The sequence below is a fragment of the Novipirellula rosea genome, assembly GCF_039541335.1.
GTDB lineage: Bacteria > Planctomycetota > Planctomycetia > Pirellulales > Pirellulaceae > Novipirellula > Novipirellula rosea.
Map to the genome: position 1 here is coordinate 1 of NZ_BAABGA010000039.1, position 57,671 is coordinate 57,671.

At 54.1% G+C, this 57,671-nt stretch carries 41 protein-coding genes (1 of these 41 running past the window's edge); 25 read left to right on the forward strand and 16 right to left on the reverse strand.

All coding sequences use genetic code 11. The annotated features are described in order from the left end of the window. Window positions 1-429: 429 nt before the first annotated feature. A complete protein-coding gene (locus tag ABD971_RS16000; RefSeq protein WP_345323665.1) occupies window positions 430-765 on the reverse strand; it encodes a hypothetical protein in 336 nt (111 codons plus the stop codon). A 129-nt stretch (window positions 766-894) separates the two neighbouring features. Continuing rightward, entirely contained in the window at window positions 895-1,230 is a 336-nt protein-coding gene (locus ABD971_RS16005) for a hypothetical protein (RefSeq protein ID WP_345323667.1), read from the reverse strand. 2,549 nt (window positions 1,231-3,779) lie between these two features. On the opposite strand from ABD971_RS16005, the gene ABD971_RS16010 reads away from it, so the two are divergent. Then, the gene (locus ABD971_RS16010) at window positions 3,780-4,184 is read left to right on the forward strand and encodes a hypothetical protein (RefSeq protein ID WP_345323669.1); all 405 of its coding nucleotides are present in this window, start codon (window positions 3,780-3,782) and stop codon (window positions 4,182-4,184) included. A 687-nt stretch (window positions 4,185-4,871) separates the two neighbouring features. Here the strand turns inward: ABD971_RS16010 and ABD971_RS16015 are convergent. The 8 genes from ABD971_RS16015 to ABD971_RS16050 form a co-directional block, all read right to left on the reverse strand. After that, window positions 4,872-5,273 (reverse strand): TadE/TadG family type IV pilus assembly protein, encoded by a 402-nt coding sequence (locus ABD971_RS16015; protein ID WP_339942807.1) that lies wholly within the window; start codon window positions 5,271-5,273, stop codon window positions 4,872-4,874. Window positions 5,274-5,299: 26 nt separating this feature from the next. Further along, window positions 5,300-6,451, reverse strand: coding sequence for a VWA domain-containing protein (locus tag ABD971_RS16020; protein WP_345323672.1), 1,152 nt, complete (start codon window positions 6,449-6,451; stop codon window positions 5,300-5,302). A gap of 14 nt (window positions 6,452-6,465) precedes the next feature. After that, window positions 6,466-6,873, reverse strand: coding sequence for a TadE/TadG family type IV pilus assembly protein (locus tag ABD971_RS16025; protein ID WP_345323674.1), 408 nt, complete (start codon window positions 6,871-6,873; stop codon window positions 6,466-6,468). A gap of 285 nt (window positions 6,874-7,158) precedes the next feature. Continuing rightward, window positions 7,159-8,169: a lipid II:glycine glycyltransferase FemX gene (locus tag ABD971_RS16030; protein WP_345323676.1), complete on the reverse strand. Its 1,011-nt coding sequence runs from the start codon at window positions 8,167-8,169 to the stop codon at window positions 7,159-7,161. A gap of 501 nt (window positions 8,170-8,670) precedes the next feature. After that, on the reverse strand, window positions 8,671-10,779 hold the full coding sequence (locus ABD971_RS16035; RefSeq protein ID WP_345323678.1) for a hypothetical protein: 2,109 nt from the start codon (window positions 10,777-10,779) through the stop codon (window positions 8,671-8,673). A gap of 79 nt (window positions 10,780-10,858) precedes the next feature. Continuing rightward, entirely contained in the window at window positions 10,859-13,309 is a 2,451-nt protein-coding gene (locus tag ABD971_RS16040) for a DUF1553 domain-containing protein (protein ID WP_345323680.1), read from the reverse strand. Window positions 13,310-13,548: 239 nt separating this feature from the next. Next, entirely contained in the window at window positions 13,549-14,934 is a 1,386-nt protein-coding gene (locus ABD971_RS16045) for a DUF1501 domain-containing protein (protein ID WP_345323682.1), read from the reverse strand. A gap of 329 nt (window positions 14,935-15,263) precedes the next feature. After that, window positions 15,264-15,497 carry a hypothetical protein gene (locus ABD971_RS16050; RefSeq protein ID WP_339942795.1) on the reverse strand — a complete coding sequence of 78 codons (234 nt, stop codon included), beginning with the start codon at window positions 15,495-15,497 and terminating at the stop codon, window positions 15,264-15,266. Between the two features lie 85 nt (window positions 15,498-15,582). Between ABD971_RS16050 and ABD971_RS16055 the strand changes: the two genes are divergently transcribed. From ABD971_RS16055 to ABD971_RS16080, 6 genes are all read left to right on the forward strand, one after another. Further along, complete coding sequence (locus ABD971_RS16055; RefSeq protein WP_339942793.1) at window positions 15,583-15,855, forward strand: hypothetical protein; 273 nt, start codon at window positions 15,583-15,585, stop codon at window positions 15,853-15,855. Window positions 15,856-16,180: 325 nt separating this feature from the next. After that, complete coding sequence (locus ABD971_RS16060) at window positions 16,181-16,549, forward strand: TerB family tellurite resistance protein (protein WP_339942791.1); 369 nt, start codon at window positions 16,181-16,183, stop codon at window positions 16,547-16,549. A 16-nt stretch (window positions 16,550-16,565) separates the two neighbouring features. Next, window positions 16,566-17,213, forward strand: a complete 648-nt coding sequence (locus ABD971_RS16065) for a phosphopantothenoylcysteine decarboxylase domain-containing protein (protein WP_339942790.1) — start codon at window positions 16,566-16,568, stop codon at window positions 17,211-17,213. 33 nt (window positions 17,214-17,246) lie between these two features. Next, on the forward strand, window positions 17,247-18,152 hold the full coding sequence (locus tag ABD971_RS16070; protein ID WP_345323685.1) for a dihydroorotate dehydrogenase: 906 nt from the start codon (window positions 17,247-17,249) through the stop codon (window positions 18,150-18,152). Between the two features lie 421 nt (window positions 18,153-18,573). Continuing rightward, a complete protein-coding gene (locus tag ABD971_RS16075) occupies window positions 18,574-22,020 on the forward strand; it encodes an aminotransferase class I/II-fold pyridoxal phosphate-dependent enzyme (protein WP_345323687.1) in 3,447 nt (1,148 codons plus the stop codon). A 251-nt stretch (window positions 22,021-22,271) separates the two neighbouring features. Then, on the forward strand, window positions 22,272-22,454 hold the full coding sequence (locus ABD971_RS16080; RefSeq protein ID WP_008691839.1) for a hypothetical protein: 183 nt from the start codon (window positions 22,272-22,274) through the stop codon (window positions 22,452-22,454). Between the two features lie 155 nt (window positions 22,455-22,609). Here ABD971_RS16080 and ABD971_RS16085 read toward each other — a convergent pair whose 3' ends face one another. Further along, a complete protein-coding gene (locus ABD971_RS16085) occupies window positions 22,610-23,932 on the reverse strand; it encodes a replication-associated recombination protein A (protein WP_339942784.1) in 1,323 nt (440 codons plus the stop codon). A 17-nt stretch (window positions 23,933-23,949) separates the two neighbouring features. Here ABD971_RS16085 and ABD971_RS16090 point away from each other — a divergent pair, with 17 nt between their 5' ends. Together ABD971_RS16090 and ABD971_RS16095 are read left to right on the forward strand one after the other, a co-directional pair. Next, entirely contained in the window at window positions 23,950-24,399 is a 450-nt protein-coding gene (locus ABD971_RS16090; RefSeq protein ID WP_345323690.1) for a DUF1499 domain-containing protein, read from the forward strand. A gap of 235 nt (window positions 24,400-24,634) precedes the next feature. Next, on the forward strand, window positions 24,635-25,354 hold the full coding sequence (locus tag ABD971_RS16095; RefSeq protein WP_345323692.1) for an SDR family NAD(P)-dependent oxidoreductase: 720 nt from the start codon (window positions 24,635-24,637) through the stop codon (window positions 25,352-25,354). A gap of 267 nt (window positions 25,355-25,621) precedes the next feature. Here the strand turns inward: ABD971_RS16095 and ABD971_RS16100 are convergent, their stop codons facing one another. Further along, window positions 25,622-26,959, reverse strand: a complete 1,338-nt coding sequence (locus ABD971_RS16100) for an ATPase, T2SS/T4P/T4SS family (RefSeq protein WP_345323694.1) — start codon at window positions 26,957-26,959, stop codon at window positions 25,622-25,624. A gap of 155 nt (window positions 26,960-27,114) precedes the next feature. Then, window positions 27,115-28,317: a type IV pilus twitching motility protein PilT gene (locus ABD971_RS16105; protein WP_339942777.1), complete on the reverse strand. Its 1,203-nt coding sequence runs from the start codon at window positions 28,315-28,317 to the stop codon at window positions 27,115-27,117. Between the two features lie 693 nt (window positions 28,318-29,010). Here ABD971_RS16105 and ABD971_RS16110 point away from each other — a divergent pair. The 5 genes from ABD971_RS16110 to ABD971_RS16130 all read left to right on the forward strand — a co-directional run bounded on the left by ABD971_RS16110 (window position 29,011) and on the right by ABD971_RS16130 (window position 38,990). Continuing rightward, window positions 29,011-29,637 carry a hypothetical protein gene (locus tag ABD971_RS16110; protein ID WP_339942775.1) on the forward strand — a complete coding sequence of 209 codons (627 nt, stop codon included), beginning with the start codon at window positions 29,011-29,013 and terminating at the stop codon, window positions 29,635-29,637. 244 nt (window positions 29,638-29,881) lie between these two features. Continuing rightward, window positions 29,882-32,824: an O-antigen ligase family protein gene (locus ABD971_RS16115; protein WP_345323697.1), complete on the forward strand. Its 2,943-nt coding sequence runs from the start codon at window positions 29,882-29,884 to the stop codon at window positions 32,822-32,824. A 637-nt stretch (window positions 32,825-33,461) separates the two neighbouring features. Next, window positions 33,462-35,858, forward strand: a complete 2,397-nt coding sequence (locus ABD971_RS16120; protein ID WP_339942772.1) for a polysaccharide biosynthesis tyrosine autokinase — start codon at window positions 33,462-33,464, stop codon at window positions 35,856-35,858. Between the two features lie 96 nt (window positions 35,859-35,954). Next, window positions 35,955-37,505: an exopolysaccharide biosynthesis polyprenyl glycosylphosphotransferase gene (locus tag ABD971_RS16125; RefSeq protein ID WP_339942770.1), complete on the forward strand. Its 1,551-nt coding sequence runs from the start codon at window positions 35,955-35,957 to the stop codon at window positions 37,503-37,505. A 264-nt stretch (window positions 37,506-37,769) separates the two neighbouring features. After that, window positions 37,770-38,990 (forward strand): glycosyltransferase family 4 protein, encoded by a 1,221-nt coding sequence (locus ABD971_RS16130; protein WP_345323700.1) that lies wholly within the window; start codon window positions 37,770-37,772, stop codon window positions 38,988-38,990. A 23-nt stretch (window positions 38,991-39,013) separates the two neighbouring features. On the opposite strand, the gene ABD971_RS16135 is transcribed toward ABD971_RS16130, so the two are convergent. Further along, window positions 39,014-39,679, reverse strand: coding sequence for a TylF/MycF/NovP-related O-methyltransferase (locus ABD971_RS16135; RefSeq protein ID WP_345323702.1), 666 nt, complete (start codon window positions 39,677-39,679; stop codon window positions 39,014-39,016). A gap of 405 nt (window positions 39,680-40,084) precedes the next feature. Here ABD971_RS16135 and ABD971_RS16140 point away from each other — a divergent pair, with 405 nt between their 5' ends. The 5 genes from ABD971_RS16140 to ABD971_RS16155 all read left to right on the forward strand — a co-directional run bounded on the left by ABD971_RS16140 (window position 40,085) and on the right by ABD971_RS16155 (window position 46,541). Continuing rightward, entirely contained in the window at window positions 40,085-40,942 is an 858-nt protein-coding gene (locus ABD971_RS16140) for an N-acetylneuraminate synthase family protein (RefSeq protein ID WP_339942764.1), read from the forward strand. Beyond that, window positions 40,935-42,083: an HAD-IIIA family hydrolase gene (locus tag ABD971_RS16145; protein ID WP_339942762.1), complete on the forward strand. Its 1,149-nt coding sequence runs from the start codon at window positions 40,935-40,937 to the stop codon at window positions 42,081-42,083. Before ABD971_RS16140 ends, ABD971_RS16145 begins: the two co-directional genes overlap by 8 nt. After that, window positions 42,083-44,509, forward strand: coding sequence for a lipopolysaccharide biosynthesis protein (locus ABD971_RS16150; RefSeq protein WP_345323705.1), 2,427 nt, complete (start codon window positions 42,083-42,085; stop codon window positions 44,507-44,509). The genes ABD971_RS16145 and ABD971_RS16150 overlap by 1 nt, the downstream gene beginning before the upstream one ends. Window positions 44,510-44,578: 69 nt before the next feature. Beyond that, window positions 44,579-45,154, forward strand: a complete 576-nt coding sequence (locus ABD971_RS36080; RefSeq protein ID WP_425571322.1) for a WcaF family extracellular polysaccharide biosynthesis acetyltransferase — start codon at window positions 44,579-44,581, stop codon at window positions 45,152-45,154. Between the two features lie 43 nt (window positions 45,155-45,197). Then, the gene (locus tag ABD971_RS16155) at window positions 45,198-46,541 is read left to right on the forward strand and encodes a hypothetical protein (protein ID WP_339942758.1); all 1,344 of its coding nucleotides are present in this window, start codon (window positions 45,198-45,200) and stop codon (window positions 46,539-46,541) included. Window positions 46,542-47,302: 761 nt separating this feature from the next. Here ABD971_RS16155 and ABD971_RS16160 read toward each other — a convergent pair. Next, the gene (locus tag ABD971_RS16160; protein ID WP_339942756.1) at window positions 47,303-47,752 is read right to left on the reverse strand and encodes a hypothetical protein; all 450 of its coding nucleotides are present in this window, start codon (window positions 47,750-47,752) and stop codon (window positions 47,303-47,305) included. A 239-nt stretch (window positions 47,753-47,991) separates the two neighbouring features. Here ABD971_RS16160 and ABD971_RS16165 point away from each other — a divergent pair, with 239 nt between their 5' ends. Next, window positions 47,992-49,107 carry a glycosyltransferase family 4 protein gene (locus ABD971_RS16165; RefSeq protein ID WP_345323707.1) on the forward strand — a complete coding sequence of 372 codons (1,116 nt, stop codon included), beginning with the start codon at window positions 47,992-47,994 and terminating at the stop codon, window positions 49,105-49,107. Between the two features lie 155 nt (window positions 49,108-49,262). On the opposite strand, the gene ABD971_RS16170 is transcribed toward ABD971_RS16165, so the two are convergent. Continuing rightward, a complete protein-coding gene (locus tag ABD971_RS16170) occupies window positions 49,263-50,147 on the reverse strand; it encodes an SHOCT domain-containing protein (protein WP_345323709.1) in 885 nt (294 codons plus the stop codon). A 496-nt stretch (window positions 50,148-50,643) separates the two neighbouring features. Between ABD971_RS16170 and ABD971_RS16175 the strand changes: the two genes are divergently transcribed. The 5 genes from ABD971_RS16175 to ABD971_RS16195 all read left to right on the forward strand — a co-directional run. Next, window positions 50,644-50,931, forward strand: a complete 288-nt coding sequence (locus tag ABD971_RS16175; protein ID WP_339942750.1) for a hypothetical protein — start codon at window positions 50,644-50,646, stop codon at window positions 50,929-50,931. A 295-nt stretch (window positions 50,932-51,226) separates the two neighbouring features. Then, window positions 51,227-52,996: a GspE/PulE family protein gene (locus ABD971_RS16180; RefSeq protein ID WP_339942749.1), complete on the forward strand. Its 1,770-nt coding sequence runs from the start codon at window positions 51,227-51,229 to the stop codon at window positions 52,994-52,996. A 462-nt stretch (window positions 52,997-53,458) separates the two neighbouring features. Continuing rightward, window positions 53,459-54,577 carry a type IV pilus twitching motility protein PilT gene (locus ABD971_RS16185; protein ID WP_339942748.1) on the forward strand — a complete coding sequence of 373 codons (1,119 nt, stop codon included), beginning with the start codon at window positions 53,459-53,461 and terminating at the stop codon, window positions 54,575-54,577. Between the two features lie 158 nt (window positions 54,578-54,735). Continuing rightward, window positions 54,736-56,454 (forward strand): GspE/PulE family protein, encoded by a 1,719-nt coding sequence (locus tag ABD971_RS16190; RefSeq protein ID WP_339942747.1) that lies wholly within the window; start codon window positions 54,736-54,738, stop codon window positions 56,452-56,454. A 135-nt stretch (window positions 56,455-56,589) separates the two neighbouring features. After that, window positions 56,590-57,671, forward strand: the 5' portion of a protein-coding gene (locus ABD971_RS16195) for a type II secretion system F family protein (RefSeq protein WP_339942746.1). Its footprint extends 349 nt past the window's final position; the window shows 1,082 of its 1,431 coding nt (coding positions 1-1,082); the start codon lies at window positions 56,590-56,592; its stop codon lies off the right edge, out of view.

Genomic DNA, 57,671 nt, shown 5'->3' on the forward strand with positions numbered 1-57,671 from the left:
GGAGATTGGGAGACAGGGAGATTGGGAGACAGGGAGATTGGGAGACAGGGAGATTGGGAGATTGGGAGATTGGGAGATTGGGAGATTGGGAGATTGGGAGATTGGGAGATTGGGAGATTGGGAGATTGGGAGATTGGGAGATTGGGAGTGCTCGGCGGGGAGCGCGGTGCAGACGGATTCGTGGTGTTCGCATGTGCCAGCCAATGACGGATGGCAGACAGAAAGATTGGTGCGACAGAAAAATTTACGGACGAAGTAACGCGTGCCCCGTTCTTCTGCCTTCATGTTTTTATTACCCATGTTTTTGCCTGTAATTGGTCGCCATTCGCAGTTGTCCACTGAGCAGCGATTCCATCGCAGTTTCGGCTCATTGATGTCGCTGTCTTTCTGTTTTTCACAGCTAGATGACGTAGCGTCATTCGTCCCGGATTAGCGATGGTCACTGTGCCAGTCATACTGGATAACTTCATGCGACCCAGCAAACACCGGTCCTCGCACGCTCCTGATTTGCTTAAGCAATCGCTTCTTATTTTCTAACCAGTGATTTTTTAACCTTTCCTCGGCGACGCTCGACTGTTTCATGATGGCCACAAGCGGGAGATTGATTCTCTCCGGCGCCATCTGGCGGTGCGACACTGCTCGTTGCAGAGAGATGTTTTCACGGATCAAGGTAAGTGAATAGACAGAAAGATTGGTGCGACAGTAAGATTTACGGACGAAGTAACGCGTGCCCCGTTCTTCTGCCTTCGTGTTTTTGTCACCCATGTTTTTGTCTGTAATTGGTCGCCATTCGCAGTTGTCCACTGAGCGGCGATTCCATCGCAGTTTCGGCTCATTGATGTCGCTGTCTTTCTGTTTTTCACAGCTAGATGACGTAGCGTCATTCGTCCCGGGTTAGCGATGGTCACTGTGCCAGTCATACTGGATAACTTCATGCGACCCAGCAAACACCGGTCCTCGCACGCTCCTGATTTGCTTAAGCAATCGCTTCTTATTTTCTAACCAGTGATTTTTTAACCTTTCCTCGGCGACGCTCGACTGCTTCATGATGGCCACAAGCGGGAGATTGATTCTCTCCGGCGCCATCTGGCGGTGCGACACTGCTCGTTGCAGAGAGATGTTTTCGCGGATCAAGGTAAGTGAATAGACAGGAAAATTGTTGCGACAGAAAGATTTACGGACGAAGTAACGCGTGCCTCGTTCTTCTGCCTTCATGTTTTTGTCACCCATGTTTTTGCCTATAATTGGTCGCCATTCGCACCTTCCGTTGAACAACGCGTCGATCGCTGCCGCTACTCGCTGAATGGTAGGCTTGGTCTCGGCACCGCTTTATTCGCCTGTCCCCCATTCGTCTGTCCCGGACTCTTTGTGTTTACGGCCTGATTGCACAGCGTCACTCGTGTCCGATTATCGCGGATCGAATTTGGTGATAGACAGAAAGATTGGTGCGACAGAAAGATGAGACTGCGATGACGATTCTCGCTTGGGTTTGGACGCTCACATCGTCGCCATTTTTTATCCTACCATCGTTTAACCTCTTGCTGAATCTCGGGTGTAGGCCGTTTGCGACGGAGAGAGTAGCCAAGCATCGTTCACTAAATATTTTCCTGCCCCCTCCATCTTCCTGTCCAACCTTCGGTTGTATGGAGTTGTTCGACCGACTCACGTCCGTGGCCATCGCTTTGCGTCGCGTTGCGACAGGGGAGAACGTTGAAGCGGTTAGCTTGGGTGACCCCAATAATTCCTATCCCGTTGAGCTGCTTTTGAAATGTTTCTGTCGCACCAATCTTTTTGTCGTTTCATGCGGTGTGAGCGATTTTGGCACGTCAGAACAAGCCGATTCCGGAATCTTCGGATCAATGCCGCGTGCGGGGATCACCTAAAATTGCGGTCGGTGATCGCTCTGATAGTGGATAGACAGAAAAATTGGTGCGACAGAAAGATGAGACTGCCATGGTGAATCGCGATTGGGCTCGGACGTTCACCTCGTCATCATTTTTTATCCTTTCGACTTTTAACCTTTTACTGTACCAATAGTGCGTGGGATTGGGTCGGAAAAACAACACCTATCGTCGCTTCGCGACTTTTGCTTTTCTGTTATGGTGTTCCACGGACTCACGTCCGTGGCTACTACATTTCGTCGCGTTGCGACTAGGTGACAGGCTGACGCCGCTCAGCTTGGGTGACCCCAGTAATTCCTATCCCGTTGATCTGCTTTTAAAATTTTTCTGTCGCACCAATCTTTCTGTCGTTACTTGCGGTGTGAGCGATTTTATTACGTCAGAACAAGCCGATTCCGGAATCTTCGGATCAATGCCGCGTGCGGGGATCACCCAGAATTTCGGTCGGTGATCGCTCTGATAGTGGATAGACAGAAAGATTGGTGCGACAGAAAGATTTACGGACGAAGTAACGCGTGCCCCGTTCGTCTGCCTTCATGTTTTTGTCACCCATGTTTTTGCCTGCAATTGGCCGCCATTCGCAGTTGTCGTTGAAGCATTACAACGCGTCGATCGCTGCCGCTACTCGCTGAATGGTAGGCTTGGTCTCGGCACCGCTTTATTCGCCTGTCCCCCATTCGTCTGTCCCTGACTCTTTGTGTTTACCACCTGATTGCACAGCGTCACTCGTGTCCGATTATCGCGGATCGAATTTGGTGATAGACAGAAAAATTGGTGCGACAGAAAAATGTGACTGCTATGGCGATTCGCGATTGGACTCGGACGCAAACGTCGTCGCCACATGTCGACCTTTCGGGACCCCATTTTTCTAGCCCCTCCATCTTTCGGCCCAACCTTGGGTTGAATGGATTGTACAATCCATCGCATCGCGTCTTTGGTGCGACTTCGGTAGCGATGTCTAGAATCCGCGAGTGCCATGCCTGAGACTGCGATCGCTATCGCGGCTATGTGTTTTTTTCGTACCCGAAACCCCATGCTGACGCATTTTAAAGTTGCGCGTTTAGATGTTCTTCTGGTTAAAGGCCCAGCTATTTGCCTAGCCTGGTCCAACGGGGCAGGTTTTAGGTGCACAGAAACCCAAGTGCCAACGGCCCGGTCATTTGCCAGCCGCCCTCAGTAGATCCGAGCAAACGACCGGACCGTTGGCCCTACAATTCATCCTTTTTCTTGGCCCCAGCCCGTTGGGCTGGGCTAGGTAAACTGCTGGGGCTTTGCCCCTCAATACAAAAGCGCAACTTCAAAACTGACGCATGAGGCTAAATGCACCGCCGCTTTCGTGCATTGCCCGTTGGCGTTCATTGGCTTGATTCGCGGGCAAATTTCTTGAAGCATTACTTGGCCGCGAATGTCGATGCGGGTGTTGTGGATTTGATCGGGATAGAAGAGTGTGAAGTGATGCTAGGTGAGAGGTCTCCGTAAGGAGTCATCGCACAACGTTCAACGAGTGTGATAGCTGATGGAGAATTCTGTAGAAAGCCATGAACCCAAAGCGGACCCTAACATCCGAGCGACAGTGTTCTACTCGCCCAGCGTGACGGTGCGAGATTCCTGCTAAGATCAATCAGAGCCCCCACCACCCGTCGATCCTAGCCGTTACCCGGCTAAAATGGAGACCGAAGTGAGACGCTATACATCAAACCTCGCGGTTGCCTTGTTTTGTTACATTACCGCAACACACGCGTTCGCGTGAGAATGCGTTTACATCTCCGGAGTCCATCGTGAATGTGACGATCGAACCGGTTGGATCGCCCGGTTTGGGAATGGAAAATCTTTAGTACGTGCCAGGTGAATCCCGCTGTTCGCCGATTTGGAACACCGATGAGAACTACAAATCCCTACGAAGCTCCATCGTCAGTAGAGTTCACTGACCACCATGATAATGCCGTTCATCCCGATTGGCGGTGGATGGTTTGTATGGTTCACCTGTTTTCTTCATTGTGCTTGTGGTCGTTGTTCTTTTCATCGGTCGGCGATGCGGGGTGGCAACTCACTTGCCACGGATATTGCTCGCTTGCTCTGTTTGGCCCCGATTCAATAATAATGCGTTTCACGCTGCCGCTACTGCTCGCTGCATTGCCGACGGCGGTTACATCACTCGTGTTCTGGCGTTTTTATCACAACTGCGACTGCGAGCGGGACGCCACCGGTCGCAATTTCTGGTTCTTGATGCTGGGGATTATCCTTGCCGTTATAAACGTTTCTTTGTACGATCCACTTGCCTAGTCCCAATTCTTTTCGGCTCGAACTGACGGCGAACAATTCGATGCACTCCCTGTTGCCGAGTCGCGGTGTTTGACCCTGTCATCGCTCGCGGTGTGAGCGATTTCGTCACGTTAGAGCAAACCGATTCCGGAATCTTCGGATCAATGCCGCGTGCGGGGATCACCCAGAATTTCGGTCGGTGATAGCTTTGATAGTGGTTAGACAGAAAGAAGTGGTGCGACAGAAAAATGAGACTGTTATGGCGATTCGCGATTGGACTCGGACGCTCACCTCGTCATCATTTTTTATCCTTTCATCTTTTAACCTTTTACTGTACCGATAGTGCGTGGGATTGGGTCGGAAAAACAACACCTATCGTCGCTTCGCGACTTTTGCTTTTCTGTTATGGCGTTCCACGGACTCACGTCCGTGGCTACTACATTTCGTCGCGTTGCGACTAGGTGACAGGCTATCGCACCCTTTGATCTGGTTTTCAAATCTTTCAGTCGCACCAATCTTTCTGGCGTGATTTGCGGCACAGTCCCCCCTCGGTCACTGCGACAAGAAAGGACCGACTGTTGCCGATTGACGGCGTGCGCGCCGTGTCGGTCTTTCATTGATTTTCGTTCGGTGATCCGTTTTGGAATCGCCAAACAGGTCGAAACTCACACGCGAGTTTCGTTGGGCCGGAAATGGTTGCGAAGATACTTAGAAGGTTGCTTCACGGGGGAGTGTGACGCTGGTTGTGATGGTCTGCCCCATGAAGTACTTCGGCGTGATGAACGAGTTGGCGGACGTGATCGGGACGGTGACGGTGACGGTGACCGATTCCGTGTCGGCTTGTATCGTGCTGGGAGTGACTTCTGCGGACCCACCGCTGATGTCAACGAAATCCAAAAGTTCAGTCGCGGCTTGCTCGCATTCAGATGCCGTTGCCCCTGGCACAATTCCTTTGCGAGCCCCTTCGTATGCCGCGTTGATCGCAGTGTTGCGAATCATGTTCACACGAGAGAACTCGATTCCGGCGAACGTGAACAGCAGCAGAACGGGGAACGCGACAGCGAATTCGACTGTGACGGCTCCGCGACGTGGTTTTCTCGATCGGGTCATTTTGCGGTGTGGGGGTGTCGAGAACATTATTGGGTAAGGATCGAGATCGAGCCTGCGATTTTGCTAAACGCGTCATTCAAAGTCGCAGCGTCGGGGGCGTGAAAATGGTACCCACCGCCGGCGACCGCGGTATCCTGCATATCCATGATCACATTGGAGGGACAAGCGCCGAATGTGATGGTGTGTACTTTGATGCGGTCCGCTGCAGCCAAGGCGGCGACATCTGCGGGATGGACACCGTTGGTATAGGCTCCATCGGTCAGCACGACCATGATCTTTTCTGCGGTGGCCCGTGCGCCGGATCCGTTCAGTTCCGATCTCGCGAGCGACATGCCTTGGCTTGTTTCTGTGTTGCCGCCCCACACGGTGGTGTTCAAGTTTTCCATCGCCGTCGTGATGCTGGTGAAGTCGGAAGTCAGGGGTTGGTCGAGCGTGACGTTGTGGTTTGTCACCCCACAGGCCGTATAGTTGCTGGCGTAGGTCACGATCGCCACTTGCTCTTCCGCAAGCGTATCGTTCATCTTTGCCAAGAATATTTTGATGGCGTCATCCAGTGCGATCCATCGACTGTCCGCCCACGGAATATCACACGAGCGAGGGTCGCCACCGCCCATTCCTGTGGCCGTATTGGAAACCGCCAGTTTCATCGAACTGGATCGGTCCAGTACCAGGCAGATATCGGCATTGATAAAACCGGCGGTTGCAGCTGCGGTTGTTTGAAAGCCGTCGCCATTGAGCAGGCTGGAGAAAAACAGATCAACTTCGCCGTCGGGGGCCGCGGCGGTGCGGCGGCCGTTGACTTGAACCGCGTTCATGGGCGAACCACTTGCCGTGAACGACCATTTGCCCGTCGTGGATCGGACGGTATTGCCGAAAACAAAGTCGGCGTCTTCAAGGGTCAGCCCTTCACCGGCAACTTTGTTCGCGGTGGCAATTAGTTTTCCTTTGGCGATCGCACGTGCGGTATCACCGGTTTCCGCCAATTCCGACGATGCTGCCTTGGCGGCCAAGTCGGTTGCTGCGCGCAGTTCGGCCCGTGACAATTGCATGTAGGCGAGGTCTACCGAGAACCCGAGCAACAACATCAACACCGGCAGCATGATCACAAAGACGACCGCGGTCGCGCCCCGGCGACAATGGGGCGACACGTTCCAGGAATTTGTGTTTGGATATTTCATTGCAATTCCATGATTTATTGCTTGATCGCGGTCAAACTACTGGACAAGGATTGTGCAAATCCGAACAGCTGAGGCCCGACAATATTTCCGTTGGTGGCGGCTTGGATTGTGACAGTGACCGTATCACCGCGAGCCAGTGTGGCGTAGGCGGCACCTCCTGATCCGGCGACGATCACATCCGTGGGCGTCACGCCGCGAGAGGCAAGTGTTGCATTGACTCGGTCGACAACATCGGATTCCGTCGAATCGGGTTTCAGGGCAATCAGAGCGCCCTCGTAGGCTGATTCGCAGATGACTTGCTTCATCGCGATCATGTTACAGGCTTCGATCGAGGCGAAGACGATCAGGAACAGGACTGGCATACAGACCGCCAATTCCACCATCGCCGTCCCGCCTCTGTTTCGTTCTCTTCTGTTACGCACAGGTCGATGTCCCGAGATTAAAAATGGTTTGATCGATTAAGCGATCGATCGCAAACCCCATCAAGCAGCGAGCCCCGGATAATCACTGAGCAATGGGGGGATACCAATTTGTACGTCAGTTCGCAGAGCCTGGTCCGGATGACAAAACAAATGAGAGGGGGAATCGAAGGCTGACCATAAAGCTATAACGGTCGTATCGATTGAATGGGCTAGAGCAGCCACCCAGAGGAATGCTTGCGATGGTGTGAGGGTTTGCAACGCGACTGTGTTCCGAAGCCAGGCAGATCAGGATTTTTTCTGCGAACGGTATTCTTCATATGCGTCTGGATCAAAGACGAAATCGAGCGACGGAATAAAGCTTAGCTCGCACCCGCCAAATTTTCGCTTGAACGAACTGAAATTGGCCCATTCGTCGTTGGGTGCGTTAGCGGGCGAAACGCCATAAAAGTCGTACCACTTGTAGCCTAACGTTTTGGCTCGCAGCATCGCTTCAAAATGAAGCAGATAGGGTGCCATCACGTTGCGATGCGAAAGCTGCGTTCCACCATATTTGTACGTCGCGGTGTCACCGGCGTACAGTATTAACGCCGTAGCCAGCCGCGTGCCTTGATATTCGGCAAAGAAGAGTTCTCCGCGTCGATAGGGAAACAGGGTTGCCGCTAGCTCGTCAAAGTATTCCTTGGAATGCCGCGAGATGTCTTGCCGGGTGACGGTTTCTTCGTAGAGACGCAGGAAGTCAGCGAGTCCCGCAGCGGAATTGTCTTGGACGACGGAGACGTTGTGCCGGCGGGCGACGCGAATGTTATACCTTCCCTTGGTCTTCATTTGTTTCAGGATGGCGTCTTCGGACATCGTCAAATCGACGCACAACGTGTTTCGTGGTTCGTGCCAATGGATCGATCGCTGGAATCCTTTTACATATTCCGGTTGATCCAACCACCGCGGCTCGATTCTGAGGTGACTGACCACATACGACGAACTCTTGCGGTGATCGTCGATGTATTCCATCATCGCCTCGAACAAGTCCGCTGCATCCGCTTGGGTCTTGGGCAGCACGGGGCCATGAGGCACGTAGTAGAAGCACTTGTCGGGCGCAAACGATTTCATCAAAACGTTTGCACCCCCACAAATTTTGTCATCGTCGCTGGCCGCAAACCCAAAACTGTTCCAGCCGCGGAGCTTCAGAAAATCAATCCACCACGAGTATTGTTTGTGGCCAATGTCAGGTCGCTGGTCCGCGAGAAACTGGTCCCAGTCGGTGGTCGAGCGGGTCGTCTCGGTTTCCTGTTCCATCATCGTCGTTCATCACCAGGTTGAGGAATGCACGTTCAAAAGTCGTGGGTTGCCAGGTAGGTGCCGTGCCAAGTAGGTGCCGTGCCAAGTGGGTGCTGTGCCAAGTGGGTGCTGTGCCAAGTGGGTGCCGGGCAACGAGCGTTTTTTGCAGGAGTTTACTGACAGGTGTCCTTTTTCCCCAGACTACTTCCCGGCGGTAGAACCGCAAATCCTCTGTCGATTGTTCTCAACTGTTCTCAACTGTTCTCAACCATGGCACGTCGCCCCATCCTGATTTGCGATGGCACGTTGTTCGGCCGTGGTGGGATGCAGCTGTACACTAGCAAGACGTGAGGGAGCCGCGGCGGTTGCGTCGATACAACTTCAAGAGGAACAAGGTGATACTTCAGACTTAGACATTCGCTGTATTGAGGTCAGCCAGCGTGATACCGTCGACTCGAGAGATTGCGATCGTCAGCGGTATGTCCAGAAAGAGACGAATGTTGTTGTTTGTCGTGCTGCCGATCAGGGCGAAACGACGCGAAACGTTACGTGGTTGCTGGGAATAAAGACGGTCAACGTTTGTGCGGCTTGCGACTTTTTGGCCAGCTCGATCCGTTTATCGGCTTCCACGATCGCAGCTTTAATCGCACCCAAGTTTGCTGCTTGAGCGGGATCATCATGAAGTGTTTGCAGCGTGGCTCGTGCCTGTTGTGCCGCTGCCAAAGCTTGCGGGTTGGGCCGGATTTTTACTTTTGTTTCCGCCAGCATTGCGAACGAATACGTTCCTACGGGAGTGTTGGCCGCGGTTTTAATCGTGGCAGCGGCCTCACTTTTATCCGCAGGCATGGTCACCTCGGCGATGGTCACACCCGCTGGTAACGAAACAGGCCGGAGTACACAGACGTCACTTCCGCCTTCGCGACGCGTTACCTGGATTGCCAATGGTAACTGTTCGCCAGCCTTCACGTCGAGGACTTTTGCGTCATCGAACCGGATCGTGATTGGGGCAATGTCGTGCTCGGACACCGCTACTACGATATCGGATGCGATTCGAGAACGAACGTAATCTCGTCCTCCTCCCTTTGCGAATTGCAGTGTCGCGGGAACCGCCGTTTTGCTGATCGCATGATCGATACTGCGGCCGACGATGCTTATCGGTGCCACAGCGGTGATGGCATCGTCGGTTGCCGTCAGCGTGAGATCGGTTTGCGTTTGATTCGCGGCAATGGTGGCCGGTTTGCAATGAATCCCCGCGGGCAAATTCTCGGCCGTGATTTCGATCGGCCCCGTCCATCCGTCACGTCGGATCGCAAAAACACGAACGAGTTCCGCACCCCCACGAAACAATTTGGAACCATGGGGACGAGCTAGTTTGACGTCTTTGTTGGGATAAACGCGAGACGCAACAAGCGTAAAACCGGGATCGGGCTTGGCGACCCGCAGCACAAATCGTTGCTGTTCGCGAAGTGACGTGCCGATGTCTAAGTCGCGAACGGTCAATCGGTACGTCGCCGTCGCCGGAGCGGTGATCAACAGTGAAGGGTCTTTCGTGTTCAGTGAGATCATCGAGTCACTAACCGCTTGCCCATCATCGGATCGTGCGACTTCTTGATAGGATGCCACCCCTGCATCATCACGCTGGATCCGATCCACGATCACGCGAGCATCGGTTGGTTCACCGAGTCGTTGCGAAATCACATCGATCGCCACCACTTCGCCCTTAGTCGCATCAAATTCGAAAGTGTTCTCATCGCCAGGTTCAGCAAACCAGCAAGTCGCTTGATACGGCAATTCGATACGTTCAGCACCGCCACTGGACGGATACATTGGCGATGCAGCAGGTTCGATATCGAGGGCTGTGGCACTTTCCGGTCCCAAGACCACGCCAGCACCGGCGGCTTCGTTGGTTGAATTCGATTGCAGCGCCACTTGGTAATGGTACTCACCGCCGCTGCGATACAAATATTCATTCACGGCAAGGACATACTTGCCGGGCGGTTGATCCTCAATACGCAACACGGGATCAAAACCATCCGCGCCGCGTGCCGATGCAACCACTTCGCCAGCGACGTTATAGAGTCTTAGCTGCCCGATCATGGGCGAGTCGATTGTTTGAGACCGAAAGTCGATCCGAGCCTGAGCTTCTTTCAGCTCGACTGCATAAAAATCTATTGATGCCCCCGACGACGGTGCACTGTGCCATTGGTCGGTGGGAAGCGGAGTGGCCGAGTCGAAATCATGACTGGCGGCGGCGTTAACGACCGCCAGCTTGCTGACCCAAAAGGCACGCGGATTTGAAACACCGTGCCGGCCAATCGCACGCACTTCATAACGCCCCGGCGGGACATCGTCCGCGATTGCGACGTCAAAATGACCGTATTTGGGTATTGGTGAAAGCAACGGAGGTGGCGACGTTTGCGAAACCGATTGCAGCGTCGCTGTGATCCCCGGATGTGAAAACAACAGCTGATCCACCTCGTCCATCCGGTCCCCCGTAACGGACACCCCGCTTGTCTGGCCCACTGTTGCCGTTGCCGGTCGAACCGTACGTAACTCGATCGCGAGGAACTGAGCATGCGTGACGGAAGTCATGCCGATGCAGAGAAGTGCAATGCGGAGAGGAAGTTGCATAGCGTCGGGAGAGGGGAGGAGGAGGGAGGCGGGTGTGTGGAGGCGGGAGTGTGGAGGCGGGAGTGTGGAGGCGGGATATTTAGTGGTTGAAGAGGAATTCTTTTGAATTGATCAGCGACCAGAGGATGTCCTCGTACGCTTGTCGGCGATTGTCTTTCTGATCGAGATAGCGGAGCATCGTCTGTAGTTCAGTCGAGGTCGCAGGCCGGCTGAATGCGATCAAGTACAACTCGCTTAGCTGTTGTTGATCGTCGGATTCGGTGTCTGCGGCTAGCCGTGCTGCGAGCGCTGAATCCGCTGCCAATTTTTCCTGCATTTCATCGGAGTTGATCAGGTGCAGGCTTTGCGCCAAGTTGGCTTCTTGTGACCGTTCGCACTCGCATGCGGTATCGCCGGCGGGCATGCCAAACACGCTCAAAAAGTACGACTTAAATTGTGTGTCGGGTAGCTCCACCGCTCTTGTCTCTGCTGGCATTCCGGCAAACGCGGTCTGGTTTCCGGTGACATCATCGACGGCATCCAGTAGCACTTCGGCTTGCATTCGCTTTGGGTAATAACGCGAATAGCTGCGTCGATCGCCCAAGTTTCCTGGAACGGGATCGCTGCTAAACCCGTAGGTTTTGGACAACACAATCGAACGGACCAGAGATCTTAAGTCGTAACCCGAATCCACAAATTCCGCGGCCAATGCGTCCAGCAACTCGGGGTTGGACGGCGGGTTGGTGATCCGCATATCGTCTTCGGGTTCGATCAAGCCCCGTCCCATAAAGTGTTTCCAGTAGCGGTTGACCAGCGATTTGGCAAAAAAGGGATTTGACGGATCGGTCATCCAATCGGCCAAGACAAAGCGAGCATCCTCGGTCGCAGCGATCGTAGCGGGGGCTGCATCGAGCCCCGCCGCGGGCAACGCCTGGCCATTTTTGGGATGAGGCGAGGTCGCTGCGCCGACGCGAGCAAAGAAGTCGGGCTCCAACGGTTCGCCACCTCCCTTTTTCGAGACCGTCACAAAAAAGGCTGACAATTTTGCGTAGTCCGCCTGGCTCCACTTCTCGTAGGGGTGATGGTGACATCGGGCGCAGGCAACACGTTGCCCTAAGAACAGCTGGGCAGCGTCTTCGACTCGGCTGCTTGTGTCTGCGACCTGTTGATACCAAGCCACGGGTGGATGGTTCGCAACGCTTCCAGACGCCGTGATGATTTCGCGGACAAATTGATCGTACGGTTTGTTCTCTGCAATGCTGTCGCGAATCCATTGGTAAAAGGCGACGGTTGCAAATTGCAATTCGCTTCGTTGCCGTTTGTTGCGAAGGATCGTATTCCACTTGCCGGCAAAATAATTGGCATGATCTGAACTGCGTAGCAACCGCTCGACAAGCGTCGGGCGTTTATCGGCCGAGGAATCGTCGAGGAAGCTGCGTGTTTCAGCCAGCGTCGGTAATCGACCGGTGATATCCAAGGTCGCGCGCCGCAAGAACGTGGCGTCATCGCACATCGGTGACGCGGGAATGCCAAGTGATTGCAGTTTTGCGAACACATGCGTATCAACCAAGTTCGCCGGTTCGGGGGTCAATGACTCGGGCGATGTTTCGAGTTGCTGGGGAATGTCAGCGCGAAACACCGTCACGTTTCCTTGGTAACGGGCCATCACGGCAACATCGCCTACGAGCGAATTCAATTGGACACGTCCTTTTGCATCGACATCGGCCATTTCGGTATCGTTGGTCGCATACACCGCGGCGCGAGTGACGTCTTCACGCGTGCCGTCGGAATAGTTGGCGACGACCGATAGCTGCTGGGTCGCTCCGGGCAATAGACGCCGGTGCGACGGCAAGACTTCGATCGATGTCACGGTGGGTTCATTGCCATCTCCGTACTTCGCACCTTGAGCGATCCAGCGTCGCATCAAGCGATATTCGTGACTATCAACTTCCATTCGTTGCCCGCCGCCGTGCGGCGACGCGTTAATCGACTTGAGTAACAATAAACTGCGTTCGGGAATCGCGGGTGAGATTCGTCGACCACGCGATTCCTCTACTAAGTGCCCGTAATCCTCGCGAGGCTCGAAGCCAAGCAGCGAAAGTTTGAATCCGTTTTGGCCCGCAGCCTTGCCATGGCACCCGCCACCGTTGCAGCCCAGTTTTGTAAAGATCGGAACGATTTGGCTTGGAAAACTAACCGGTTGATTTTCGTTCATTCCAATGACTTTGATGACGGCGGTTGCCGTCTCGCCATCGGACCCCGCCGCCTTGATGGTCGCGTGGCCATCGGCGATTGGAATCACCAGTCCCCCAGGATCGACCGACGCAATCCCACTTGGCTCGACCTCGTACGTTACCTGCGACGTGGCGTCTTCGATTGCCGTGAGTGATGAATCGCCCAAGTGTCGTGATACGATCAATTGGATTCGGGCATCACGTCCAACGAGCAGGCGGTCAGCGTCGGCGTTATCGATGGTAAGCGTGTTTGCTGCGAACGAATCGGTAACCGCGAAACCAATCGCAAGGGCAATAAGCCCTCGAGCTGTGAACATCAATGCAGTTGGCAGGATTGATCGAGTGAACCGAGGGGAACGCATTGCAAAAACATTCCGAGGTTTCCCGGTGAGGATCTTCGAAACGATTACTGACGTAGCGAAACTCGTCAAGAGTTTCGATTTGTTCGGTGATTCACGAAAGTCTTGACGACTTCCGCTACGAGTGAACCCATCACTTACTGGCCCGACGGTCCTCGGTTGGTTTAAAACCGCACCACGGCAATTGGAATACACCATTACACCAACTCACCAATCGGGTCATGGTCGACCAAGAACTGGGGGCGTCCTGTGGGGTCGATCAAGGTTGTCGAGCCGGTATCAATCCCCAGGTTGTGATACATCGTCGCCACGACCTCTTGCATATGGACGGGACGTTCGCTGGGTTCTTCGCCCAAGCGGTTTGTCGCACCGATCACTTGCCCGGTACGCATTCCGCCGCCGGCTAAGAAGGCCGAATTGACTTGGGTCCAGTGATCTCGTCCCGCCTTGGCATTGATTTTCGGGGTGCGACCAAATTCGCCCCATACGACCACGGTGACGTCATCGAGCATGCCACGTTCGTCTAAATCGGTGATCAGAGCACTGAGGCATTGATCAAGCTTGGATCCATGATCGCGGACGAGGTCAAAATTCTTGCTATGCGAATCCCACCGCCCATAGCTCAAACTGACCACGCGGGCACCGGCTTCGACCAACCGTCGCGCGATCAATAATTGGTCATTGACGGTCGGAGATCCGTCGTACTGGAATTGGTAGGGTTTCCCATCGCCGTATCGCTCGACCACTTTTGGATCTTCTTTTGACAAATCGAGGGCGTCGACCAACTTGCTGCTGGTAAGCACATCGAGTGCTCGTTGGCCAAACGCGTCCATCCCGGACATCGTTCCGGTGACATCGATATCACGACGAAGCGTATCGATTTCGGAAAGCAATTTTCGCCGGTCGGCCAGCCGATCCAACGTGATGCCTCCGAGCGTCATGTTTTTCATGCCAGGACCGTCGGGTTTAAACGGTGCGTAAGCGGCGCCGAGAAAACCGCTTGTACCGGAATCAGACCAAGGGACGTGTCTGGTTGGCGCCGCCAAACCAATGTTCGGAGGCACCGAAGCATCGACGGGACCGAGTAATTTAGAAACGGCTGCTCCGACCGCCGGTCGACCGCCGATACTTTTTAAATCATTGGGCCGCCAACCGGACATGCACTGCACGGCGTCGTGTCCTCCGCTGCAGCCGACCAGACTGCGGATGATGGCGGCCTTGTCCATCAATCCAGCCAACTTTGGGAACACTTCGCAAATTTCAATCCCAGGCACGTTGGTCTTGATGGCCTGGAATTCGCCTCGCACTTCGCTGGGCGCGTCGCGTTTGATATCCCACATGTCTTGGTGTGGGGCACCGCCGGCAAGAAAGATATTGATGACGGCTTTATGCGAATTGGATTGGCCCGTGGCAGCTTCGGCTCGCATCAAATCGGCCAAAGTAAAACCGACGCCTCCCATCGCTAGAGCGCCGATCTTCAAGAATCCGCGACGAGGAACCCCGTCGCAATATTGACCGGGATGGCCAGTGTTTGAAGTACCCGATTTGCGGGGGCCAGATTTTGGCCCAAGTATTGACAACATCATGAGTCAATCGACCAGCGGTAGGATGGAAGGAAGGGAGCAACGCGTTGCAGGAGGGGGGAGCGTTGCTTGTAAGGGGGGGAAGGTTAGCATTCTAGCCCAACAAGGCAATCCAAAGCAACCAAATAAAAGCAGCGGTTCGATTTTGGCGTTTTGGGGCGAATTGCCTCGCTGCTGACATCGCTGCGCAGCTCCGCTGCAATTGCCCGGTTGGATGCAGTTGAGAATCACAAAACGCTGAGAAGTCCTCTGCCAGATCGACACAGGTACACTGAAATGTAACGGACGAGAATCCGCATTGCGGTTCGGATTAAGCCGCTGAACTGAGGTCACAGCGCTGCTTCGCGAGCTTGATTCAGCTTGATGACGAGGGGCAGCACCGCTGCGAAGTGGACTTTTGGGCCCACTTCGCGTACGATAGGTTCACCCGCAGGGGTTGAGCGAGACGTGGTTTGGCAAGTCGTTTTCACGATCACGCTCACCCGTTTCGACATTTTTCCTGCCAAACGCATCGATTGCGTGGGCGACGTGCCACCGCATTGGACGTCGTGACTGTCTACCATGTGCTTCTTGGTTGCACTTTTTGACGAGCTCGGACGCTCATTAATAATGAGGCCACGTTGCTCGCAAAACGAAAAGTAGCGCAAAATGAGCGGGAACAAAACGACCACCTCGGCAACTCAAGCCAATGGCAATGTCTGTCCCATTTGTGGCAAGCGTGCCTATTCCAAGGGGGGAATCCATCCTCAATGTGCGGTCCTGCAAGCGGACGCGGCGCGAACCGAAGAATTGAAGGCTCAGCGTAAATTGGACGCCGAAACGCCGAAAGAGTCGTCTTGGTCGAAAAAGAAGTGTCCGAAGTGTTCTAACGAATCACATGTCCGGAAAAAGATTTGCGATTGCGGCCACGCGTTCTTCTAGGTCTCAGCCGCCCATTTCTTTTGCTCGCTCTTGGTGAGTGATCTCACCCGCCGTTGGTAGCGGCGCGCGTTCAATGCCCTCTACTAATGCCCTCTACTTTGGGTAGCGGCACGGCGCGGGGCCCGCCCGGTTGCCGCGAGTGAAACGTTCAAACTAGACCGGGCGAGCCCCGCGCCGCACCGCTATAACCTCCACTCGCATAGTGCCAAAGTCGATGGCATGAACCCCCGACCTTCTGAATCGCTGCAGCCCGACGGTGATCTCGCCAGTCCGTTGCAGGTTCCGCGACTTGTTCCCCCTCGTTTCCGCGGGTAACATTCTCGACATGAACGAAGAAATTCTGAAAAAACGACGTCAACTGCTCCGAAATCTCGTCGTGATGGCGTTTGCAGACGGGTCGCTTGGCGAGCGCGAGATTAATCTTGTCGCGGACCGCTGCGTTGACCTCGGCTTGGACGAATACGATTTGCAGAAGGCAATCGAGTTCGGGTTGGGGGACGAAGCCAGCTTAGAGCTGCCGACCGAAATGGAGCAGCGTCGCGAATTGATGCAGGAATTAATTCGCATGATGGCGGCCGACGGCACGCTTGCCGAAGCCGAAAAACGGTTGTTTGCCCTCGCGGCCGTGAAGATGGAATTGACGGAAAAAGACGTCAACGAAATCATCACCCGTACCGTCAAAAAAACATCTTAGAGAGCAGCTTGATTCCGTGGCCCGCATCCTCATTACCTCTGGCCCGACCCGGCAATATCTCGATCCGGTTCGTTATTTAACCAATGCGTCGAGCGGTCGGATGGGGGCTGCGTTGACCAAAGCGGCGATCGATGCCGGCCACGATGTGGTGGTCGTTTCGGGCCCCGTCAGCGTCGAGTATCCGGCGGCGGCAACGGTCATTCCGGTCGTCACGACCGACGAGATGTTGGCGGCAGCCGTCGAGGCATTTGAATCGTGCGACGGAGCGATCGGGGCAGCTGCCCCTTGCGATTACATGCCACGGTTGGTGTCGTCTCAAAAGATCGCCAAGACCGGCGAACCGCTGCGGTTGGAATTGATTGAGACCGCCGATGTCGTCGCCACGCTCGGGCAACGCAAACGGGACGACCAATGGGTGGTCGGTTTCGCCCTGGAAACCGAAGATCGGCGTTTCCGAGCCACGGTCAAACTGGAATCAAAACATTGTGATCTGATGGTCAGTAATGGCCCGCAAGCGATCGATTCGAATCAAAACGACGTGGAATTACTCGATGCCCGCGGCAACGTGATCGCCGAGATTCATGGCGACAAAGATTTTGTGGCTGACGAATTAGTACGGCACATTAGCGAGCAATTGACGCATCGCGCCGCGAAACTGCAATAAGCCGAGAAACCGCAATCACCGGAAAAACAAATCATGGACATAAGCACGACCCTCGGCCGTTTGACGCTGAAAAATCCGATCATGGTCGCCTCGGGAACGTTCGGTTACGCACGTGAAATGGAGGGCATCGTTGATGTGCCGCGACTCGGCGCCGTGTTGCCCAAAACGATCACGGCGGAACCACGCATCGGCAACGCGCCGTGGCGAACGGTCGAAACCTCGGCCGGACTTCTCAACGCAATCGGGCTAGACAACGATGGGGTTGACGCGTTTCTGGAAAACCATCTGCCCTACCTAAAAGAAATCGGAACTTCGATCGTTGTCAGTGTGGCGGGGCGGACGCAAGACGATTTTGTTTCGTTGGCCGAACGCGTCGGAAACTCTGCAGGCGTCGCTGCCATCGAATTAAATTTGTCGTGCCCCAACGTCAGCGGCGGGATCGATTTTGGTACCAACGCCCAATCGTGTCTTGGTGTGGTCAAAGCCGCTCGCGAGGCTTGCAACGTTCCCATCTTGGCAAAACTGACCCCCAACGTGACGCGGATCGCGGATATCGCGCAAGCCGCCGCCGACGGTGGCGCCGACGCGGTCTGTTTGATCAACACCGTGCTGGGGATGGCGGTCAATTGGCGAACTCGAAAACCGATGCTTGGCAATGGCATGGGCGGACTGAGTGGACCTGCGATTAAACCGATCGCGCTACGATGCGTTCATCAGGTCGCGTCGGCCGTCAATATTCCGATTATCGGGATTGGCGGAATCGCTTCGATCGATGACGTCATGCAGTTTTTGGTGACCGGTGCGAGTGCGGTCCAAATCGGCACCGCCAATTATTACGACCCCACCGTCTCGACTCGCTTGATCGATCAATTGCCCGCCGCGTTAGCGGAAAGCGGTGCGTCCAGCGTCGCCGAAATCGTGGGAACGCTCAACAAATGAGATGAGAGGTGTGGCGAGTTCGCTCGGTTTGGCTGCAAGGTATTTATCGCCGCTTAGCTCGCCGCAACCGAATCCGTCTCTCGCCGCGAACGTGCCCGGGGATAGCGGCACAGCCCCCGCCAACGGGGCAGACACGAACGGGGTCTCAGCAGAGTTAAATTCGTTCAACGAGGTTACTAGGAGAGCGAATTTGACGGTTACCGCCACTTCCCACGGGTTTTAAACCCGTATTGGGGCGGATTAGACTGGAAAACCCTAATGCAAGCATTCCGACGAGTCGACGTTCGCTATTCTAGAGGGATGTTTTGAGTATGCTCAAATTGCTAGTTTGTAATAACTTGAACCTCCCAAAGCAGGGAACCCCTCGTCAGGGGAGAAATGAAGCAGCGCGGCCCCAATCCCGAGGTCGTCTTAACCAACCATGAACCTTCTTGGCGGTAATGCGCAAGTGGACCTAAAAGAATTCTTTGGCAAACAATCGCCACCGAGAGATCACTACATCTCGATTCTAAGGTTCTGGGCCGAGCATCGACCTCATGAGCCTGCGTTTTTGTTCACGGATGTCGAATCATCCGAGCAAACGATCACGTATTCGCAATTGTGGGAAGAGGTTCGTGCGCTAGCGGGATATTTGCAGGATCGTTGTCGGATCCGCAGCGGTGACCGTATCTTGCTGCTGTATCCACCCTGCCTCGAATTTGTGATTGGTTTTTTCGCGTGTCATGCTGCCGGCGCCATCGCGGTTCCCGCCTATCCACCGCGTCGCAATCGCAAGGCGTCGCGAATCCGATCGATTGTCGTCGACGCGGACACACGTTGGGCATTGTCGACCAAGGCGATCGTCGAACAGCTTTCGGGCGATCAGAAGCACGACGACCTTGTCGGTTTACAGTTGCTCGGGACCGATGATCCAGCGTGCCGCTTGGCGGACAAGTGGCGAATGCCAAAGATCAATCGTGACTCGCTTGGCGTGTTGCAGTACACGTCGGGGTCGACTGGATCGCCCAAGGGCGTGATGCTGACGCAGGGCAACTTGATCGCCAATAGCGAATTGATCCTGCAAGCGTTCGAGCCCGATGCGGATGTGATCGGTATGTCGTGGTTGCCGACCTATCACGACATGGGTTTGGTGGGCGGCATTTTGATGCCGATGTTCATCGGCCGTCGCGACGTATTGATGAGCCCGATGACCTTTTTGCAACGTCCGGCGAGATGGTTGCAGGGGATTTCCAAGTATGGGGTGACGATTAGCGGCGGCCCCAATTTCGCCTTCCAATTGTGCGTCGACAAAATCGCAGACGAAGAGATGGAAGGGGTCGACCTATCGAAATGGGAGATCGCATTTAACGGCGCCGAACCGATCCGCGTCTCGACGATCGACGCATTCTCGAAGCGTTTTGAAAAGTTCGGTTTCCGTCGTGAAGCGTTCTTGCCTTGTTATGGCATGGCGGAAACGACCTTGCTGGTCACGGGCGGCCCGATCGAAACGCGTCCGGTTGTGACGACGTTTAGCGGCAGTGCGTTGGATGCCAAGAAGGTCAAAGTGGTCGACGAAGATGACGATGCGGCGCGTCGGTTAGTTGGTTGTGGCCGCGTCCTTCCCGAAGAAACCGTGCTGATCGTCGATCCTGAGACTCACATGCCAATGGCGGACAACGAGATCGGTGAGATCTGGATTCAAAGTCCTTCGGTGGGTCAGGGATATTACCAGCGGGGCGATGCGACCGAGCAGACGTTCTTTGCGCGAACCGCCGACCAAGAAGGTCCGTTTTTGCGTTCAGGCGACCTTGGTTTCTTGCACAACGACCAACTTTATGTGTCGGGCCGTCTAAAGGACATGATCATTGTCCGCGGCGTGAATCGTTATCCGCAAGACATCGAGGAAACGGTCGAGCGAGCCAGCGATGCGGTGCAAGCGGGATCGGTTGCCGCGTTCGCAATGGAATACGAAGGCCGCGAGCAATTAGTGATTGTCGCGGAAACGGTCCGTTTGCGTGACTTGGATTGGGACGCCCATTTGCAAGCGATCCGCCGCGCCGTCACCGCGGATCATGAATTGCCCCCTGACGCGGTCTATTTGGTTCGCAACAGCAGCGTTCCTAAAACCAGTAGCGGTAAGATCCAGCGGCATGCTTGTTTGCATGCGGTCCGCGATGGCGACATGAAGATGATCGCGAAATGGGTGCGTTGGGAAGAGGAAACGACGCACAACGATGGTGACTTGCAACCAATGATGCAAGCCGCTGCGGCGGGCGGCAGAACGGGCAAGATCGATCTCAGCGACGTCAACGACTCGGTCGCCGAAGCGATCAAGCAACACATCCGCCAAGTCGCTGGTGAGCGAGCTCGGGTGCTGGATCTGGACACCAATATCGTGTTGGATCTCGGTTTGGACAGTCTCGAGCGGCTCGAAATCGCACGCAACCTCGAACGCACGTTTGGCGGGCGGTTTCCCGAGCAAGTGTTGGACGAAATCGAAACGGTCGGCCAAACCGCTTTGGCGATCCAGCGGTATCTGCCGCCCGGTGGCGAATTTCGCGCGGTGGCGTTTTTGGACAACGGCGAATTCCAGCCTGCATCGGCAACCACCGGCAGCGGTTTTGGCGGCTACGCGAATGCTGTCTCGGCCGTCGAACCCGAAGACGACGTCTCTCAGTTCGCCGAGTACCGGCGATTGAAAACGACGATGCAGCAAATGCAGATGACCGGAGTCCCGAACCCCTACTTTACGGTTCACGATGGCATCGTTCGTGATATCACCGTAATCGATGGCAAAGAGTACATTAGTTTTGCCAGTTACAACTACCTGGGTCTGAGCGGGCATTCCCGTGTCACCGAAGCGGCGGCCGATGCAGTGCGTAAATACGGGACGAGCGTCTCGGCAAGTCGGTTGGTTTCGGGTGAGAAACCGATCCATCGCGAGCTGGAAAATGCGATTGCGAAATGGGTCGGCGTGGACGCGTCGATCTTGATGGTCGGCGGCCATGCCACCAATGAAACCACGATTGGGCATTTGGTCGGTTCGGGTGACTTGATTCTGCACGACTCGTTGGCTCACAACAGTATCGTGCAAGGAGCGTTGTTGTCGGGCGCACGACGTCGACCGTTTCCTCACAATGATTACGAAGCGCTTGATCGGATGTTGACCGAGATGCGATCGCAGTATCGCCGCGTGTTGATTGTGATCGAAGGCGTCTATAGCATGGATGGTGATTTTGCCGACGTGCCAAAATTTGTCGAAGTCAAGAAAAAACATCGCGCGATGTTGATGGTCGACGAGGCGCATAGCTTTGGCACGATGGGCGAAACAGGCCATGGGATCGCCGAACATTTCCACATGGACGCGCGTGATGTCGATATTTGGATGGGTACGCTGAGCAAGTCGGCTGCATCGTGTGGTGGTTATATTGCCGGCAGTAACGCGCTGATCGAACTGCTGAAATACACCGCACCGGGATTTGTGTTCAGCGTCGGGATGCCGCCGGCCCAGGTTGCCGCGGCGCTTGCGTCACTGCAAACGCTGGCCGACGAACCCGAACGCGTCGAAACGCTTCGCAAGCGGAGCGAATTGTTTCTGTCACTTTGTAAGGAAGCTGGGCTGGACACCGGCGATAGCGGGGGGACACCCGTCGTTCCGATCATCACCGGTAATTCGATGGTGGCGCTGCGATTGTCGCATCGACTCAAGGGAGACGGGATCAATGTGCAACCGATCTTGTATCCCGCGGTGGACGAGTCGGCGGCACGACTGCGGTTCTTTATCACGTCGGAACACACCGAAGAGCAGATTCGTTTTACGGTCACGCGGACGGCGGCTCATTTGTCGGAACTCGGTTTTGATCGCCAAGTGGTCGCGGCGGGCCGTTAATCGGCAGTAAAATTGTCGCTCTGAGCCGTGATGGCGTGAGGCAAGTCGCAGGCCAGGCGTAATTTTTCTCGACAAGCGTCTTGGAATGCTCTAACATCGAGTTTGCCCTTGCGACGTGAATCATGTCGCTTAGAATCAGTAGACGGCGACGATGTTTGGAATTGGCCTTTAGGAAATTCGATCGGGCGTGTTTCCGCTAAACATCTCCAGCTCGCCCCTCCCCCCCCCCCCCCTCGAACCAGGAGACTGCATTGCTTACTGAAGCGACGATCGAGAAAATGTTTCGTACATTGATGAACGATCCCAACCGTAGCGACGAAAATTTTGACAAAGCCGAAGAGCTGCTCGAAGACGAACTTCGTGCGGAAAGCCCGCTTCGCCACCGCTTGACAGTGGAACTCGAAGAACTTCGCTCGGCCGCTGCAAAGAGCTAGGTAACGATTCGCATTGCGAATCCGATGCGTCATCCGATGCAAGCGCGTCATCCGACGCAAGGATGGGTAGATTAGACTTCGAGTCTGTCGGTGTTTTTTAGCGACAGCCTGGAAGCCTATCCTACCCAACTTTTTTTTACTTGCTCAAGCTTTTCTTACTTTCCCAAACGTTTGCGAATCTCTTCCATTCGTGTTCTTAGCGTTTGTTCAAAACCACGGTCAACGGGTTCGTAGTACGTCCGATCGACTCCGAGGTAATCTTGTTCGGCGATGCCATCCTCGGCATTGTGGCTGTACTGGTAACCTTCGCCGTGCCCCATTGATTTGGCGCCACCGAAGTGGGCGTCGCGTAAGTGCTTTGGCACGGGAATGACCTGTTTTTCACGCACATCTTTGCGAGCGGCACTGATCGCAGCGGTCGCCGCATTGCTCTTCGGCGCAAGTGCCAAATAGGCGACCGTTTGGCTGAGCGTCAATTGGCTTTCGGGAAGCCCGACGAACTCACACGCTTGCATCGCCGACACCGCGATCGTTAGCGCCGATGGATCCGCATTGCCGATATCTTCGCTTGCTAAAATCACTAAACGGCGACACAGAAAACGAATGTCTTCGCCTCCTTCGAGCATCCTCGCCAACCAATACACACTGGCGTCGACATCACTGCCACGAATACTTTTGATCAAGGCGCTGGCCAAGTTGTAGTGGTCATCGCCCGTGGCATCATAGCCACTCAATCGGCTGCCGATCGATTCGACGATCGTTTCACGAGTGACCTTAGGATCTTTCTTGCCGCTGCTGCGAACAGCGATCTCTAAAGTCGATAGAGCACGACGAGCATCCCCTTCACACGCTTGACTCAGGTACTCAATCGCGTCCTCGTCGACTTGTGGCTTTAAATCGCCGAGCCCACGTTCATGGTCACGCAGCGCTCGTTCGATGAGCGTGCGAATCTCTTCGGGGGTTAACGCCTCGAGTCCAAACAATTGACTACGCGACAGCAGAGCACCGTTGACGGCGAAGTACGGATTGCTGGTGGTGGCACCAATCAACGCGACGATCCCTTCTTCGACGTCCGGCAACAACGCGTCTTGCTGGCTCTTGCTGAAGCGATGGATTTCATCGACAAACAAAATCGGTCGTGCCCCCCCGGTGGAAACGATGTCACGTGCCCACGCTAGCACTTCGCGGAGTTCTTTGACCCCGCTGGTGACGGCACTGACCATCCGTAATTTGCTGCCGGTTTCGTGGGCCAGCAGATGGGCGAGCGTCGTCTTGCCGGTTCCGGGAGGCCCGTAAAGAATGATGGAGCCGAGCCGCCGTGCGTCAATCATTCGTCGCAGCAATTTTCCATCGCCAAGGATTTGATGCTGACCGATAAACTCGCTTAGCGTTTCCGGACGCATGCGAGCGGCGAGCGGTTGAGCCAATTTAAGGTTATCCTCTTCGGCATCCGCGAATAGGGAACGGCTTTCAGGCATGTCCAAGGGGCTCGGTGATGAATAAGAAATGGGGAAAACGAAAGATGCTCGGAACGTTGGCCGTCGCGATCACGATCGTGTTAGTCATTATCGTGGCGGGATTGATGCGGATTGACAACTGGAGTCGTGATTTCACCGAGAATTCGGCAGCGATCGACGCCGATTTTCCCGACTCGGTGGTCTTGTTGGATTCCAGATTGCAGCGCTGGGTCGCGGCCACGCCTCGCTGGGAGGTCCAATCGAAAACCGAGTCCGACGGGGCGATCGAATACAAAATCACCCGCACCACGCCGCTGTTTCGCTTTGTCGATGACATCCACGTCAAATTGGTCCCCGACGATGGTGGCGAGGGGACGCGTATGAACGCGTCGAGTCAATCACGGGTTGGCAAAGGGGATCTCGGGCAAAACCCGCGAAACTTGGCCCAGCTGCTCGAGGGGCTCCGCACGCCAGATGACGCAAATTGAGGTCATCGTCGTCGTTAGCAGTCCCGCCGCGATCCCCACATCGTGAGCTGATTACGTGCGCCGTTTCGGCGAACGTTGTTAACCGCTTCGTAGCGAAACTGGCCAAGAGTTTCGGGGGGCATTCGCCAATTGAACGAAAGTCGTTGACGGCTTAAGTCGATGGCACTGGGCTGTTGCCATCGGGCTACAGTGAAAAAGAGACTCCTCAAAACGTCCTTTTTTGATTGTTTGTCCAATGCACAACAAATCGTTTCTAGTCCTCGGCGGCAGTCATGGCATCGGCTTCGGGATCACCGAGCGGTTGCTTCGCGGAGGCGGATCGGTGGTCGTCGTGTCGCGAACCCGCGGGCAACTCGACAGTCTTGATCCCGCACTCGCGACTCGAATGACGCATTGTGTTGCGGATGTGACGACCGACTCGATCGACACGATCGAGCTGCCCGAGCAAATCGATGGAATCGCCTATTGTGTTGGCTCGATTGGGTTATCGCCACTGCGGATGACCAAGGCGGAGGCGATGCGTGATGATTTTGAGCTGAACGTTGTCGGAGCGATGCGAATGATGCAGCGTGCATTGCCCGCACTCAAAGCCGCAGAGTCATCGAGCGTGGTTCTATTTAGCACTGTGGCGGTAAGTCGTGGATTGGCCATGCATACGTCGGTTTCGGCAGCCAAAGGAGCAATCGAAGGGATCACACGCTGCTGGGCCGCCGAGCTTGCACCGAAAATTCGCGTCAACTGTATTGCCCCTGCCCTCACCGACACTCCGCTCAGCGAACGCCTGCTCTCGAGCGAGTCAAAGCGTGATGCGATGGCCGCAGTCTATCCGCTCGGCCGGATCGGCCACGTCAGCGATAGCGCGTCGATTGCCACATTTTTGCTCTCTGGCGAGAGCAGCTGGATCACTGGCCAAGTGATTGGCGTCGATGGCGGATTGTCACGGGTGCAAAAATAGATCCGATCCATGATGGTCACTAAGCCATGCCATTTGCTTTGGTACTACCTAGCTGGTTTCGCGCGCGGAACGGAGCGAGCTGCCCGGTCAATTTCGAACGTTTTACTCGCTGCAACCGGGCGGCTTGCGCCGCGAGCGCTCGCCAAAGTGGATGGCATTGGGTGATGGGGCGCATGCGACGGGCAGCGGGCGACGGGCAGCGGGCAGGGGGGGCTGGCAGCGGGTTGCTGGCAGCGGGTTGCTGGCTAAGCTGCCGAAGGACCTTGGCTAACGTTTGGCGAACACGCGTTTCAGTTCATCCAGACTGGTCAATCCGCGAGCGACCGTCAGCACTGCTTCGGCCTGCATGCCGCGATGTCCTTCGGACTTGGCAATCTTGTTCAATTGACCGATGTCCCGCGTCTTCAACACCGCGGCTTTCAATTGATCGCCGGGGATCAGCAGTTCGAAGATCGCGATTCGCCCTAGGTAACCACGTCCTTCACAAACATGACAAGGCGTGATCGGGGCGGGACGTCCCTGCTCGTCCACCTGCTGTTCGATCGGCGGTGGCACAAAGGGTTGATACAACAAGGCAACTCGCCCTGGCGGGATTCCGAGTTGAGCCAATAGTTGCGGCGGCGGCTCAAAACCGACTTTGCAATTGTCGCACAATCGCCGCGCCAAACGTTGGCACAACACGGCGTTGGTCAGTTTGGCGACCTCTTTGGATGAATCTTTGTGTTTCGCGACAAATTGAATGTAGCCTTCCATCGCCGACGACGCGTTCATCCGCGTCATCAAACTTTTTTCGGTGTTTTCGACATGGTGCGCCGCGATCGCCAACGATTTTTCATCGGGCATATCGGGAAACATCAACACGTCGGGCTCTCGCAAAATGATTTTGCTGACCAAGTCGCTCATCGTTAACCCCGTATCGCCTCCGTAGAAGTTGGGGTTCACGTTGATGATGTCCGGTTCGGGCCGCGATTGTTCTTCGAACGATTGAAAATCTCGAATCAGCCGATCCGAAGCGTTGACCGTGACCACCCACGTCGTCGTCAACCCTTCGCCTTTGGGCGCGGTGACCAACACCATGTTGCCACTCGAGTCGAGTTTCTGCTTGAGCGTCGAAAACATCTTGTCGCGCATACCAAGGTCGGCGAGCTTTTCGAAGGGAACTTTCTCTGATTCGATCCGCGCCAGCACACGCTCGCCGGTGGGAACGCCTTGCGACTGCAGGGTCAGCGTGAATTTTTCTTTGGCGACTTTCAGGTTCAGTTTGCCCGTTTGAGCACTGCGTCGATCCGCCGGATTCAATAAACACAACTGTTTGAGCGCGTACAGCATCGCGTCGCCGGTCTCGCGATCCAGCGGTGGCAATTGCTCCCAGTTCCCATCGATTTGATAACGAATCGCGCAAGCGGCTTGCGAAAAATCCATCAAGATATGCGTCGCTCGCGAGCGGATCGCATGCGCCAATTGCCCGCCGGCGATGTGGTAGCCCGCTCCTTGACGAGTCGAGATCAGAAGCGCCTGCGCCTCGGTGCGATCCTTGACTTTGGGAACGAACTCAACAGGTGCAACTGTTTGCCAAAGTTGGATCGGAGCTTCTGGTTCAGCCATGAGAAAAGTTTGAAGTCAAAAAGTGAGAAAGGGTAATAGAGTGAAGTACCGCGTTGGTTTTGCGGAAAAAAAAGACGAGCGACAACCATAGCGGCGTCACGATCAACATTTCCCCCGTGATATCACCGGCGGCTGAAATATACAGGCTGTGAGGCTTACAAAATCCCCGGTGCCTTCACATCGATGCCTTTGAGCGCCATTTTCAGTGACTCTTTATTCGGGGCAACGGCAAACGCGGTAGGACGGTCAATCAATTCATCATCGATCAACTGTTTCAAGCTCATGGTAAAGTCTTGCATGCCATCTTCGGCGCCGATGCGAATCGCGTCGGGAAGTTTGTTGTCATGGCCTTCGAGCACTAGTTTTCGAATCATCGGGCTGAACGTCATCACCTCGACGGTCGGAACCCGAGGTACGCCCGGGCGGATACTCTTAAGCAATTTTTGCGAGATGATCCCTTTCATATTGAACGCGATTGCCGAGCGGATGGCGTTATGCATTTCCTCGGGGAACAAGTCCAAGATACGGCCGATCGTCGTCGACGCACTTGCGGCGTGGATCGTCCCAAATACCAAGTGACCGGTTTCCGCCGCATGGATCGCCGTCATAAAGGTTTCTTCGTCACGAAGCTCGCCCACCAGAATAATGTCGGGGTCTTCACGTACCGCGTGTTTCATCCCGATCGAAAAATCCTTGACGTCTTGTCCGATTTCACGTTGATTGATCAAACACTTGTCTTCGGTGAACATAAATTCGATCGGATCTTCCAGCGTCAGAATGTGCTTCCGATAGATGCTGTTGATATAATTCAGCATCGACCCGATCGTCGTACTCTTTCCCGATCCTGTCACACCGGCGATCAAAATCATGCCCTGCTCGAAGTGGCATAGTTGTTCGACCGAATCGGGAAGGAACAATCCTTTGAAGTCGGGAATCCAGTTGCTGATCCGGCGTGCGACCAAACCGATGCTGCCGAGTGCCTTGAGCATGTTGATACGAAATCGCCAGCGAACGCCGTCCACTTCGCATTGGTATGAGAAGTCAGCACCGCCTTCTTGTTCAAAGATCAAGAGGTTTCGGTCATCCATCATCGGCATCAGCAGATCGACCATTTCCTCGTTCTCAATCGGAGGCCGATTCAGTGGTTTTAATTCGCCGCGAACACGTACCATCGGCGGTTGGCCCGTTTTCAGGTGCAAGTCGGACCCCTCTAGCTTGACGAGGGCGCGGAAGATCTTGTCGACCTCCAGTTCTTTCTTCTCTTGCAACAGCGTCGCTTTCAAGCGAGCCATGACCGCTTCGCGAGAACTATCCAAAGGGGCGGCAGTGGTGGGGGGAGCCGAAGGTTTATGGGACATTTGCGTTATCGAATCACAAAGATGGAAACGGACAGGATGAGGCAAACTGTGCGACGAGCAAACTGAGCGACGAAGCGAACCGTAGCGTGCTAGTTTAGCAATCGGTCCACAAGTGCATTCTAGGTAATTGCCAAAAGCACTCAACACAACATTTTAAGCGAGGATCGATTCAGGTCGTTCACGTTGTGACGCGAATACCGCCGTGACGATTGATTTCCGCTAGTTCCTGTGGTGATCAACGCACCACCAGCGGTGCTGGGCTCGATGAATAGGAAAGAGATGATCTGAAAACAGGGGGGCCAATGTAGTGGTGCCAAAGCAAAAGGGAGCAGGAAGCGGGGACGGCTGGCGGGGACGAGATCGCCGAATAGTATCCACGGTAGCTGCAGCACGCCGCACCGCGACAAAACCACCCGCGACGCTAAGGAATAGCTAGCATTTGGCCGGTGGCCCCCACCGAACCCCCTGCAGAAACGCCGCCATAACCCTCACAAACCAGCCTAACATGACTTTGCCGGACAGGTAATCTGGGTGGTTTTTGATATATAGGCAACTTTTTTTATTGTTTATTTGCAATCCGCAGATAAACTCTGATGAAGATTAAATATTGTAGAGATCGAGCCGGGGTGGCGTTAGGCGATCCAATATTGCGAACCCATGGAATCGAACAACTTAATAGTTAGGGCTTAAACGATGCGTTTCACGAGGATTTTCACACTTTCGGCGGCTGCCTTGCTGTGCGGTGCCGTGACAGCTCCAGCGCACGCCTTTATGGCTGCTGAGGCTGAGGTTGTTGCAGCGGAAGGCTCGCTGGACGTGGGCCAAATGGTTACGGATTTGAATGAATTCGTAGCGAACGAAGAGAACACATGCGAACAAAAGCTGATTCGCGTCAACGAAGCAATCGTTGCCGTTGACCGGCTTTTGGATGCAGGAACTCACATCGAAGCGGACTTGTTGAAGGTACGCGACGAGCTATTTGAAATTCGCCGCAACTTGAAGTGCAGCGACGAATTGCTGGCACTTCATCCGGTTGGCGACATTGTCGGTCCTCCGATTGATGGTGGTTTCGTTGACGGCGGCTTCATCGATGGCGGATTTGCTGACGGTGGATTCGTGGACGGCGGATTTGCTGGAGGTGGCGGACATCACTTTGGCGGTCACCACGGCGGTGGCGGCGGCGGTGGTGGAGGAGCTGGCGGCGGCGGAGGCGGCGGCTTCGGCTTGCTTGCAGCCGGCGGAATCGCAGCTGCGATCGCAATTCCGTTGTCGACCGACGACGACGAACCGGGAACCCCCGCTTCACCCAGTGGACTGTAGTCGACGCTAGCGTCGGATTGCCGTAGAAAACAACAAGAAGCCCGCTTAGTTCAGACTAAGCGGGCTTTTTTCGTTATTCCTAGTTTGACGTTTGCTGTGTTCCGGCTTTGCAATTATCCGTACATTGGTCGATATCGAAGCGGAAAGGTCCCTGTTTAACACGGACGCTATTTCGTCGATTGCCGTTGAGGATGCACCTTCGCACGTCAGCGAGACTCGAAACTAGTACCGATTGATAGCCGCAATGGATGCGAACCAGTCTCCGGACCCACTGCCGACGGATCAGCCCCCACAACCGCTTGAGGGCCCGGTGCAGCCTCAGCGAGTCTCTGCACCCGCATCGCAACCGCGTGCGGCTTCGGTGCGATCGGATTCATCGCACCGCCAACCGTTGGCCAACGCGATCCAGCCAATGCGAACCACAACCGCTTCCTCGACACGCAGCAGCAAGCGCCGAGGCCAGGCTCTAACGAGTGACTTTGCGGCCTGGGAATGGGGGCTGTTGAATCTAGCGCGGGCGACAACGATCGCCGCATTCATCTACACGTGTTGGCGTTTCGGTGGCACCGATGCGATTGTTTGGTATCACGTTGCCGTGATGTTGGCCGCGAGTCTTGCGATGTCGGCAATCGTGTGGCGAAAATCCCGCCGGCAACAACCATTGCCCGTTCCCGCTTTGTTGTTCGGGGCGATATGCGTGACGGTTCCGATGCTACAAACCATTGAACTGCCTCGCGAAATCATCCATTGGATTGCGCCTGGAACGGAAAGCGTGATTCGCGATTTTTCAGCACCCGCCATCAACCAGCTTGAGCTCGCACGCGATCAGTTAGAAGGAAATAATGAGCTCGCGTCATCCGCGTCCAGCACTCATTCAGCAACGATCAGTATCGTTCCTTCATCGAGTCATACTCGTTTGGCTCTGTGGCAACTAGGGTTCGTCTTCTTTGCGATTTCGACAATATTGTTCTTTACGCGTGAGTCTCGCAAGGTTCTGGCATGGACTTTGGCAATCAATGCGGCAGGATTGGCGTTTTGGGGCTTGGTTCAACGATCCTCTGGATCAAGCGATTTGTTGCCGGGGATGACCAAAGACGTCGTCACGTTACCGTTCTCGACCTTTGTTTACAAGAATGCGGGTGCCGCCGCTCTGATCCCTGGGCTTGCAGCCATCATTGGTTTGATAGGGATACAACGTCAATCCTCTACCGGTATTCGAAAATCGACTCGAGAGTCGCGAGGGATCGATTCCTATCGCCCAAGGCCTCGATGGACGGACCCACGTTTTCTATTGCTGTTGTGCTTCGTCGGGTTGTTGGCAGCCGGGCTATTGGCCTCGTCCTCGAGAGGCGTGTGGATCAGTGGAGCGGTAGCCGGGCTAGCACTCTTCATCACGGTTCCGTCTCGCTTTTCTGGCAAGACACTATTCGCAGCTGTGTTTATTGCCGGTTGCTGCATCGGTTTGATCGCCCTCACAGGCCTTCGAAATGAACTTGCCAAACAGTCGCAACGTTTAAACATCGACCAAGTCTCGACCGATGCACGTTTCACTCACTGGCGCGACGGCATCGACACCGCAATCGCTCACCTGCCATTTGGAAGCGGACTAGGAACGTTCGGGTACGCACATCTGCCTCAACAAGAAAATGACACTGAGCAGTGGTTCCGCGAAGCGCACAACCAATACTTAGAAATCCTCGTCGAAACAGGTGTCTTTGGTGTAATCGCGATTGCAGTTGTGATCATGTTGCTCGGCAAATCCGCCGTTTTTCTCATTCGAAAGTCGGCAAGCCAGGAACACTTTAGCTGGGGAATTATTGGTCTATTCAGTCTGGCGTCGATCGTGACCCAGAGTTTTGTCGACTTTGTTGTGCTGATTCCAGGCGTGATGTTTACGCAAGCGATCTTGCTTGGGTGCATGGCTGCCGTCTACACGCGTGACCTCTCGCTGAACAAGGTGATGCTCCGACGTTCCGGACAACTTAGCGCTCACAAAGTGTCGGAATCAAAACTTGGCGACTTAGCATCGACTCCTCTGCGTGACCGGTTGCTGCAAGTATCCAACCGTCCGTTAACTTGGTGTCTTGTTAGTGCGGTTGTGGTGCTGTTCGCATTCATGGCGACTGACATGAAACTGCGAACGGAAAATGCCTTAGCTCATACTCAGTTTTCGTCCGAAGAATACGAACCGAGTCTTGAAGAAATCGAATTTAACCTGCTGCTGCTCTCCGATGCGATCGAGCGTGATCCGAAAAGATGGGAACTCTATCGCCGGCGTAGTCTTTGGCATTTCGCCGAGTACCGTCTTGGACTGTTAGCAAAATCGTCGGCCGACGAAACTCCGCTAACGTGGAGCCAAACATCGTTGGATAATTTATTCCAAAGCCTTTACTCGCTTGCGCAATCCGATCGTGACGCGTTGATTAATAACGTACTTGTCGATCCAGCACTGCGAGACTCGTTGACTTTGGCAATAGCAGACCAAGAAAACACACTTCAATTGAATCCGCTTAGCCCAAACACCTATCTGTCGTGCGCAATGCTGACACCACTGCTGCAGCAAGACACGGCAATGTGGGAAGAGAAAATTGCGAAACTTTCACATAGCAGTCGCAGCCTACAGTATGCCGGAGGAATGGTGGCGTACTTCGCAGGCAACCGAGACCACATGGTCGATCAATGGCGTCGATCGCTGAAGTTTGGTGAAGATTATTACCCAGCGGTGGTTCAGCTTGCCGGTCGCAAATTGTCGCTGGAAGAGTTTTTGAATGAAATCATCCCAGCCGAACGAAATGATTTAGCGGTTCGATTTGTCAGCGAGGCAGGTGATTTCACTGTCAACCAGCACACGCTTCGGCGGCTTCGCGAGCAGGTGCTCACGCGAATCCAAAGCGATTCGAGCCTCGGTGAAGCCGAGAAGATGGAGTTGTCTGCGAGAGTAGAGGAGTCGGGTAAAAATTGGGGGGAAGCTGCAACGTACTGGAACCTCGCCGTGCGATTACAGCCGCACAATCTCGACTATCGATATTATCATTGCCGAGCGCTCTATCACGACGATCAGCTCAAAGAAGCGCTCGACCAAGCGACGCTCTTGCGGGCACTGGAGCCCGCAACGGAACGATCCGAGAAAATAATCGAGGCGATCAAGCAGCGGCTCGAAGCGGACGCTCGAAAATCACTCCTCTAAACTCGTTTTACGATTTTATTCCGCCCGGGTTGAGCGCATGGAAACGGCGTGCTGCCGTCACGCTCGCTGGGATTGCCAAGCTGCCTGGGCTCTTGAGGCGGTCGTTTGCGATCTGTTTCAGCACTTAGGGGGTATTCTCTGAGGGTTGCGTGCCGGGGACGTGCTATCCATTTCGTCCAAAATTTGTCGCTTTAGTTTTGGCGATCGCGCTCCGAGCAGCAGCTGTATTTTGGCACTTCGCTACCTTCGAGCCGCGACAGGCTTCAGTCGACGTTCTTCAGTCGACGTTCTTTTGGGCACCCTTCCCTGCGACTGACCTAGAGTAGGCCTGGGGTGGGGGTGGTCCGTTTAACCCGAATAGACAGGAAAGTGGGGTTTTGGGGAACTTAGGAGGTATGCGTGCTGTCAAATCTTCTCATAATGCTTGCATAGCGACCTAATGCTTTCAGAGCGAACTATGTGCACATTCTGCACAACGCGCAGAAGATGAAAAGATTAGGAGACACTCTTTAGTGGGATACGGTTCCGCCGAGAAACAAGGATGTGCGCAAAACATGAGATTGCAAGCCTAGCGTTTGTATTGGCTCATGTGGTGTCAACATTCCCTCTTTTTTTGTGATTGAATCGGGTCCCACTGATGGCAAAAGACGTAACCAGCTCAAGTGAAGATACTCAATTTGATTTGGATCTTATCGGTGTGATTCGTCGACGTTGGGCGTTGATCGCATTTGGATTTGGTTTTGGCATCATCCTTTCGCTGCTGTACCAATTTACAGCGACCAAGGTCTATGAATCGAAGGTCGAGGTGTTGGTGGGGCAGCGTTCCTCGGAGATGACATCCAGCGGAACCGCGTCCACGGCTGCCGCCAGCGGCGATGCGATTGCCACGGACCAGCTCGCGACCCACATGCAGTTGTTCACCAGCCGTCGCAACCTCGCCGAGGCGATCGAAAAGAATGGTTTAGGGAAATTGGATTCGTTCCAAAAGGCAATCAAAAAGAACACTCATCCAATCGATCACCTGCTCGACAATCTTGATGTTCAGCGAGGTGGCAAAGGTTCGGCTCGCGATGCGATGGTAATCCGAGCGACTTACAGCGACCCGAAGGCAGAGGACGCTGCAAAAGTTCTGCAGGCGGTGTACGAAAGCTATCGGAATTATGTTGAATCTCACGGCGAGAACAGCGGTGAGGAAGCCATTGCATTGATCGAAGCGGCTCGCAAGACGCACGAAGATGAATTGGCGGATGCTGACAAAGAGTATCGCGCTTTTATTAGTTCGGTTCCGGTTTTACTTGAAGGTGACACGGTCCGTGACATCCACAGGGATCGCTTGGAGAATCTTGAAAAAGAACTCAATGAAGTCCGTTCTAATCTGGCTCAGCAAACATCACGGCTTGAATTGATTCGGACGTATTTGAATCGTCCCGAGTTGCTTGAGTCCAACGATACCGCACATCTCGCACTGCTAAGCCAAAAGGAAGTCGAGCGACTGCAGCTGTTTTTGGATGTCACGCGTGGGGAAGCCCAGAGTGAGGAATTCCAAGCCGAGCAACCTGCTCGCGAGGAAGCGGCTCGAGCTCAGTACACGCGTCTGTTGTCGCTATTGCAAACCGAGCGAACCCTGGCAGAAGACTTTGGTCCCAATCATCCATTGGTAGCTGCGACTCAGAAAGAGATTCAGGTCATTCAAGAGTTCATCACTGCCAACGCACCCACCGCAACTGCGAAACAGGGGCGTAAACTTGATCCCAAAGAGATGTTAACGACCTACTCGATGCTGCTTGAGCACGACATTGCAGAATTGGAAAAACGCGAGCAGATCCTGATTGCCGATTCCGCCAACGAATTGCGGCTTGCCAAAGGGGTTGAAGCGGATTTTCTGAAAGGCAGCTCGCTAAAGGCGCAACTTAATCGAGCCCAGGCACGCTATGACGAAGTGATCCGCCGTTTGCAGGAAATTAATCTATCCGGTTCCTACGCTGGATTTTCCACAGACCTGCTGGCGAGCCCCGAAATCGAAAAAGAGGCAGCTTGGCCTAAGCTCCCAATCGTCGTTGCCTTGGGGGGAATTCTTGGGTTGTTTTTTGGTGGTTCGCTGGCGGTGGCTTCCGAACTGTTTGACGCAACGTTCCGGGACGCACACGATTTGGAATACACGCTTGGGGCTCCCGCTATCGCTCACATTCCTCGTATCGACTTGAAGAAAGTGAAGAAGGAACTGAGCACGGAAACGAGGCTCGATCCGTCGTTGGTTGCATTTCACACGCCACGTTCACCTGAGTCCGAATTGTATCGCGTGGCTCGGACATCCATGATGGTGAAGACCCGCGCCTCGGGTGCAACTAAGTTAATGATGACTAGCCCTCACCCGGGAGACGGAAAGTCAACGACAATCTCGAACCTTGCAATTTCGTTCGCCCAAGCAGGTAAGAAGGTATTGTTGATCGATGCGGACATGCGGCGGCCTGTGATCGGTGGACTGTTTGGACTTGAGGCCAGCCCGGGGTTAAGCGATGCATTGCTTGAGACATCTGATTTGCAGGATTGTTTTCATGCATCGGAAGTGCCAAATTTGATGATCATGCCGCATGGTGGGCGAACCCACAGCCCTGCAGAACTGCTCGAGTCCAGCCAGTTGTCCAAAGTGCTTGCCGACTGTGAGCGTCAATTTGATGTGGTCTTGGTCGATGCTCCGCCGCTGCTAGCGGTGGCGGACCCGGCGATTATCGCCCCGATCGTAGACGCAGTGATGTTGACGGTACGGATTCGCAAAAACGGCCGACGTCCCGTCGAACGTGCCGTCCGCATTTTGCAAGAAATCGATGTTACCCCAACGGCGTTGATCATCAATGCAACGGAGAAGAACGGCCAAGGTACCTACGGCTACTCGAACGGGTATTCAAGCGAAGAGTACAGCTATGTCGGGTACTACCACGAGTATTCGGTCACTCCGGAAAAACCGGCCCGAAGATCAGAACAATCGGCAAGGTTGGTGGAAACGGTTTCAAGCTTAAAAGCGAGCAGTTTTTAGTTTGCCGACGCCAATCTTTTGTTCGCACGATCGTGCGGCAAAGCCATACTTAATAGCCTCGTCTACTCGACGCAAACCCAAAGCAGAGTGTTTTCATTGTCCACACGATTCGAAACGACCGCACGCTTGCTCGGCCCGATGGCCGTCGCCGCTATCGTTTCGTCGGAAGAAGCGGATGACGCAAATCTGGCGAGCGTGGAAGAAATCCTTTCGGAACATACGGCTTGCCGACCTAGCCGTCGTCTGAGTGTCGCCTATTCAACCCAGGCGTTTCTGACGGGGTTACCCTTGCTGATTGTTGACCTGGTGGTGACAGGATTCTGCCTTGTCGGTGCAGCTTACGTCGTTGACCTGTTTCTACAGCGGCCACTTCATCCGGGCACGTGGAATCAGTTGCCAGCGATCTTGTTGCTGCAGTTTTTGTTTATGTCCATCCACCAGATGTATCCGGGGGTGGGGGACAGTCAGATCGCTGAACTCCGTGGTTTAGTTCGCTCCACCATTTTCAGTTTTGTGTCGTTAGCGGCACTGAATGCGATGCTCGGACAGTTGCCACGGGTGGAATTTATCATGTTCCTGATTGGCGTGATGATGACCGCATTCTTTTTGCCTCTCAGCCGCAATGTTGCCCGTCGTTATCTTGCTCGGCGGACTTGGTGGGGCATGCGCGCGTTGATTGTGGGGGATGCCGAATCTTCGCAGCAAACATTTCGGCGACTCAAATCGCATCCGACATGCGGGTATCGACCGGTCGCGATTGCCACTGACTACATCGAACCTGACGTCGCAGCCAAAGCTGACTTGCGTACCGTGATCAACAGTTACGATATCGTCGAGATTGCTCGTAATCACCATACTCCCGTCGTCGTCCTGACCTCGAGCGACACGCGTGTCCGATTGACAGAGCGTCTAATTTTCACGTTTCCTTCGGTCGTCGTTTTCGGCAATTTGCAATCGGCGATCTTAAGTGGTGAACGCTCGCCCGTTCCCGGTAGCCTGATCACGCGAATTAATCGCCCATTACCTCGATTCATGCCGCGGGTTACAAAGCGTTTGTTTGATTTGGCAATTTGTGTGCCATTGTTCCTGCTGTTGCTAATCCCTGGTGCGATCATCGCGATGGCGATTAAAATCGCCTCGCCAGGTCCGATCTTTTACGGTGATCCACGCGTCGGACAACATGGTATCCGATTCAAGATGTGGAAATTCCGCACGATGATTCCCAACGCCAGCCATGTGCTCGACGAGCACTTGAGGGCTCATCCCGAATTGCAAGCCGAGTGGAACGAAACCAAAAAGATTAAAAATGACCCACGCATCGTGCCCTATATCGGTTCGGCAATGCGTCGCTGGAGTCTTGATGAGTTACCACAACTTTGGAACGTTCTGGTCGGCGAGATGAGTCTGGTTGGACCGCGTCCGATGCCAGCGGATGAAATCGTCCGTTACAACACCAAGTTCTTTGAATACACACACATGACCCCGGGATTGACCGGACTTTGGCAAGTCGCCGGCCGTAATGATGTTACGTTTCAGACACGGGTAATGCTTGTCGAGTACTATGCCAAAAATTGGTCGCTCTGGCTTGATATATGGATCCTGGCACGAACCCCAAGTGTGGTGCTGAAAAACGAGGGCGCGTACTAGTTTGTCGCTTCCACATTTCGTCGGGGCGAAGGAAATAACTATTCCGTCGTTCCCGCGCGAGGCATGCGTTCCCACGCGAGGCATTTCGATTGGCGATCGAAGATTCTCTCGTCGCGATAGCGGACGTCATGTGATCAGCCTACCTGTCCGCGTCGTTTCGAGTCTTTGATCCGTATTTTAGATTCGCCCCGAGCCGAGATGAACGAGCTACCCGCTAGCTTGTTCATTGCTAATTAGAAGACCTGACTGCAACGGAGTGCTCTCGTGAAAATTTTAGTCGTCACTAATCTGTTTCATCCCGACCGCGGAGGTGGTGCCTCGGTCTTTTCCGACATGTGCTACGGGCTTGTCGAGAGAGGGCATGATGTGACGGTGTTCAGCACCTATCCCTACTATCCCGAGTGGCAAAATAAATCGGGAGCAAAGGCTTGGCGAACCGCTACGGAAACGATCAACGGTGTCCGTGTCGTTCGTTTTGGGGTGTACATCCCCACCAACCCGTCGAAGTTTATCCCGCGTGTGATGTTCGAGTTGTCCTTCACCTTGAGCTTGATGCGTAGTCTGTTCTACTTCCGTCGTTATGACGCGGTCATGGTGTATTGCCCGGTGCTTAGCTCTGTGCTCTATGGCGCAATCCGGCGGATTTTTTATCGTGAGCCGATGTGGCTGAATGTACAAGACATTCCCGCGGATGCAGCGGCTGCGGCGGGGATCAGCAAGAATCGATTTGCCAATCGACTAAGCCAGATGGCTCAGAAATTTCTCTTCAATCGAGCGGTATTGTGGAGCTCTATTGCTCCTAAGATGATCCAACGACTGAGCGAATTGAGAACCCGCAATCAGCCGATCCATCTTGTCCCCAACTTTCTAAACACTTCGATGGCCGAGGTGATCGCGGCGCATGCTCCGAAGATAAACCGGCCTGTCTCGCAACCGATCAAGTTGCTTTACGGTGGGAACATCGGAAAGAAGCAGGGGCTGCTGGAATTCTGTAAGCAGCTCTCCAAATCGAAACTCGCCTTCCAATTTACGATCCATGGAAATGGCGGTGAAGCGCCAAGTTTGAAGCAGTGGGTTGAAGCAAGCGGCGATTCACGATTCCGATTTGGCGAATTTCTCGATGAGGCTGGATTCGTTAATGCGTTGTTTGAATCTGATCTTTTTGTGATCACCGAGAAATCGGGCGCAGGAGCCTCCTTTATCCCAAGCAAACTCATTCCTTGCATGGCGACAGGTACACCTGTCCTTTGTGTCTGTGATCCCGATGGCCCGTTAGGCACCGAAGTGGGGCAGTATGGCCTTGGGGTGACTTCCCACTGGAATGAATTGGACGAGATGCTAGATCGTTTGACCGAGCTTTCTGATGATCAGCAGCGTTATCGTCAACTGCAACAAAATGCGATTGAACGATCCGAGGCGTATCGTCGCGATCCCGTTATTGATTTTGTCGAACGAGAGTTGACGCTGCTGACTCACAAGAAATGATCCCATTCCGCACACCTTGATTTTTACTTCTTCCTGATAAAAGAAGGGATGTGCGAAATTGGAAGTTTTTCAACAATGTAGTCGCTGTTCTCAAGAAATTGGTCGACTGCATCGGTTTCGCCCGCGACAGTGCCGTAGTCATCGAGCACGATTAACCCACCCCGCACAACGCGATCGAAAAGATTTTTCAGGATGACCACCGATGGCTTATACACATCCACATCGATATGTAACAGCGAAATTCGAAGCTCGGGATGTTCGGCGATATAGGTAGGCAACGTCTCGAGCAAGTCGCCTTTAATCAATTCGAAATTTTCGAAGCCTTTGTGTTGTAAGACTTCTTTTAATCCATCGACGGAGATTCCTTCTCCGGCGGCGCCCTCAAATTCGCTGACAAACGCTTGGTCGTTTGCGTCCTCCTGCTTGGGAAAGGCGCCAAACGCATCGAAGCCGATAATTTTACGAGAATAGGGGCTTTCGAGCACTTCTCGAAAACTGCAAAAGCGAATGAAGGAGGCGCCCTTGAAAACGCCACACTCAACCACGTGTCCCGGCAAGTTGACGATCGATTTGTAAAGATCATAGTGTGCCAACATCTTCGGAATTCGATTCTTGTGACTTGTTAAATAAAAGCCATTCTCGTAGTCCCATTGTTGATCAACGTCGAAGCCAAATAGTCTTTTACCCATCACTTATTTCTCTCTCGGTGGTGCTAACAGCAGGCAAATTGAATTGGGACAAAGGGGAGAAGCGACGAAAAACCGTATTCAATTCATTGATTCCGAAATTTCGGCTTAGACACATCCTTGCGATTGCGCCTGAGTGTTTCGTTATTTACAAAATTCCGGTCATGCACGCGATACCATCCCGGATGTGTGAAAGTAGGCATAGCTAGCATTTGCACTAGAGGGTTGGGTAATTTGGCGACGATGTTCCCATTATGCAGCCAGTGATGGAATCGATTCGTAAAGCATTGGGCCAAGCGAATTGATTTGCATCACTGGGCAAAGGCAAGTTTTTGCCCCTACAAGGCAGGCAGCGAATGGGTCGCATGATCTTGCTTAGGTGACTCCCCATCCAAATCGGGTAACAAAATGATAATCGCAGAAGTCGGATGCAACCACAAAGGCGAGATGGAGATCGCACACGAATTGATCAAGATGGCAAGTGTGTTTTGTCAAGTCGATGTGATCAAGTTTCAAAAGCGCACGAACCGTGAGCTATTGTCACCTCAAGAGTACGACCGTCCTCACCCGAATCCCCACAACAGTTACGGGGAAACCTATGGTCAGCATCGTGAATTCCTTGAGTTTAACGTTGATCAGCATCGCCAACTGAAAGAGTGGTGCGAGCAATTTGAGGTCGAATACTCGACATCGGTCTGGGATCTGACCGCGGCAAAGGAGATGGTGCAGCTGTCACCGCACCTGTTAAAGGTTCCTTCGGCTTGTAACGTCGACTTTGAGATGGCTGGGTTCTTGTGCGACTCCTTCTCCGGTGAAATCCATGTTTCGATGGGCATGTCCACCCGCAAGGAGGAGTCGAAGATCGTTGAATTCTACGACAAGAAAGGACGTGGAAAAGATTTGGTGATTTATGCCTGCACCTCGGGTTACCCCGTGCCTTTTGAGGATCTTGGGCTCTATGAAATCAAGCGACTGATCGAAGAGTACGGGACGACCGTCAAAGCCGTCGGATTCTCGGGGCATCACCTCGGCATCGCAGCGGATATCGCAGCGCTTGCACTGGGCGCGACGGTATTTGAGCGACATTTCACGCTGGACCGAACATGGCGAGGAACCGATCATGCCGCAAGTCTCGAGCCGGACGGAATGCGTCGCCTTGCACGAAACCTAAAAAGTGTCGCCAAAGGTTTGACATACAAGTCCGAAGAAATTCTGCCGATTGAAAAGGTTCAACGAGAAAAGCTGAAGAGGAAAGTGAATGGCTAATCCAATCGTTGCACTTATCCCGCTTCGCGGTGGGTCACAGGGAATTCCAGGTAAGAACGTCAAGCCCATCGCAGGCAAGCCGCTCTGTCGATGGTCACTTGAAGCTGCGTGCGAAAGCTCGCTGATTGACCGCGTCTATGTTTCCACGGACAGTGACAAGATTAAAGAAATCGTCAACTCCTTCAAGTTGCCGGTGGAAGTGATCGACCGGCCCGCTGAATACGCGACCAATACGGCATCCACTGAATCCGTGATGATCGATTTCGCAAAAAAAATCGATTTCGAGACGGTTGTTACGATCCAGGCGACATCGCCGTTGACTACCGCTAGCGACTTGGATCGCGCGATTGGGACCCTTCGTTCCGATGGCTACGACAGCATGGTGACGGGGGTTATCGAAAAGCGTTTTGTTTGGAGCCCCGAGGGTAAAGCACTCAACTACGATCCCGTTCATCGTCCGCGCCGCCAGGATTGGAAAGGCACTTTGGTTGAAAACGGCGCGTTTTATATCACGCGTCGCGAAATTCTTGAGCAGTACCAGTGCCGACTCGGCGGTAAAATTGGTGTCTTCGAGATGGAACCGCGGACCGCGTTTGAGATCGATGAACCTGATGATTGGGCGGTTTGCGAATCACTGCTTCGGCGCCGCGCTTTTGAAGGCGATTATTTCGAGGTGCTCCGAGGCATTCGCTTGGTCGTCTGTGATGTCGATGGTACGCTAACCGATGGCGGGATGTATTATGACGCCAACGGCGAAGCAATGAAGAAATTTAATACACGCGACGCGCATGGACTGTCGCTGCTGCGAGAACAAGGGATCGAAGTTGCCATCGTCACCCGAGAAAACTCGTCGGTCGCTGCGGCAAGAGCGAAGAAAATCGGTATCCCCATTCATTTGGGGGTAATGGACAAAAGCAATTTCTTGGCAACGTTATGTGAACAGCACGATGTCAGTCCGTCACAAGTCGCGATGATTGGAGATGATTTTAATGACATCGAAATCATGCAGCGGTCGGCGTTTTCGGCATGTCCGGCAGACGCAGTCAAACAGGTCCGGCAAATTGCGTCTTATGTCGCAACGCTGCCAGGCGGCAGCGGCGCTGTGCGAGAAATTTGTGAAGTTTTGATTGAGAGCCGATGATGAGCCCGCCGGTTCAACCCGCACCGCTAGGAGTGCAATCTACTTCGCAGAATCACCATTCCGCGTCCGTAGCGTCGACCACCGGTCGCTCCGATTTTCGCTCCACAGTTGCATTTCTCTCGGCTGCGGTGCTGCGAAAGTTTGGCAGCGCCGTTTGGATCCCGGTGCTATTAGCGCTTGTTTCGCCTGCCGATTTTTCTCGCTACGGAATGTTGCTGGCGGCGGTCAACCTGCTTGTGCCGCTGTTGAGCCTTGGGATTGTATTCGCCCCGATGCGACTCGCGTTTGATCATCCACAAGGTGCAAAACGCAATTCCTTGTTCCGAACGACGCTTTTCACCACGACGGCGATTGCGGGGACTGGATTAACGCTGACCCTCGCCATCCTGTTGGTCGCTGTCCCCGACGATCCGTTGACGCACGGATCAAGTCTGCTGCGATGTTGCATTGCGTTTCATGTCTTCGCCGCAATTCTGAGCGAATTCGCATTCTCGCTGCTTCGAGTAAAAGGGCAGGCGGTGCGTTTCGCCCTTGCGGCATGCGTGTACGCATTCGCACCCTTTTTCATCTCGTTGCCATTTTTGCTGTGGACCTCGACAGAACCGCTGATCGTTATTTCTGGATCAATGGCCTGTGGTCTGTTCGGCGCATTTCTAATCGCAATGCATGGAGAGATCCGACGCATTCTGTTGGCGGCACCCGAAGCGGGGTTATTGAGCTCATTGCTTCATTACTCTCTGCCCGTGTCGATGCATCTTATCGGGCTTTGGGCAATTAATGCCAGCGGTCGCTGGATTGGAACGATTAGCCAAACCTTGGAAGAGATGGCTTCGTTTACTCTGTTTTCGGCAATTGCATCTCTGTTGATGGGCTTTCCCGTCGCCCTGCTCGAAGCCAGACTACCGAAATACAATTCAGCATTTGGTCGACGCGAGTATTCCCAGGCGATCTCAATTCTTCGCCGCTGTATGGCGCTTGCTCTAGCCGTAATCGTTGTCATCTACCTTATTATCGCCGCGTGCCTTTACGTTGGCGCCGACCGGTTACCGGCTCAGTACATTCCCAGTAAATTGACGCTCGGGTGTTTCTGCCTGTTTAATGTGTTTCACTGCATCTATTTGATCGGCGTGAATATCCTGAGCGGATTGAAGCGAACGTCATTCCTTGCCGCTGCTACGATCGTCGCCGGAAGCGTCACGATCGCGGTGTCCTATTTTGGTTGCCTTTGGTACGGCGAGATCGGGTTGGTCATTGCCATGGTCGCGGGGATGCTTTGCCAAGCAGGATCCGTAAACTTGGTTGCTTATTATTTGGTTTCAAACGCTCCGCAATCTCCCACGTTACCTTTGCAAGCCGTAGACACACCGAGCCAAAGGGCAGTGCCGTTGGATCAAATCGCCTTTCATGCGATCGTCGACGAATGCGAACAAGTGTGCGAAGGACTTGATGTCAAGAACCATCGCCTGCGTTCGTTTGCTGAGTTTATTCTGAGAATGCTTGCATTCGCGTGCAACGCACCCGGACGCGATGGAGGCTCGCCCACCGGTTGTTGCCACTATATCCACGATCCGCGACTGGGCCGTTTTGACACGCCGGGATCGTTCCACGTCTGCACGTCACCTAGGTCGATTCGTTTTACGAAAATTCGGCCGTCCGTTGTCGTGGCAATCGTCCGTCAATATCGCCGGCTCTCGCGCGACATCAAGCCGCAAAGTCCTTTGGATAGTTTGACGCTTCTCGACCTCGCCTGCATCACCTATTTGTCGGAACAATACGGAGTTCGCTCGTTTCATGTTGCAGCACATTTTCAGCCGTATGTCGTGCTGTTAAGCGAACTTCGTCGCAAGCAGCTTATTGACGTTCTTACTGGACACCAACATGGTGCTTGGGAATTACGTCCGCTCGAGAAAATCCAGCGACGTTTGTTCTTCGATCGCTATCATTTGCTCGACACAAGATTTCAGCACGTTTTTGAGAAATACCTCAGTGGCAATCCGAGTGTGCAGATCGAAGCGAGCGATCTTAGTAAATCAATGAGTTGGCAGACACGTGGGACCCCTCACGTCGCACTCGGATTTCAAGGCAAAGACTATCCGCCCAATTGGATGATGTTGGAGATCGTTAGCAAGGTTTGCAAAAAGCTGGAAATCGACCTTATTGTCTATCCACATCCCAAGGAATCCGAGGCCACCTGTAAGAAGGTTGCAGCCATCGCCACGGTGGAGCGTACCCAACGTTACAGCGATTCGTTGGCTTTTGTTTCGGCGTTTTCGACGCTTGGTCTCGAATTCGCGTTAAATGGACGTCCTGCGATTTTCGTGAATATCGATGATCGCCGCATTGTGTTTGACGAAACAGGCCTGGATACATCGTGTGTGCATTTGGACGCACTCGAGTCAACTTTGCTGAAATGTTTGCAGCCGTGAAGCATGGCCCACATACCAACGCTGCTTGCCACCACTGCATATCTGAAATGAGACGCCGAGATATCTAAGATGTATGAAAGCCGAGTCCGGAACGATCAATTTGATCGAAGCAAGAACTTCGAGCGAGGTGCAAGCACCCTCGTATTCATGCTTTGGTATGTTTTAAAATGCTTTGTGTTTCTGTCCCCGCTGCCATGGCCCTCGAATCTTAAAGTTAGATGTCTTCGATTGTTTGGGGCAAAAGTCGGACGCAATGTCTATATCAAACCTCGGGTCAACGTCCACTTTCCCTGGAAGCTAAGAATTGGGGATCACACATGGATTGGCGAAGAAGTTTGCATTATCAACTTTGAGCCGGTTGCGATTGGCAATCACTGCTGTCTATCTCAACGAGCAACCATCTGTGCGGGTAACCACGATTATCGGGATCCGGCAATGAATTACCGAAATGCTCCGATTACCCTTAATGACGGAGTGTGGGTGGGGTGTATGGCTTTCGTGGGGCCGGGATTAACGATTGGGACCGATGCAGTCATTACGGCGGGATCGATTGTCACGAATAACGTCGAGGCATTTTCAGTCATACGAGGTAATCCGGCATGCAAAATTGCGCAGCGTTACCGAGATCAGCCGAAAGAGAAATAGGGAATCGAAGCTTCCCCGTTGAGACGACCGGCACGAGGATGATATGAGCAAAGTGGCAACCCACGACGGATCGAGCCTGCAGCTGCCTACCCCATTGTCAGCCTGTCTGATTTCCGCTGCCATCTTTGGCTTTTTCCATTTGACAAGCCCCTTCGCCTTCGCCCTGGAATACGATTATCAAACTTGGTTTTTCCTGTTTCTAAACATCGTTGCCATTGCCCTTCCGGCGATCCTTTATCGTTTTAGCCGGCACGGAGGCAAGAAGCGATTCCGAATCGAATCGGGGATTCCAGTCGATTCGCGATTCTTGCAACTTGGCGTTTGGGTACTGATCGGGCTAGCCTTGCTCGGGACCATTCTGAAGTGTTACGACCTCTTCGTGGCTCGCGGGTTTTCCGTCACATCAAATGTGAACGAGCTGTACGAACAGAACGCGGAAATCAGCGCGTCAATGGCAGGTCTGGTTGCGTCCTTGCTTTACCCATTGGCATTTCCAACGCTGATCATTTCTTTAGCACTGCACAATTCAGCACGGCAACATGCAAAACGGATGTGGAAAATAGCCGTCGTCCTTTCCATCTTTGCGTGTCTGGTTGCGCCGTTGAACACAATCCTGCTCGGTAAACGTGGAGCGGTGTTTTCCGTCACGATTCTTGCAGCATTGGCTTTCTATTATTCGGGAATTCGACTGCGAAAGAGGACGATACTCGTCGGATCGATGGTGGCGTTTGCCCTCTTTGTCTTTTCCACACGAATGTTTAGCCATCGTCTCGAATTGAAGGGGGCGTCCACGGAGGCTGCCGTGGAAGCGGGCCGTTTCACCGACCTGCTAGAACTGAGCCCCAACTATCGATCCGTTGCCAGACACAGTGCGATGCCCGACTCGTTTCGATCAGCTTTCTACGATTGGTCGGTCATCCACGCGTATGTCGTGCATGCCGTCCCCGAGTACCTGTTTGCCATCGAAAACTTTAATCGCGCCGAATACCAGCATGGCAAATTTACTTTTTCGCTCGTGGCAAAATTTAGCTCCTACTTTAGCGACATCCACTACGATGCGAAGGCAACCGCAGAGGTTCCGCCACGAACCTATATCTACTCAACTCTGTTCGGGCCACTCTTTTTCGACTTTGGGTTTGCCAGCATCTTTGTGACACTTTTGATCGGTGCATCGTTCGTGTTCACATACAATCTTGCCAAGAGAGACGCTGTTCTCGTGCCACTTTACCTGTATCTGTACACAGTGGTGCTCGTCAGTCCGATCATTTGCTTCCTGAACATGTTCTACGGTTTTTATTACCTCACCGCGTCCATTTCAGCAGCCGTGTTTCTAAAGTTTTGTAGTCGTGTGCGTCCTCGACAGCAGCTGAGGCATCAATTGACGTAATGTGATTTGTTCCCGGATTCCTTTGTTTTTCGGCACTGTTTCCAGGGATCAAGCACGTTGTGGCTGTCAACACCGACGCGGGGACGCGTTTCGTGAATTAGGCAGACCACGGGATGGTTCGTATTGCCCCGTTTTCGCTTGGGAGAAGCGACAAAGAACTCAAGAGCGGGTGCGACGCCGCTTGCCCCGGGCGGCGTGACACCCTGTCTCATGCAGAACGTTGTCTATCCTGTGACGCTACCGTCATTGTTTGAGTGTCTGTGGTGACCGCTCGAGTGCAATGGGTGGTAGTCGGTGCGAATGTGAATATAGCGGTACGCCTGTGGGCAAGGCAAGCAAAAAGACACGGTTTTCGCAAAATGATTTGCCCCGAGCTGCCGGCGAATGCACCCGAGACCTGCCCTGCAGTCTGGACGCGGTGGATCGCTGCGCCGCAAAAACTGCACATGGATCAGACGCGGATGGGGCGAACCGTGTGCGTGGCGGAGCCCCCGAGCCCCGTGCTGCTCGAAGACTCCGCGACCCCGCGGCCGTTTGTGCATTCCGTTGCAACGCGATTTTTTTAATGAGGGCTGTTGGGGGCACGCGGCGATCGCGTGCACTATGCCTGCGTGTTGACGCGTGGCGATCACGTGCCGACGAAACTCACGCACGAGTTCCGCTACCAGGGAACACGGACGAAACTTTTGACGAGTTCCGCTACCGGGGAAACGGACGAAACTCTTGACGAGTTCCGCTACCGAATTGCGGCGAAGACGGTTTTAGTTTTGCGCCAGTTTATCGGCGTCGGCGTTTTCGCTGACGTAGGGATTCTCTCGCACTGGCCCCATCTTCTTCGCTTTCGGTTTGACCGACGCGGAATAAGAAATGCAAGGATTGCCGATCGGACCATGCGAGGCGCCTGGAGGAGTCATGAATTCAGACTCCAATCGACCGCGGTAGCTGGTCGGAGCGTTGACCATCGGCGGCGCCGCGAAGGGGCTCATTCCGTAAGGCCGGGCGTAACGGGCACCGTAATAGACGGGGGGATTGGTGGCAAAGTAGGGAGGGGTGCGTAGTGATGTTCCGTAGTAGGAGCCATACGGGCTGTAAAATCCGTAACCACCAAACGGAAAGACACCTCCCGCGTCGGGGTATTGGGCAGAGGCCGATTCGGAAGTGGCGACAATGGCGGCAAGGGCTAAAACGGCAGCTACAACGATACTTTTCATCGAAAACCTCAACTAAACATGATGGGGGCTAGGACTGTCGCGAAAATTCTGCGACTCTCGCGATCTAAAAATGGAGGGCCCCCGTACGACCCTATGCTTGCGCATAATCCCTACGCTAGTCGGGCCGCAGCATCCTTTCAACTGATTCGTTCCGACAATTCGCCAATTCCGCGGTTTCCCCTACCATCGCCACACTCCGAAGAACCGCCGTCCCCGCACCACCGCAGAGTGATTAATCCGTGAAAATCGTTTGCATTATCCATTCTCTTAGTGGCGGTGGCGCCGAGCGGGTGATGGCAGCCCTGGCATCCCAGTTGTCCGCCCGCGAACACGAAGTTGTGCTGGTCACGTTTGATGACGCCCGCACCGACCGGCATGAAGTTGCCGAATCGGTCCGCCGAATTCCGCTGCGGGTGATGCGCGCCAGCCGCGGACGGGTCGATAAAGCGATGAATCTGCATCGCCGGCACAAGGCGATCCGCAACACGATTGCAACGGAAAAACCTGACGTGGTGCTGTCGTTTTGCGATCGCACCAATCTCGACGTGCTGCTGTCGACCATCGGCATGAAGGCACCGATCGTGATCAGCGAACGCAGCGACCCGGCACAGCAGTCACTTGGTTTTTTCTGGGAAACCATGCGGCGACGATCCTACAAGCGAGCCGCGCGGGTGGTCGCACTGACCGACGCAATCGCCACTACGCTCGCGCCGCTTAGCCCACGTCCGATCGCGGTGATCCCCTCGGCGATCACGCCACCACGCTGCCGTGATATCGAACATGAAAATAAGATCATTTTAGGGGTCGGCCGTCTGGCACCCGAAAAAGGCTTCGACCGTTTGATCGAAGCGTTCGCAAAAATCGCGGACGATGCACCCGCTTGGTCACTGAAGATCTTGGGGGAAGGAGCGATGCGCGAGGAATTGCAGCGTCAAGCCGACGAAGCGGGAATCAGCCGACGTTTGTCGATGCCCGGCTGGTTGCGTCCAATCGCACCTGAATATGAAATCGCCACGCTGTTTGTCTTGCCCAGTCGCTACGAAGGATTCCCCTCGGCGCTGCTCGAAGCGATGGCAACCGGATTGCCGTGTATCGCGATGAAGTGCCAAAGTGGTTCGTGCGAGATCGTCACGCACAACGAAAACGGATTGCTGGTGGACGACAGCGTCGATGCACTCGCCGACGCGATGCGATCCTTGATCCAAAACGAATCCGAACGTGTGCGGTTGGGCAACGCGGCCACCGCGGTGATCAAACGTTTTGACTTTACGTCCATGGTCGACGCCTACGAGGAATTGTTGGTGGAAGTCGCCAGCGGTGGCCGAAAGTCGCGAAAACGTTCCGAAGATTTGTAGTAGCGTCCCAGACCAACGCCGTGCAGCATTTCCTGTAGCGGAACTCGTCACGAGTTTCGGGGGGGCATACGTCAACCGAACGAAAGCCGTTGACGACTTCCGCTACGCTAAAACAGGCTGACTTGATAAGAGAAAATGTCTCGCAGCGTTGCGGATCAAAGACGGCTTAGTAGATCGCGTTTTTTCTCTTCAAATTCCTGGTCGCTGATGTAGCCCTTTTCTTTCAACGCCCCAAGTCGCTCGAGCGTGCCGAGAATGCCGTCGTTGCCGGAAGCCTCTTGACGGTTTCCGTTGTCGCTCGGGGACAGGGCTGCCATGTTGTTCGAGGCCGTTTCGCTGGCAGGTGACGCCGCGGCCGGCGCTGCGGGGGCCGGAGTCGGCGGCACTGGAGCCACTCCGTTGCGAGAAACCACGGGCAGACTTGCCAGGTTGACCGTTCCGTACTGGCTAGTGAACGTGATCGAACTGCCGCCTCCTTGCTGCTGTCCAAAGCCACCGATTTGATGATCCAGCGTGTCGTAGACCCAGACGTCGGAGCCTGTTTTTACCGCCAGTCGGCGACTCCACGAGAAATAGGCGTAGCGAATGTTGTTTTGTGCTCCGGTTGCGTTGGGCACTCCGAGTTCCTCTGGCCACCAATTTTGATCGGGATCGGGAACAAATAGACTGTTGTTGCTGCCCATCGCGCCAGACGCTTGTGACTGCGTGTTCCCGCTGCCTTGGCTTTGGCCTCCCTGGCTTTGGCTTTGGAACGATCCTTGAAAAGGCGAGGTTTGATGGTTGGCCAATTCGTTGGCGATGTCGTTGCAGATGTTTTCGACGCGAGATTTCAATTGATAGTTAAACAGATCGCTAACCATCGTCATCCCGCCTCGCATCCACTGGCCGCAACCGCCAAATTCGGGATGATTAAACTGAGCCATCGAGCCGTTGCCATTGTGAATGGCGATCAACATGTGCGTGACGGCGTCCGTAGAGAGTCCGTGACGCTGGCCCAGTCGTTGGACGATTTCGTTCCCCGCAGGTGATAGTTGTGGCATGGTGTCGTGCGATCCTGAATCGGATTTGCCGATTACAAACAAAGGGGATAGAAGAGATGAACCGTTCCGCCACGGTGTGGCGACGCCACCATTTTGTATTTTGACGTTTCACCGCCAGCAGGGGAAGCGTGCGTCGGCGAATTGTTTGTTGCTCGCCATATTCGTTGCACCAAGTGCGTCCGCACAATTTTTCGATCGAAACCGCAAGCGGCGACTCACACAGTCAACAAACAATCAACAAAACGCGGATCCCCAAACGACTTGCCGATCCAAGCAAGTGGCAATTGGATTGGATCGCCATTAGAATGAGACGCACTTGTTCGGCGAGAACAAAACACCTTAAATGCGCAGAAGGCGACGCACTGTGAGTTTCGATACTGGCAATCCACCCCCGCAATCCCCCTACTCGCCACCGCAACGACAGGGTGGGCCCTCTTTTGCCGGCGACGTTCCGCAGGGCAAAAGGCAGTCGGGCTTTGGGATTGCCTCGTTCATCATGTCGATCATGGTCGGCATTGGTGCCTTCACGGTCATTTTAGTGGCCGGGTTTGCCGAGGCCTCCAGCCCCGAAGGCATTAATGAAGAGTCGCCCATTGCGATCATCGTGGGGCTCTGCATTTTCGGAGTCATTGGCCTGAACCTGCTTGGGATCGGTCTGGGCGTCGCCGGACTGTGCCAACCTAACCGCTCGCGAATCTTTGCCATTCTCGGACTCGTCTTTAACGGGCTGGTGATCATGGGCATCATTGGAATCATGGCGATCGGGGTTGCCATGGGCGGCTAGAACGCCGTGCCGCTACCCAAAGTAAGTCGCCTTGGGCTAGCGAGTTCGGGCAGTAATTTGATGAAAATCATGACGCCCCACGCGACGTCGACCTCATTGCTGGATGTTGCAAACGTGAGGACCCTCGGTGCGCGGCGTTAATTACCGACTTCGCTGCCGCTTGGCCCAAGTTCGTCGTGTTTTTGTGGCCTTGTCTTGGTATCCTATAGCTAGCGGAGACAACGACTTAGACTCCGCCGCAACACACTCATCTTGATCGCACGTCGATCCCTTCCAACGCGTAGAGATATTTGTCATGAGCCAAGCGACTCGCGAATTCACCGATTTGCTCCTTAAGAAAGGCATCATTAGCCTCGATCAACTCACCGAAGCCGAGGGGGTGGCTCAGACCACGAAAGCGGATGTGGGCGACGTGTTGGTGCAAATGGAGTATGCGACGCCCGAAGAAGTGGCACTCGCGCTCGCCGAATTCCACAAAATCCCCTTTGTCGACCTTCGCGAAGAACGGATCGCCGAAACGGTGATCGAATTGATCCCCGAATCGGTGGCTCGCGAAAACACCATTTTGCCCTTCAGTATCGACGAGGAAGGGACGCTGCGAATCTTGATCGCCGACCCCTTCGATTTCGCGACGGTAGAAAAACTGCGATTCATCCTGAACCGCAAGATCGAAACCGCTCTGGCCCCTAAATCGGCCATCATCGGAGCGATCAACCAATATTACGGGCAGGTCGAAGGGGAATCTGCTGACTCGATGCTGCAAGAATTCACCGACACGGCGATCGACTTTACCGAAACCAGCGACGATGACGGCGGGGGGGGCGGTGGCGATGAAACCGTCGATGACAATAGTGCCCCCGTCATCCGGTTGGTCAATCTGATGATCCAAGAAGCGGTGCAATTGCGGGCCAGCGATATTCACGTCGAACCGTTCGAACACCGCGTCCGCATCCGTTATCGAATTGACGGCGTATTGGTCGAGCGTGAAAACGTGCCTCGCCGAATGCTATCGGCCGTGATCGCCCGTATCAAAATCTTGTCGAAGATCGACATTTCGGAAAAGCGAAGGCCGACGGACGGGCGGATCAAGATCACGGTGGGTGACAAACAGCTCGATTTGCGGGTCAGTATCATTCCGACCAATCATGGCCAATCGTGCGTGATGCGGCTGTTGGACAAAGACAACATCAAGGTTGGGGTTCGCCAGCTCGGTCTGTCCGAACGCGACTTCCGTAATTTCAACTCGCTGATCCGCCGGCCCAACGGCATTATCCTGGTGACCGGACCGACTGGGTCGGGCAAGACCACCACGCTGTACGCGTCGCTCAATGCACTGAACCGTCCCGACCGCAAAGTAATCACTGCCGAAGACCCGGTCGAATACTACTTGCCCGGGATCAATCAGGTCGAAGTGAAGCACAATATCGGGCTCGATTTTGCTCGCATTATCCGCGCGATGTTGCGTCAGGCTCCCAATATCATCCTGGTCGGTGAGATGCGGGATCACGAGACTGCAGCGACAGGAATCGAGGCTAGTCTTACTGGACACCTGGTTTTCAGTACCCTGCACACGAACGATGCGCCCAGTGCGATATCGCGAATGGTGGACATTGGTGTACCAGGCTATATGGTGGCAAGTAGTGTGATTGCGGTCTTGGCCCAGCGGTTGGTGCGGACGATTTGCCCCCGCTGTAAGGTGCGGTATCAACCGACCGAAAGTGTGCTGGCTGATTCGATGCTGCCACCGGAAATGATCAAGCAGGCCGAGTTCACCAAGGGCAAGGGATGTTCGTTCTGTGGACGCAGTGGATACCGTGGCCGAATTGGTATCTACGAACTGATGTTGGTGAACTCGAAACTGCGTGAATTGATGTTCAAAGGTGCGAGCACTCTGGAACTGCGTAACGCCGCCATAAGAAACGGTATGTCAACACTTTACGCCGATGGCATGCTGAAGGTGATCCGCGGTGTGACGACGTTTGAAGAGGTTAATCGGGTCGCCAAACGGACCGAGCTCGAGGATGTCGCGCTGGCTCACATTACCAAGGAATTGGCATCACTCTGATCAATCCCGATTGCTTGCAAATCGGCTTGTTCGCAAGTCGATTTTGGGCGTTTTGGCGTGAATCTGTGGCGGCGGCGAGAGGCTATGCTCGACAGCTCGATCGCATGCGGTCGAGCCACCCGGTGGAGCTGTTTCCCTTGCCGCTCAAGTAGCGGTAGGTAGACCGCCCTCGCTGCAATCTGCTGGATCGCGTTTTTGATACCGCGTCTGTCAAAACAGGCGAATTCTTTGAATGCGAGCAATAACGTGTGATAATGGAGTCACCGCCGCAATTATTCTTCCTCTTAGCGGCGTCCTTATCGATCGAACTTATTTATTCATTCCCAATGTCAAAGCGGGCTTCGCCGCCATCGCCGTCCGAATCAACGATTTAACTTGATCTCAATCGATTCAATTTGATTACGGCAAGCCGAACCGCTTTTCTACGATTTCGCCCCTTCAAAAAAATTAGACATTCGCTTCATGGCCACGGTGCTCATTGACAAGCTGCTGCAAGCAGCAATCAAGCAAGGTGTCAGCGACATTCACATTGTTGTTGGCCAACCCCCCGTGTTCCGGCTGCATGGACGGATGCGAAAACTTGATACTAAAACGCTCGAGGCAGCGGACGCGGTAGGGTTGATGAAGAGCATCACTCCGGAACGCTGCCAGCGAGAGTTACAAGAGACAGGCAGCGCCGACTTTGGGTTCGCCTTTGGCGACTTGGCACGTTTTCGTGTTTCGGTGTTCAAGCAGCGTGGTTTCATTTCGATGGTACTGCGTCAAATCCCTAACGACAAACTGACTCCCGAACAGCTCGGGCTTCCCGAATCGGTGGTCAAAATGGTCCACCGGCCGCGTGGATTGTTTTTGGTGACCGGTCCGACGGGATCGGGGAAAAGTACGACGTTGGCAAGTTTGATCAACTTGCTAAACGAGACGGTGGACCATCACATCATCACGATCGAAGACCCGATCGAGTTTTACCACGACCATAAAGAGAGCACGATCAACCAACGCGAAGTGGGGGTGGACGTCCCAAGTTTCTCCGAGGCGATTCGGCGTGCGTTGCGGCAAGACCCCGATGTGATCCTGGTCGGCGAGCTTCGCGACTTGGAAACGATCGAAGCAGCGATCAGTGCAGCGGAGACGGGTCACGTTGTATTCGGCACGCTTCACACCAACAGTGCTCAGGGCACGGTCAACCGAATCATTGACGCGTTCCCAGGAAACTTGCAGGACCAAATTCGAACTCAGTTGGCCAGTACGTTGATCGGCGTCGTCGCACAGACGCTGCTACCGAAAATCGGCGGTGGGCGAGTGGCGGCGTACGAGATCTTGGTGGTCACGCCGGGGATCGCGAACCTGATTCGAGAAAACAAAACATTCCGTATTAACAGTGCGATGCAAACCGGAGCGAAATTCGGGATGCAGTTGATGGACGACACGCTGTTTGATTTGTGGCGAGACGAATTGATCACGGTCGAAGACGCCCTCGGCAAATCGCACCGTCCCGATGACCTCGCTAAACGTATTGTTCAATTCCGCCACGGCGAAGGGGATGCACCCATCCCGATCCCGGAAGACGGCGGAGGACACTAGTAGGATAGGCTTCCAGCCTGTCACTGTGGGATAGGCTTCCAGCCTGTCGTCAAACCCAGAAAAGTAACGACCGCCTCCGAACGAAACGCCCGCACGTGTTTCGCGACGGCGTCTGCCTCAATTTTAAATTTCAATCCTTTCAACTTCGAACCACTACCATGGCCGCACGTCGCATCGGACAAATCCTGGTCGACCTCGGGTTTTTGACCGACGAACAACTCGAGGTTGTGCTCGAAGAACAAGAGCAGCAACCGGGAGCACTGTTCGGCAAGATTGCCGAAGACATGCAATTGATTACCGACGAGCAGCTGATCCAAGCGCTCGCCGAGCAGATGTCGATGCAGACGGTCTCGTTGGAGGATGCGGAGATCCCGGTCGAAGTGCGTGACAAGATCACCGAGACGATGGCTCAGTTGTACCGGATTGTGCCGATTCGATTTGACGAGGATTTGAATCGGTTGACCGTTGCCACGTGTGACCCGCAGAACCTGACGATCCAAGACGAATTGCGAACGTTCTTGGGTTACGACATTGCGATGGTGGTGACAACCGAACGCGAAGTCCTGCAGTACATCACGAAGCACTTTGACTCGGAATCCGAGAGTGTCGAGAAGTTGGTCGCCGAGTTGGCGGACGACGAAGAGCTGAAGAAGATGGTTTCCGCGCTGGAAACCGAGAAATTCAATATTACCGATGCCGAAGCGCTTGCGGATTCCGCGCCGGTGCGAAAGCTACTCAACATGGTGTTGTTGTTGGCGATCAAGGATCACGCCAGCGATATTCACTTTGAACCGTTCGAGGACGAGTTCCGAATTCGCATCAAATCCGAAGGCGTGCTCTATGAAATGGTTCCGCCGCCGCGTCACTTGGCGTTTGCGATCACGACGCGGATCAAGGTAATGGCCAGCTTGGACATTGCCGAGCGTCGGATGCCGCAGGACGGGCGGATCGAATTGATGGTCGGGGGCCACCCGGTCGACCTCCGCGTCAGCGTGTTGCCAACGATCTTTGGCGAGAGCGTCGTCATGCGGGTATTGGACCGCAGCGTTGTGAACCTCAGTCTTGAAAACGTCGGGATGGACGCGGTCACGATGAAGGCGTTCCGCAAAGCGATCGATCGCCCCAACGGTATCATCTTGGTCACCGGCCCGACGGGGTCGGGTAAGACGACGACGCTGTATTCGGCGTTGTCCGAGATGAACGACATCAAAGACAAATTGATGACGACCGAGGACCCGATCGAATACGACATCGAAGGAATCATTCAAATTCCGATCGACAATGACGTCGGCGTAACGTTTGCTGGCTGTTTGCGAGCGATTTTGCGGCAGGACCCCGACACGATCCTGGTCGGCGAAGTCCGTGACTTGGAAACCGCCGAGATCGCGATCCAAGCGGCACTGACGGGTCACTTGGTGTTTAGCACGCTGCACACGAATTCGGCTGCCGCGACCGTCACCCGGCTAAAGGACATGGGCATTCAAGCGTTCATGATTTGTGCGACCGTCGAAGCCATTTTGGCTCAGCGATTGGTTCGCCGGATCTGTACCAAGTGCCGCGAAGAAACCAAGGTCAGCAGCAACTTGCTGTTTGATTTGGGCTTGGATCGTGAATCAATCAAAGGCAAGAAGTTCTTCAAAGGGGCTGGCTGCGACAACTGTAACAACACCGGCTACAAAGGCCGGATTGCGATGTTCGAGCTGATGTTGATGAACGATGCGATTCGCGAATTGGTGATGAACAACGCGTCGACCGACGACATTCGCGACTTGGCCCAGAAAGACGGGATGACCACGCTGCGAGAATTCGGCATGGCATTGGTCATGGACGGCATCACCACGCTCGATGAAGTCGTGCGTGAAACGGTCGAAGAGTAAACGATCGGTAGAGTAAACGATCGGTAGAGCGAAGAAAAAAACGACAATGACGCCACCCGTGCGTCCCCGAACGTCTTGGCGATTTCCGCTACGACTTGCAACTTAATTCAAACCTTTCAACCTCCAACATCCATCATGCCTGTTTATCAATTCGAAGCGATGGACGCGACCGGACAAGAGATCCGGGATGAGATCGATGCGGCCAACGAAGAAGAGGCGCAAACCACGATACGCCAGATGGGGTACTTCGTCACGAAGATCTCCGTCAAGAAACAGGCAGCGGCGAAGGCGGCAGGCAAGAAAAAGCGTGGCTCGATCGGCCGCGTCAAAAGCAAGTACATCTGTGCATTCACGCGTCAATTATCGATTCTGCAGGACGCGGGGCTACCGATTTTGCGGTCGCTGAAGATTTTGGAGAACAACGAAAAACCAGGCCGATTGAAATACGCGTTACAGTCCGTGTGCGAAGAGATCGAAGGCGGTTCGACACTTAGCGAAGCGATGGCAAAGTCGCCCAAGGTGTTCAACCGACTGTACGTGAACATGATCAAAGCGGGCGAGGCCGGCGGTGCTTTGGAAACCATTCTGCAGCGGTTGGCGGAGTTCATGGAGCGGGCGGAATCACTCAAAAAGAAGGTCAAAGGGGCACTGATCTATCCTTGCGTGGTTGTCACCGTGGCATGTTTGATTCTGACGTTCATCATGTTGTTCATCGTTCCAACGTTTGAAAAAATGTTCGACGAGTTCGGGTTAACGTTGCCGCTGCCGACATTGTTGTTGATTGCGATGAGTAACTACATCGCACATTACTGGTTCCTATTGATTGCGATGCCGGTTTGTTTCTTGATCTTCGTCAAGCTGGTTCGGAAATTCCGGCACGGGCGGATCGGGTTTGACAATTTCATTTTGAAGGTGCCGGTCTTTGGCGGGCTGATCGAAAAGAACATTCTTGCCCGGACGACGCGAACGCTGGGGACTTTGATCAGCAGCGGGGTGCCGATTTTGGAAGCGATCAACATCACGCGTGAGACCGCCGGTAACGCGGTTTTTGAACGGATCTTTACCAAGACCAATGAACAGATCCGCGAAGGTGAAGTGATCAGCAAGCCGCTTGCCGAACATAGCGAACCGGGGTTCCACCCGATGGCGCTGTTTTTCTGGGCGCTATTTGGCATGTTCCCTGGCGTGATGGTGTTGTCGGTCGCGATAACCGCACG

Coding starts and splice junctions, on each gene's coding strand:
- ABD971_RS16155 (WP_339942758.1), top strand. CDS start 45,198: ATGAGCAAAGTGGCAACCCACGACGGATCGAGCCTGCAGCTGCCTACC.
- ABD971_RS16170 (WP_345323709.1), bottom strand. CDS start 50,147: ATGCCACAACTATCACCTGCGGGGAACGAAATCGTCCAACGACTGGGC.
- ABD971_RS16190 (WP_339942747.1), top strand. CDS start 54,736: ATGGCCGCACGTCGCATCGGACAAATCCTGGTCGACCTCGGGTTTTTG.
- ABD971_RS16090 (WP_345323690.1), top strand. CDS start 23,950: ATGAATAAGAAATGGGGAAAACGAAAGATGCTCGGAACGTTGGCCGTC.
- ABD971_RS16100 (WP_345323694.1), bottom strand. CDS start 26,959: ATGGCTGAACCAGAAGCTCCGATCCAACTTTGGCAAACAGTTGCACCT.
- ABD971_RS16095 (WP_345323692.1), top strand. CDS start 24,635: ATGCACAACAAATCGTTTCTAGTCCTCGGCGGCAGTCATGGCATCGGC.
- ABD971_RS16050 (WP_339942795.1), bottom strand. CDS start 15,497: ATGGTAGACAGTCACGACGTCCAATGCGGTGGCACGTCGCCCACGCAA.
- ABD971_RS16030 (WP_345323676.1), bottom strand. CDS start 8,169: ATGATGGAACAGGAAACCGAGACGACCCGCTCGACCACCGACTGGGAC.
- ABD971_RS16145 (WP_339942762.1), top strand. CDS start 40,935: ATGGCTAATCCAATCGTTGCACTTATCCCGCTTCGCGGTGGGTCACAG.
- ABD971_RS16110 (WP_339942775.1), top strand. CDS start 29,011: ATGCGTTTCACGAGGATTTTCACACTTTCGGCGGCTGCCTTGCTGTGC.
- ABD971_RS16140 (WP_339942764.1), top strand. CDS start 40,085: ATGATAATCGCAGAAGTCGGATGCAACCACAAAGGCGAGATGGAGATC.
- ABD971_RS16070 (WP_345323685.1), top strand. CDS start 17,247: ATGGACATAAGCACGACCCTCGGCCGTTTGACGCTGAAAAATCCGATC.
- ABD971_RS16160 (WP_339942756.1), bottom strand. CDS start 47,752: ATGAAAAGTATCGTTGTAGCTGCCGTTTTAGCCCTTGCCGCCATTGTC.
- ABD971_RS16055 (WP_339942793.1), top strand. CDS start 15,583: ATGAGCGGGAACAAAACGACCACCTCGGCAACTCAAGCCAATGGCAAT.
- ABD971_RS16020 (WP_345323672.1), bottom strand. CDS start 6,451: ATGAAATATCCAAACACAAATTCCTGGAACGTGTCGCCCCATTGTCGC.
- ABD971_RS16000 (WP_345323665.1), bottom strand. CDS start 765: ATGGGTGACAAAAACACGAAGGCAGAAGAACGGGGCACGCGTTACTTC.
- ABD971_RS16045 (WP_345323682.1), bottom strand. CDS start 14,934: ATGTTGTCAATACTTGGGCCAAAATCTGGCCCCCGCAAATCGGGTACT.
- ABD971_RS16105 (WP_339942777.1), bottom strand. CDS start 28,317: ATGTCCCATAAACCTTCGGCTCCCCCCACCACTGCCGCCCCTTTGGAT.
- ABD971_RS16040 (WP_345323680.1), bottom strand. CDS start 13,309: ATGTTCACAGCTCGAGGGCTTATTGCCCTTGCGATTGGTTTCGCGGTT.
- ABD971_RS16115 (WP_345323697.1), top strand. CDS start 29,882: ATGGATGCGAACCAGTCTCCGGACCCACTGCCGACGGATCAGCCCCCA.
- ABD971_RS16175 (WP_339942750.1), top strand. CDS start 50,644: ATGTCGATCATGGTCGGCATTGGTGCCTTCACGGTCATTTTAGTGGCC.
- ABD971_RS16005 (WP_345323667.1), bottom strand. CDS start 1,230: ATGGGTGACAAAAACATGAAGGCAGAAGAACGAGGCACGCGTTACTTC.
- ABD971_RS16015 (WP_339942807.1), bottom strand. CDS start 5,273: ATGACCCGATCGAGAAAACCACGTCGCGGAGCCGTCACAGTCGAATTC.
- ABD971_RS16185 (WP_339942748.1), top strand. CDS start 53,459: ATGGCCACGGTGCTCATTGACAAGCTGCTGCAAGCAGCAATCAAGCAA.
- ABD971_RS16085 (WP_339942784.1), bottom strand. CDS start 23,932: ATGCCTGAAAGCCGTTCCCTATTCGCGGATGCCGAAGAGGATAACCTT.
- ABD971_RS16135 (WP_345323702.1), bottom strand. CDS start 39,679: ATGGGTAAAAGACTATTTGGCTTCGACGTTGATCAACAATGGGACTAC.
- ABD971_RS16060 (WP_339942791.1), top strand. CDS start 16,181: ATGAACGAAGAAATTCTGAAAAAACGACGTCAACTGCTCCGAAATCTC.
- ABD971_RS16120 (WP_339942772.1), top strand. CDS start 33,462: ATGGCAAAAGACGTAACCAGCTCAAGTGAAGATACTCAATTTGATTTG.
- ABD971_RS16010 (WP_345323669.1), top strand. CDS start 3,780: ATGAGAACTACAAATCCCTACGAAGCTCCATCGTCAGTAGAGTTCACT.
- ABD971_RS36080 (WP_425571322.1), top strand. CDS start 44,579: ATGTATGAAAGCCGAGTCCGGAACGATCAATTTGATCGAAGCAAGAAC.
- ABD971_RS16180 (WP_339942749.1), top strand. CDS start 51,227: ATGAGCCAAGCGACTCGCGAATTCACCGATTTGCTCCTTAAGAAAGGC.
- ABD971_RS16035 (WP_345323678.1), bottom strand. CDS start 10,779: ATGCAACTTCCTCTCCGCATTGCACTTCTCTGCATCGGCATGACTTCC.
- ABD971_RS16075 (WP_345323687.1), top strand. CDS start 18,574: ATGAACCTTCTTGGCGGTAATGCGCAAGTGGACCTAAAAGAATTCTTT.
- ABD971_RS16150 (WP_345323705.1), top strand. CDS start 42,083: ATGAGCCCGCCGGTTCAACCCGCACCGCTAGGAGTGCAATCTACTTCG.